At 67.0% G+C, this 55,824-nt stretch carries 52 protein-coding genes and 1 riboswitch (1 of these 53 cut by a window edge); of the genes, 17 read left to right on the top strand and 35 right to left on the bottom strand.

All coding sequences use genetic code 11. The features are described 5' to 3' along the window. Positions 1 to 214: 214 nt before the first annotated feature. From H7F35_RS26080 to H7F35_RS26055, 6 genes are read left to right on the top strand one after another with little or no spacing between them, the layout of a single operon-like run. A complete protein-coding gene (locus tag H7F35_RS26080) occupies positions 215 to 1,318 on the top strand; it encodes a GNAT family N-acetyltransferase (RefSeq protein WP_187109442.1) in 1,104 nt (367 codons plus the stop codon). Beyond that, positions 1,315 to 2,166, top strand: a complete 852-nt coding sequence (locus tag H7F35_RS26075) for a PA4780 family RIO1-like protein kinase (protein WP_187109441.1) — start codon at positions 1,315 to 1,317, stop codon at positions 2,164 to 2,166. The genes H7F35_RS26080 and H7F35_RS26075 overlap by 4 nt, the downstream gene beginning before the upstream one ends. 22 nt (positions 2,167 to 2,188) lie before the next feature. Further along, complete coding sequence (locus tag H7F35_RS26070; RefSeq protein WP_187109440.1) at positions 2,189 to 3,139, top strand: ABC transporter substrate-binding protein; 951 nt, start codon at positions 2,189 to 2,191, stop codon at positions 3,137 to 3,139. Positions 3,140 to 3,185: 46 nt separating this feature from the next. Continuing rightward, positions 3,186 to 4,409 carry a GAF domain-containing sensor histidine kinase gene (locus H7F35_RS26065; protein WP_261803355.1) on the top strand — a complete coding sequence of 408 codons (1,224 nt, stop codon included), beginning with the start codon at positions 3,186 to 3,188 and terminating at the stop codon, positions 4,407 to 4,409. Positions 4,410 to 4,433: 24 nt separating this feature from the next. After that, positions 4,434 to 5,303 (top strand): GNAT family N-acetyltransferase, encoded by an 870-nt coding sequence (locus H7F35_RS26060; protein WP_187109438.1) that lies wholly within the window; start codon positions 4,434 to 4,436, stop codon positions 5,301 to 5,303. Further along, entirely contained in the window at positions 5,300 to 5,842 is a 543-nt protein-coding gene (locus tag H7F35_RS26055; protein WP_261803354.1) for an SET domain-containing protein, read from the top strand. Before H7F35_RS26060 ends, H7F35_RS26055 begins: the two co-directional genes overlap by 4 nt. A gap of 8 nt (positions 5,843 to 5,850) precedes the next feature. Here the strand turns inward: H7F35_RS26055 and H7F35_RS26050 are convergent, their stop codons facing one another. From H7F35_RS26050 to H7F35_RS26005, 10 genes are all read right to left on the bottom strand, one after another. After that, the gene (locus H7F35_RS26050) at positions 5,851 to 6,183 is read right to left on the bottom strand and encodes a DUF1090 domain-containing protein (RefSeq protein ID WP_261803353.1); all 333 of its coding nucleotides are present in this window, start codon (positions 6,181 to 6,183) and stop codon (positions 5,851 to 5,853) included. Positions 6,184 to 6,236: 53 nt separating this feature from the next. Next, the gene (locus tag H7F35_RS26045) at positions 6,237 to 6,641 is read right to left on the bottom strand and encodes a RidA family protein (RefSeq protein WP_187109437.1); all 405 of its coding nucleotides are present in this window, start codon (positions 6,639 to 6,641) and stop codon (positions 6,237 to 6,239) included. Between the two features lie 129 nt (positions 6,642 to 6,770). Further along, a complete protein-coding gene (locus H7F35_RS26040; protein ID WP_410010802.1) occupies positions 6,771 to 7,280 on the bottom strand; it encodes a vWA domain-containing protein in 510 nt (169 codons plus the stop codon). A gap of 140 nt (positions 7,281 to 7,420) precedes the next feature. Continuing rightward, positions 7,421 to 8,509 (bottom strand): ATP-binding protein, encoded by a 1,089-nt coding sequence (locus tag H7F35_RS26035; RefSeq protein WP_187109436.1) that lies wholly within the window; start codon positions 8,507 to 8,509, stop codon positions 7,421 to 7,423. Then, the gene (gene cobN / locus H7F35_RS26030) at positions 8,506 to 12,321 is read right to left on the bottom strand and encodes a cobaltochelatase subunit CobN (protein WP_187109435.1); all 3,816 of its coding nucleotides are present in this window, start codon (positions 12,319 to 12,321) and stop codon (positions 8,506 to 8,508) included. Before cobN ends, H7F35_RS26035 begins: the two co-directional genes overlap by 4 nt. Before the next feature lie 4 nt (positions 12,322 to 12,325). Continuing rightward, positions 12,326 to 13,390: a cobalamin biosynthesis protein CobW gene (gene cobW, locus H7F35_RS26025; protein WP_187109434.1), complete on the bottom strand. Its 1,065-nt coding sequence runs from the start codon at positions 13,388 to 13,390 to the stop codon at positions 12,326 to 12,328. Positions 13,391 to 13,542: 152 nt separating this feature from the next. Further along, complete coding sequence (locus tag H7F35_RS26020) at positions 13,543 to 14,220, bottom strand: energy-coupling factor ABC transporter permease (protein ID WP_187109433.1); 678 nt, start codon at positions 14,218 to 14,220, stop codon at positions 13,543 to 13,545. Positions 14,221 to 14,261: 41 nt separating this feature from the next. Continuing rightward, the gene (locus H7F35_RS26015) at positions 14,262 to 15,821 is read right to left on the bottom strand and encodes a PepSY domain-containing protein (protein WP_187109432.1); all 1,560 of its coding nucleotides are present in this window, start codon (positions 15,819 to 15,821) and stop codon (positions 14,262 to 14,264) included. Positions 15,822 to 15,829: 8 nt separating this feature from the next. Then, positions 15,830 to 18,013, bottom strand: coding sequence for a TonB-dependent receptor (locus H7F35_RS26010; protein WP_187109431.1), 2,184 nt, complete (start codon positions 18,011 to 18,013; stop codon positions 15,830 to 15,832). A 132-nt stretch (positions 18,014 to 18,145) separates the two neighbouring features. Continuing rightward, a riboswitch (cobalamin riboswitch) is annotated at positions 18,146 to 18,419 on the bottom strand. A gap of 79 nt (positions 18,420 to 18,498) precedes the next feature. Further along, entirely contained in the window at positions 18,499 to 18,720 is a 222-nt protein-coding gene (locus H7F35_RS26005) for a hypothetical protein (RefSeq protein WP_187109430.1), read from the bottom strand. 136 nt (positions 18,721 to 18,856) lie between these two features. On the opposite strand from H7F35_RS26005, the gene H7F35_RS26000 reads away from it, so the two are divergent. Continuing rightward, a complete protein-coding gene (locus tag H7F35_RS26000) occupies positions 18,857 to 19,261 on the top strand; it encodes a hypothetical protein (protein WP_187109429.1) in 405 nt (134 codons plus the stop codon). 23 nt (positions 19,262 to 19,284) lie between these two features. Here H7F35_RS26000 and ybaL read toward each other — a convergent pair whose 3' ends face one another. From ybaL to phbB, 3 genes are all read right to left on the bottom strand, one after another. Continuing rightward, positions 19,285 to 21,003 carry a YbaL family putative K(+) efflux transporter gene (gene ybaL / locus H7F35_RS25995; RefSeq protein ID WP_187109428.1) on the bottom strand — a complete coding sequence of 573 codons (1,719 nt, stop codon included), beginning with the start codon at positions 21,001 to 21,003 and terminating at the stop codon, positions 19,285 to 19,287. Between the two features lie 397 nt (positions 21,004 to 21,400). After that, positions 21,401 to 22,744 carry a dicarboxylate/amino acid:cation symporter gene (locus H7F35_RS25990; RefSeq protein ID WP_187109427.1) on the bottom strand — a complete coding sequence of 448 codons (1,344 nt, stop codon included), beginning with the start codon at positions 22,742 to 22,744 and terminating at the stop codon, positions 21,401 to 21,403. Between the two features lie 123 nt (positions 22,745 to 22,867). Next, complete coding sequence (gene phbB / locus H7F35_RS25985) at positions 22,868 to 23,605, bottom strand: acetoacetyl-CoA reductase (RefSeq protein WP_187109426.1); 738 nt, start codon at positions 23,603 to 23,605, stop codon at positions 22,868 to 22,870. Between the two features lie 195 nt (positions 23,606 to 23,800). On the opposite strand from phbB, the gene H7F35_RS25980 reads away from it, so the two are divergent. After that, positions 23,801 to 24,448, top strand: a complete 648-nt coding sequence (locus H7F35_RS25980) for a DJ-1/PfpI family protein (RefSeq protein ID WP_187109425.1) — start codon at positions 23,801 to 23,803, stop codon at positions 24,446 to 24,448. After that, positions 24,445 to 24,975, top strand: a complete 531-nt coding sequence (locus H7F35_RS25975) for a CinA family protein (RefSeq protein WP_187109424.1) — start codon at positions 24,445 to 24,447, stop codon at positions 24,973 to 24,975. Before H7F35_RS25980 ends, H7F35_RS25975 begins: the two co-directional genes overlap by 4 nt. Here the strand turns inward: H7F35_RS25975 and H7F35_RS25970 are convergent. The 9 genes from H7F35_RS25970 to H7F35_RS25930 form a co-directional block, all read right to left on the bottom strand. Then, positions 24,962 to 25,627, bottom strand: coding sequence for a DUF2894 domain-containing protein (locus H7F35_RS25970; RefSeq protein WP_261803351.1), 666 nt, complete (start codon positions 25,625 to 25,627; stop codon positions 24,962 to 24,964). The genes H7F35_RS25975 and H7F35_RS25970 overlap by 14 nt on opposite strands. Before the next feature lie 31 nt (positions 25,628 to 25,658). Beyond that, the gene (locus H7F35_RS25965; RefSeq protein WP_187109423.1) at positions 25,659 to 26,306 is read right to left on the bottom strand and encodes an OmpA family protein; all 648 of its coding nucleotides are present in this window, start codon (positions 26,304 to 26,306) and stop codon (positions 25,659 to 25,661) included. Further along, positions 26,306 to 29,092: a DUF802 domain-containing protein gene (locus tag H7F35_RS25960; RefSeq protein WP_187109422.1), complete on the bottom strand. Its 2,787-nt coding sequence runs from the start codon at positions 29,090 to 29,092 to the stop codon at positions 26,306 to 26,308. The genes H7F35_RS25965 and H7F35_RS25960 overlap by 1 nt, the downstream gene beginning before the upstream one ends. 10 nt (positions 29,093 to 29,102) lie before the next feature. Next, positions 29,103 to 29,858 carry a DUF3348 domain-containing protein gene (locus tag H7F35_RS25955; protein ID WP_187109421.1) on the bottom strand — a complete coding sequence of 252 codons (756 nt, stop codon included), beginning with the start codon at positions 29,856 to 29,858 and terminating at the stop codon, positions 29,103 to 29,105. A 142-nt stretch (positions 29,859 to 30,000) separates the two neighbouring features. Further along, positions 30,001 to 31,011, bottom strand: a complete 1,011-nt coding sequence (locus H7F35_RS25950; protein WP_187109420.1) for a tripartite tricarboxylate transporter substrate-binding protein — start codon at positions 31,009 to 31,011, stop codon at positions 30,001 to 30,003. Positions 31,012 to 31,055: 44 nt separating this feature from the next. After that, positions 31,056 to 31,925: an HpcH/HpaI aldolase/citrate lyase family protein gene (locus tag H7F35_RS25945; RefSeq protein ID WP_187109419.1), complete on the bottom strand. Its 870-nt coding sequence runs from the start codon at positions 31,923 to 31,925 to the stop codon at positions 31,056 to 31,058. Continuing rightward, the gene (locus tag H7F35_RS25940) at positions 31,922 to 33,103 is read right to left on the bottom strand and encodes a CaiB/BaiF CoA transferase family protein (RefSeq protein ID WP_187109418.1); all 1,182 of its coding nucleotides are present in this window, start codon (positions 33,101 to 33,103) and stop codon (positions 31,922 to 31,924) included. Before H7F35_RS25940 ends, H7F35_RS25945 begins: the two co-directional genes overlap by 4 nt. A 13-nt stretch (positions 33,104 to 33,116) precedes the next feature. Next, positions 33,117 to 34,025 carry a MaoC family dehydratase N-terminal domain-containing protein gene (locus H7F35_RS25935; RefSeq protein WP_187109417.1) on the bottom strand — a complete coding sequence of 303 codons (909 nt, stop codon included), beginning with the start codon at positions 34,023 to 34,025 and terminating at the stop codon, positions 33,117 to 33,119. A 7-nt stretch (positions 34,026 to 34,032) separates the two neighbouring features. Continuing rightward, positions 34,033 to 35,037, bottom strand: coding sequence for a tripartite tricarboxylate transporter substrate binding protein (locus tag H7F35_RS25930; protein ID WP_187109416.1), 1,005 nt, complete (start codon positions 35,035 to 35,037; stop codon positions 34,033 to 34,035). A gap of 124 nt (positions 35,038 to 35,161) precedes the next feature. On the opposite strand from H7F35_RS25930, the gene H7F35_RS25925 reads away from it, so the two are divergent. Continuing rightward, positions 35,162 to 36,073, top strand: a complete 912-nt coding sequence (locus H7F35_RS25925; protein WP_187109415.1) for a LysR family transcriptional regulator — start codon at positions 35,162 to 35,164, stop codon at positions 36,071 to 36,073. Between the two features lie 504 nt (positions 36,074 to 36,577). On the opposite strand, the gene H7F35_RS25920 is transcribed toward H7F35_RS25925, so the two are convergent. Both H7F35_RS25920 and yghU read right to left on the bottom strand, forming a co-directional pair. Further along, positions 36,578 to 37,168, bottom strand: coding sequence for an NADPH-dependent FMN reductase (locus H7F35_RS25920; RefSeq protein ID WP_187109414.1), 591 nt, complete (start codon positions 37,166 to 37,168; stop codon positions 36,578 to 36,580). 17 nt (positions 37,169 to 37,185) lie between these two features. Then, on the bottom strand, positions 37,186 to 38,064 hold the full coding sequence (gene yghU / locus H7F35_RS25915; protein ID WP_187109413.1) for a glutathione-dependent disulfide-bond oxidoreductase: 879 nt from the start codon (positions 38,062 to 38,064) through the stop codon (positions 37,186 to 37,188). Positions 38,065 to 38,094: 30 nt separating this feature from the next. Between yghU and H7F35_RS25910 the strand changes: the two genes are divergently transcribed. Continuing rightward, the gene (locus H7F35_RS25910) at positions 38,095 to 38,736 is read left to right on the top strand and encodes a glutathione S-transferase family protein (RefSeq protein ID WP_187109412.1); all 642 of its coding nucleotides are present in this window, start codon (positions 38,095 to 38,097) and stop codon (positions 38,734 to 38,736) included. A gap of 42 nt (positions 38,737 to 38,778) precedes the next feature. On the opposite strand, the gene H7F35_RS25905 is transcribed toward H7F35_RS25910, so the two are convergent. The 3 genes from H7F35_RS25905 to phaC all read right to left on the bottom strand — a co-directional run bounded on the left by H7F35_RS25905 (position 38,779) and on the right by phaC (position 42,291). Further along, positions 38,779 to 39,252 carry a hypothetical protein gene (locus H7F35_RS25905; protein ID WP_187109411.1) on the bottom strand — a complete coding sequence of 158 codons (474 nt, stop codon included), beginning with the start codon at positions 39,250 to 39,252 and terminating at the stop codon, positions 38,779 to 38,781. Between the two features lie 62 nt (positions 39,253 to 39,314). Further along, a complete protein-coding gene (locus H7F35_RS25900) occupies positions 39,315 to 40,493 on the bottom strand; it encodes an acetyl-CoA C-acetyltransferase (RefSeq protein WP_187109410.1) in 1,179 nt (392 codons plus the stop codon). A gap of 46 nt (positions 40,494 to 40,539) precedes the next feature. Then, positions 40,540 to 42,291: a class I poly(R)-hydroxyalkanoic acid synthase gene (gene phaC / locus H7F35_RS25895; protein ID WP_187114414.1), complete on the bottom strand. Its 1,752-nt coding sequence runs from the start codon at positions 42,289 to 42,291 to the stop codon at positions 40,540 to 40,542. 113 nt (positions 42,292 to 42,404) lie between these two features. Between phaC and H7F35_RS25890 the strand changes: the two genes are divergently transcribed. Then, positions 42,405 to 42,728 (top strand): hypothetical protein, encoded by a 324-nt coding sequence (locus H7F35_RS25890; protein ID WP_187109409.1) that lies wholly within the window; start codon positions 42,405 to 42,407, stop codon positions 42,726 to 42,728. Here the strand turns inward: H7F35_RS25890 and pgeF are convergent. The 3 genes from pgeF to H7F35_RS25875 are packed head-to-tail and all read right to left on the bottom strand — an operon-like array spanning position 42,660 to position 45,030. Further along, entirely contained in the window at positions 42,660 to 43,439 is a 780-nt protein-coding gene (pgeF, locus tag H7F35_RS25885) for a peptidoglycan editing factor PgeF (protein WP_187114413.1), read from the bottom strand. The two genes, H7F35_RS25890 and pgeF, sit on opposite strands and share 69 nt — an antisense overlap. A gap of 15 nt (positions 43,440 to 43,454) precedes the next feature. Continuing rightward, entirely contained in the window at positions 43,455 to 44,093 is a 639-nt protein-coding gene (gene maiA, locus H7F35_RS25880) for a maleylacetoacetate isomerase (protein ID WP_187109408.1), read from the bottom strand. Positions 44,094 to 44,115: 22 nt separating this feature from the next. Further along, on the bottom strand, positions 44,116 to 45,030 hold the full coding sequence (locus H7F35_RS25875) for a tetratricopeptide repeat protein (protein ID WP_187109407.1): 915 nt from the start codon (positions 45,028 to 45,030) through the stop codon (positions 44,116 to 44,118). A 148-nt stretch (positions 45,031 to 45,178) separates the two neighbouring features. Between H7F35_RS25875 and H7F35_RS25870 the strand changes: the two genes are divergently transcribed. From H7F35_RS25870 to H7F35_RS25855, 4 genes are all read left to right on the top strand, one after another. Then, on the top strand, positions 45,179 to 45,880 hold the full coding sequence (locus H7F35_RS25870; protein ID WP_187109406.1) for a fumarylacetoacetate hydrolase family protein: 702 nt from the start codon (positions 45,179 to 45,181) through the stop codon (positions 45,878 to 45,880). A 23-nt stretch (positions 45,881 to 45,903) separates the two neighbouring features. Further along, positions 45,904 to 46,455 (top strand): NUDIX hydrolase, encoded by a 552-nt coding sequence (locus H7F35_RS25865; RefSeq protein ID WP_187109405.1) that lies wholly within the window; start codon positions 45,904 to 45,906, stop codon positions 46,453 to 46,455. Between the two features lie 8 nt (positions 46,456 to 46,463). Beyond that, a complete protein-coding gene (locus H7F35_RS25860; protein ID WP_187109404.1) occupies positions 46,464 to 46,952 on the top strand; it encodes a CreA family protein in 489 nt (162 codons plus the stop codon). Positions 46,953 to 47,090: 138 nt separating this feature from the next. Next, complete coding sequence (locus tag H7F35_RS25855; protein ID WP_187109403.1) at positions 47,091 to 47,594, top strand: murein hydrolase activator EnvC family protein; 504 nt, start codon at positions 47,091 to 47,093, stop codon at positions 47,592 to 47,594. 67 nt (positions 47,595 to 47,661) lie between these two features. Here the strand turns inward: H7F35_RS25855 and H7F35_RS25850 are convergent, their stop codons facing one another. Further along, the gene (locus tag H7F35_RS25850; RefSeq protein ID WP_187109402.1) at positions 47,662 to 49,569 is read right to left on the bottom strand and encodes a hypothetical protein; all 1,908 of its coding nucleotides are present in this window, start codon (positions 49,567 to 49,569) and stop codon (positions 47,662 to 47,664) included. Between the two features lie 281 nt (positions 49,570 to 49,850). On the opposite strand from H7F35_RS25850, the gene H7F35_RS25845 reads away from it, so the two are divergent. Next, positions 49,851 to 50,093: a hypothetical protein gene (locus tag H7F35_RS25845; RefSeq protein ID WP_187109401.1), complete on the top strand. Its 243-nt coding sequence runs from the start codon at positions 49,851 to 49,853 to the stop codon at positions 50,091 to 50,093. On the opposite strand, the gene H7F35_RS25840 is transcribed toward H7F35_RS25845, so the two are convergent. From H7F35_RS25840 to H7F35_RS25825, 4 genes are all read right to left on the bottom strand, one after another. After that, on the bottom strand, positions 50,090 to 51,715 hold the full coding sequence (locus H7F35_RS25840; RefSeq protein ID WP_187109400.1) for a phospholipase D family protein: 1,626 nt from the start codon (positions 51,713 to 51,715) through the stop codon (positions 50,090 to 50,092). The two genes, H7F35_RS25845 and H7F35_RS25840, sit on opposite strands and share 4 nt — an antisense overlap. Before the next feature lie 143 nt (positions 51,716 to 51,858). Beyond that, positions 51,859 to 52,089 carry a hypothetical protein gene (locus H7F35_RS25835; protein WP_187109399.1) on the bottom strand — a complete coding sequence of 77 codons (231 nt, stop codon included), beginning with the start codon at positions 52,087 to 52,089 and terminating at the stop codon, positions 51,859 to 51,861. A gap of 71 nt (positions 52,090 to 52,160) precedes the next feature. Next, on the bottom strand, positions 52,161 to 52,721 hold the full coding sequence (locus H7F35_RS25830; RefSeq protein WP_187109398.1) for an RNA polymerase sigma factor: 561 nt from the start codon (positions 52,719 to 52,721) through the stop codon (positions 52,161 to 52,163). A gap of 17 nt (positions 52,722 to 52,738) precedes the next feature. Next, a protein-coding gene (locus H7F35_RS25825; RefSeq protein WP_187109397.1) for a filamentous haemagglutinin family protein crosses the window boundary here: on the bottom strand, positions 52,739 to 55,824 show its 3' end. 9,706 nt of this gene lie beyond the right edge of the window; 3,086 of the gene's 12,792 nt are visible here — the last part of the coding sequence; its start codon lies beyond the right edge, outside the window — the gene reads right to left on this strand; the stop codon is at positions 52,739 to 52,741.

Genomic DNA, 55,824 nt, shown 5'->3' with positions numbered 1-55,824 from the left:
TGCAATTCATGCCCCTACTCCCGTACGGTTTGTCGTGCATCCTCGGCCCTGACTGCTGACGCGCCCCCTGCGTAGCACGCGCCCCTGACGGGCGCACCCGGTCCGAGCCTCGCGGCCACTTCGCCGCCGAGACAAACCGCCACCGATTCCAACGTTGCCGCCCGCACGACCTCGTGCTGGCCGCGATCCGTTCATTTCCGAATCAAGGCTCACCATGCTTGAACAACGTGTCGCGCATTCGCGGCATTTCGCAACCACTGTTTTCGATCCCCCGTGCGCATCCGAGGCGCAGTGGGACAACTTCCTCGGCTACTGGCGCGTTCGCAATGCCGAAGACGCTCCGGGCGATCCCACGGTCAGCGATGCCGATACACGGCTCAACGTGCTGCGGCCCACGCCCTTGCACGTCGTACACCGCGTGATGGCCGCCGACGAACACGGCCGGTTCATCGGCAGCGTGAGCATGAGCACGCGCAAGGAAGGCACGCCCGACTGGGAAGCCCTCGCGCCGTTCGTCGAGGCCTGGGGCGGCGTGCTGCGTCCCCATCGGCGGCAAGGCGTTGCGAGCACGCTGCTGCGTGCGTTGCTGGCACTGATGGAAACGCAGGGCAAGACCACGGCGACCCTCAGGGCGCACCTGCCTGAAGGGCACGCCTTCCTACGCACCATCGGCGCGGTCGAGAAACACCGCGCCATCGAGAACCGCCTGTCTTTCGACGGTCTCGACTGGGAAGCGCTGGGCCAATGGCAGGCGCAGGCCCTTGCCACGAACCGCGGCCTGCGCACCGAGATCCACGTGGGCCGCGTCCCGCTCGAAAGGCTCGAAGCGCTGATGGCGCCTCTTTCGACACTGCTCGAAGATGCCCCGACCAGCGCACTCGCCCGAGGCCCGATGCGCTATGAGCTGGAAGGATTCCTCGCGTGGTATGCCGATCTCGATCTTCGGGGCGGCGAGCACTTCCTCGTGCTCCTGCTCGATGGCGACGAACTGGCCGCCGTCTGCGACGCCAGCTGGAATCCGCGCCTTCCCGACCGCATGTGGCAGGCCCTCACGGCGGTCGCCCGCCCCTGGCGCGGCAAGGGCCTGGCCAAGGCCGTGAAGGCCGCCATGCTGCGGCTCGTGCACGAACGCCATCCGCAGGTCGCGATGGCCATCACCAACAACGCAGAGGTCAACGCCCCCATGCTCGCCATCAACCACCAATTGGGCTTCGTCGCGCACAGGCATGATGGGGTCTACCAGATCGGCACGGAAAGCCTGAGGGCCTACCTCTCGAGCCGCCCCCTGGCTTCACGGGAACAGGAGGCCCAACAATGAAAGCACCCCAGAGACTCCAGGCACTGATCGACGAAGGCCTGATCGACAGCGTGGTGCGCCAGCTGATGAGCGGCAAGGAAGCGATGGTCTATGTCGTGCGCTGCGGCGAGGAAACGCGCTGCGCCAAGGTCTACAAGGAGGCCGACAAGCGCAGCTTCCGCCAGGCCGTCGACTACACCGAGAACCGCCGCGTCAAGAACACGCGCGAGGCGCGCGCCATGGCCAAGGGCACGCGCTTCGGCCGCAAGGTGACCGAGGCCATCTGGCAAAGCGCCGAGGTCGATGCGCTCTACCGCCTGGCCGCCGCCGGCGTGCGCGTGCCCACGCCGCACAACTTCCTCGAAGGCGTGCTGCTGATGGACCTGGTGACCGATGCCAACGGCGACGCCGCCCCGCGCCTGAACGACGTGGTCTTCACGCCCGAAGACGCGGTGCGGCACCACGCCAGCCTGCTCAAGGAAGTGATGCGCATGCTGGGCGCCGGCGTCGTGCACGGCGACTTGTCGGAGTTCAACGTGCTGCTGGCCGAAGACGGCCCGGTCATCATCGACCTGCCGCAAGCGGTCGATGCAGCGGGCAACAACCACGCCAAACGCATGCTGCTGCGCGATGTCGAGAACCTGCGCAACTTCTTCGGCCAGTTCGCTCCGGCGCTGCTGAAGACGCACTACGGCGACGAGATCTGGCAGTTGTACGAGCGCGGCCTGCTGCGTCCCGAAACGGAACTGACGGGCAGCTTCGTGCGCGAGACCGGCCCGGTCGACCTGAGCAATGTGCTGCGCGAAGTGGACGACGCGCGCATGGAAGAAGCGGCGCGGCTGGTGCGCATGCAGACGCCGCGACAATAGGCGGGCTTCCAACGCCCGCCCGATGAATGCCCCTGCCCTGCCGAACCCCAGCCCGCAACCACCGCACGGGCGCCAGCCGCTCACCACCACCGTTCGACGGATCGCGAAGGCCGCGGCCTTCGTGGCGCTGGGCCTCGGCTCGGCAGCCCACGCCGCCGGAATCCGCCTCGAAGACGACCGTGGCACCACGCTCGAGTTGCAGGCGCCGGCAAAACGCATCGTGTCGCTGATGCCCTCGCTCACCGAGACCGTCTGCGCGCTCGATGCCTGCGACCGGCTGGTGGGCATCGACCGCCATGCCAACTGGCCGGCATCGGTGAAGGGCCTGCCGCAGGTGGGCGGCATCGACGACGCGAACATCGAGCGCATCGTCGCGCTCAAGCCCGACCTGGTGCTGCTGCGCCCGCGCAGCCGCGCCGCCGAACCGCTGGAACGCCTGGGCATCAAGGTGCTGGCGCTCGACGCCAAGACCCATGCCGACATGCGGCGCGTGATGGAAACCGTGGCCCGTGCCACCGGCCGCCCCGGCGCCGGCGAGGCCTTCTGGCGCAAGCTTGACGCCGGACTCGACGCGGCCCGTGCGCGCGTGCCCGCAGGCTGGCAGGGACGGCGCGTGTACTTCGAGGTGCACGGCGGCGTGGCGGCGGCGAGCGAAAGCTCCTTCATCGGCGAAACGCTGGCCCGCCTCGGCCTGGCCAACGCCGTACCTGGCACGCTCGGACCGTTCCCGAAGATGAGCCCCGAATTCGTGGTGCGCGCCGACCCGGACGTGCTGATGGTCTCGGCGCTCGGCGAAATCTCGGCCATGGCCGCGCGGCCCGGCTGGTCGGCCATGTCCGCCATCAAGCGCGGCCGGGTCTGCAGCTTTGCCTCGGCGCGCTTCGACCTGATGATGCGGCCCGGGCCCCGGCTGGATGAGGCAGCCGACGCCATCGTGGGCTGCCTGGCGTCGCTGGGCGACCCGAAGCCTTGACCACGTTCCTTCCACGGCGCAACCCCTGACGTACCATTCCCGAACCTTGAAACCAGCCTCCGACCCTCTCGCGCCTGTCGTCCTCGTCGACACCGACGAGGCCATCGCGCGGGACGTTGCGGCCGTCGGACGCATCAGCGCGGTGCCGACACTGCTCAAGATCATCTGCCAGAACACCGGCATGGGCTTTGCCGCCGTGGCCCGCGTGACCGATGGCACCTGGACCGCATGCGCGGTGGAAGACACCATCCATTTCGGCCTGAAACCCGGCGGCCAGCTCAAGGTGGAAACCACGCTGTGCAAGGAATCGCGCGCGGCCCGCCTGCCGGTGGTGATCGATCATGCCAGCACCGACCCGGTGTACTTCAACCACCACACGCCGCGCCTGTACAACATCGAGAGCTACATCTCGGTGCCCATCGTCCACACCAACGGCGAGTACTTCGGCAACCTGTGCGCCATTGATCCCCGGCCCGCTGCGGTGTCGGACCCGCGCATCGTGGCGATGTTCACCGCCTTCGCCGACCTGATCGCGCGCCAGCTCGAAAACGAAGACCGGCAGGAGCGCACCGAATCGGCCCTGCAGTCCGAGCGCGCCACGGCCGAGTTGCGCGAGCAGTTCATCGCGGTGCTGGGCCATGACCTGCGCAACCCGCTGTCTTCGGTGGGCGCGGCAGCCGAACTGCTGATCCGCCGCCAGACGGAGCCCGACCTCGTCAAGCTCGGCACGCGGCTCAAGTCGAGCACCCGCCGCATGTCGGGTTTGATCGACGACGTGCTCGACTTCGCCCGCGTGCGCCTGGGCTCCGGCATGGGCCTGGTGATGCGCGAGGCCGACTTCCTGGCACCGGGGCTCAAGGATGTGATCGACGAAGTCCGGGCGGCCAACCCGACGCTGGACATTCGGGACGAGCTGTCGATCAACGGCGTGGTGCGTTGCGATCAGGGGCGCATCCAGCAGGTGCTGTCGAACCTCCTGGGCAATGCCGTGGCGCATGGCGCGCAAGACGTGCCCATCGTCGTGCGTGCCGCAGTCGCGGGCGACCGGCTGGTTCTCTCGGTGTCCAATGGCGGCGCACCGATCTCCCCGGACGATCTTCCGAAAATCTTCCAGCCCTACTGGCGCCCCGAGAACAGCAAGCCCGGCGGCGGGCTGGGGCTGGGGCTTTACATCTGCACGGAAATCGTCGCCGCGCACGGCGGCACGCTGGAAGTCACCTCGTCCGTGGCCGGCGGCACCTGTTTCGTGGCGACCCTTCCGGTCGCCTGACCTCACTCCCACCCACAGCAGGCAATGAACAAGATTGGCATGGCGGTCGCCCCCGCTACGGGCTTCACGCGCGGCGAACTCACCGCGCTCTGGAACCAGGCTTACGAGGGCTACTTCGTCCCCATCTCATTCGACGAACAGCGCTTCGAGCGCCACCTGCGGCGCGGCGAAGTCGACCTGGCGCTGTCCCGCGTTGTCGCCATCGACGGCGTGGCCCGCGGCATTTCGCTGGCCGGCCGCAGGCACGGGCGTGCCTACCTCGCGGGCTTCGGCATCGCGAGCGCGCACCGGCGGCAGGGGCTGGCCAGGCAACTCATCGAAGCGCAGATCAGGGCCTTTTCGGCGGCACGCATTGGCCAAGCCTTTCTCGAAGTCATCGAGCAGAACGCGGCCCGCGTGCTCTACCGGCAAGCCGGCTTCGAGGAAGCCCGGACGCTCGACGTTCTTGAATGGGCCTTCGAGGCGCGCGCAGCAGGCATCGGCGGCGCACTCGACGCGGCGGAGCTCGTGGCCGTTCACGACACCTGCAGCGCGCTGTCGCGCCCCACATGGCGACGCGAACTGCCGACCGTGCGCGATGCCCTCGCCCACGAAGGCGCGGTGACGCTCGGCGTGCGGCGCGGCACGGAAGTCGTCGGCTATGCCGTCATGGCGCCGATGGGCGATGCCCAAGGCACGCTGTTCGACGCCGCCGCTGTCGACGAAGCCGCTGCCCACGACCTGCTGGACGCGCTGGCCATCGCGCGCCCCGGCACCCGCTGGCGACTGGTCGACGAGCCCGCGCACAGCCCAATTTCCAACGCAGCGATCGCGCGCGGCGCAACCACTGTCATCCGTCAGATCGAGATGGCGTTGACCCTCAAGCCAGGCAACAACGCCCCGTCCCCCACATGAAGCATCGCAAGCAAACCTCGTCCACGCCTTTCGTCCGGGTGGGCCCCAGCGGCGTTCACGGCCTCGGCGCCTTCGCCACGCGCGACCTGCCGGCCGAAGCCTTCCTCGGCCTCTACGAAGGCCGCCGCTATTCGAAGCAGGAAATCGCCACCAAGGTCTGGGACGACCAGCTCACCTACCTGTTCACGCTGACGAACCAGGAAACCATCGACGGTGCCAAGGGCGGCAACGCCACCCGCCACCTGAACCACTCCTGCGAGCCGAACTGCGAGGCCGTCGAGGAATACGACGACGCCGGCGAGCTGGTGCTCAAGTTCCAGACGCTGGTTTCGGTGGATGCGGGCGACGAGCTGTTCATCGACTATTCGCTGACAGCCGATGACGGCTCGCCGCCCTCGAAGTACCCCTGCCACTGCGGCTCGCCGAATTGCCGGGGGACGATGCTGGCGCCGGTAGAGAAAGACGCAGTGGCCGCGACAGCCGACCCGACAAAGCCCGTTTCCGACCACACGACGCCGCTCACCGGGCTCCCGTGGTGAAGTAGCCGTCAGGGCGATCCGTTCTTCAGATCGCGCAATTGCGCCTCGGCGCGATCGAGTTCCGAGCGCAGCGTCCGGATCTCCTGCTCCAGCTTTTCGATGCGCGCTTCGCGGCTCGTCGCCGGAGCAGGCGTCTTGCAACGCAGCTGCAACGCGCTCAAGGCGTCGGCCAGCTCTCGCCGGCGCAGCATCTGGCCCCTGGCGCGGGCCAGATCCACGTCGCTCTCGAGCGCCGCTTCCTGCGCCTTGCAATCCCCAGCGTCCGACGGCTGTGCGGATTGCGCGAAAACGGGCATGGCCAGGGTCAATGCAAGGGCCAGGAAGCAGGGTTTCAAAAACATGCCGTACGGTACTCGAACTTCCCGGCAGAAAAGTCCTTCAGCCCTTCAGGCCTTCAGGGGGCAGTTGTTCTCGCGATGCACTTGATCTCGAGCAGCCAGTCGGCGCTGCCCAGGCGCGACACCTCGACCAGCGTTTGCGAGATCTGAGGCTCGCCGCCGAACATCTCGGCGCGCAAGGCGAACAGGCCATCGGCATCGGCGAGAAAGCCTTCGATGTCGGTCACGAAAACCGTCTCGTCCACGATGTCGGCCATGGTCGCGCCGAAGGATTCGAGCACCGCGCGGACGTTGCTGTAGGCCTGCCGCAGTTGCGCCGCGGTGTCGCCGGCGCCGATGGTCCGGCCTTCGCCGTCCACGCTCACCTGGCCGGACAGGTAGATGGTGTCGCCCACCTGCACGCCGTCGGCAATGATCTTCCTGAACGCGCCTTCGCGCACCACGCGCCTTGTTGCTGCCATGTTGTTTCCTTGGGTTGGTCCGGCGGCAGTATCGAAGGGAAGTCCTGCCCCGTTTAGCCCTGCGGCAGATGAGCTTTTGGCGCGAAGGCCGATCGATGCGCCCGACGGCGCACCATCGGGTCTTGTGAGTCAATCGGCCCGGTCGGCGACCAGGTAGCGCGCCTGCCAGCGTTCGGCCAACTGCTGTGCACGATGCAGCGGAATGCGCGCCGCCTCGAAGTCCACCACGCACGCCACATCGGCCGCTTCTGGCCGTGCGGGGCTTTCGCTGGTGCGGCCATCGGTCAGCAGCCACAGCCAGCGCTGCCGCGCCTCGCTGCGAACCAGCAATTGCTCGGCACGCTCCACGCCCAGCGCGAGCGGCGTGCCGCCGCCGGCGCCGATGGGTGCGATCCAGTCGTCGTTCCAGGCGCTGGCGCGGCGCGGCGGCAGGCGAAGCTCGACCACATCGCCGGCAAAGCACAGCAACGCGACGTGGTCGCGGCGCTGATAGGCCTCTTGCATCAGCGCGAGCAGCAGGCCTTTGGCGCGTGCGAGATTGCCGTCTTTGCGCATCGAGGCCGAGCAGTCGAGCAGGAAGCAGTGGAGCGCGCCGCTGCGCGCCTGCTTCGGGCGGTGGCGCAGGTGTTCCGCGCGCAGATCGCCCGCACCACGGGCAACGAGCGTGCGCGGCCAGTCGAAGGCCGTGCCTTTGGCTGCGGCGCCATGCCAGGCGTCCCTTTGCGTGCCCTGCCTCCGGTCACCCTGGCGTGCGCCAGCGGGTGCGGTATCCCGGAGGCTCAGGCTTTTTTTGGGGCGGCCTGCGAAGGCGTTTGAGACGGGATCAGCGGCCGCAGCGGCTTCACGCGTTCAATGCCGACGGGCTCGGGCGGCATGGCGCCCCAGTCCTGTTCGCCGGCGCTGTCATTGCCAGTCGCTTGATGATTCGATCCGTTGCCGGTGGCTTGCGAAGAAGGCGCTGGCGCTGGTGAGGTAGCAGCAGGCGCACCGGCCGCTTCAGGCTTGCGACGATGCAGCAGCACCGCCTCCGCCACGCGTTGCACGTGATCGGTCGTGATGGCTGTCGCGCCGTCCCATGCGGCCAGCGCTCGCACCGAACGCAGCATCACGAGGTCGGCACGCAAGCCATCCACGCCCGCTTCAATGCACAGCGCGCCGACCGCTTCATGCACCGCATCGCCGTAAGGCAAGGCCGATGCATCGGCCACGAGGGCGCGTGCGCGGACCAGCGCCGAAGCGAGTTCAGCTTCGGCCGCCGCATGCGTCGCGCGAAAGCCATGCGGGTCAACGTCGAACGCAAGCCGCGCACGCACGATGGCCTGCCGCTCGGCCGCGTTCTCGATGTTGCGCAGATGCACGCACAGGCCGAAGCGGTCGAGCAGTTGCGGGCGCAGGGTGCCCTCTTCCGGGTTCATGGTGCCGACCAGCACGAAGCGCGCCGCATGCCGGTGCGAGATGCCGTCACGCTCGACCACATTCACGCCGCTGGCCGCCGCGTCGAGCAGCGAGTCGATCAGCGCATCTGGCAGCAGGTTGATTTCGTCCACGTAGAGCACGCCGCCATGCGCGCGCGCCAGCAGGCCGGGCGCGAACTTGAGTTCATGGCCCGCCAGCGCATGGCCGAGATCGAGCGTGCCCACGAGGCTTTCGAGGCTGGCCCCCAGCGGCAGTGTGATGAAAGGCGCACCGGGCAGCAGCTCGGCCAGTGCACGCGCCGCCGTGGTCTTGGCCGTGCCGCGCGGCCCTTCGATCAACACGCCACCCAGGCCGGGATCGACCGCCGCCAGCAGCAGCGTCTGACGCAACTGCGGCTGGCCGCTGATCGCGGCGAAGGGAAAAGGCACCGGCATGGGCGCGGCAATGGTCATCGGGTCGATCCTTCCATCTGCTGCTCGTGGTCGAGCAGCAGGTTTTCTAGCTGGTTCTTGTAGTCGCCGGGCGACTGCCACAGGCCACGCTGCATGGCTTCGAGCAGGCGGCTGAGCATGTCGTGCAGCGCGCGCGGATTGTGCGCGTTCACGAAGTCGCGGGTGCCGGCATCGAGCACGTAGGCGTCGGCCACCATCGCGTACTGGTGGTCGCCGACCACGCGGGCGGTGGCGTCGAAGCCGAACAGGTAGTCGACGGTCGCGGTCATCTCGAAGGCGCCCTTGTAACCGTGGCGCTTGACGCCATCGATCCACTTGGGGTTGACCACGCGCGAGCGGATCACGCGGCTGATTTCTTCCTTCAGCGTGCGAACGCGTGGCGCCTGCGGGTTGCCGTGGTCGCCGTGGTACATGGCTGGTTGCTGCCCGCTCAGGTGGCGCACGGCGGCGGCCATGCCGCCCTGGAACTGGTAGTAGTCGTTGGAGTCGAGCAGGTCGTGCTCGCGGCTGTCCTGGTTCTGCATGACGACGTTCATGGCGCGCAGGCGGCGCACCAGCGCGTCGGCGGCCGGCACGCCGTCGCTGCCCTGCCCGTAGGCGTGGGCGCTCCCGCCGACGTAGGCGTTGGAGAGGTCGTCGTCGGTCTGCCAGTCGCCATGGTCGAACAGCGGCTGCAGGCCCGAGCCATAGCTGCCGGGTGCCGAGCCGAACACGCGCCAGCCAGCTTGCAGGCGTGCGGATTCGGGCGACTGGCCCTGTGCTTCGAGCGCGGCGGCTTCACGCAGGATTCGCGCGCGGATCGGGTTGCGCTCGGCGTCTTCGTCTTCCTGCGACGCGACGGCCTGCACGGCGGCATCGAACATCTGCACGGCGTTGGGGAAGGCATCGCGAAAGAAGCCCGAGATGCGCAGCGTGACATCGATGCGCGGACGCCCGAGGCCCACAGTGGGCAGCACCTCGAAATCGACCACGCGCTGGCTGCCCGGCGCCCACTTGGGCCGCACGCCGATCAACGCAAAGGCCTGCGCCAGATCGTCGCCGCCGGTACGCATGGTGGCCGTGCCCCAGACCGACAGGCCCATCGCCACCGGGTAGTCGCCATGCTCCTGCATGTGGCGTTCAACCAGTTGCGCAGCGGACTTCAGGCCCAGCATCCAGGCCGTGGGCGTGGGAATGGCGCGGGTGTCGACCGCGTAGAAATTGCGGCCGGTCGGCAGCACGTCGGGGCGGCCGCGCGAGGGCGATCCGCTCGGGCCGGGCGGCACGAAGCGGCCTTGCAGGGCGCGGGAGAGTTGCAACAGTTCCTGCGCGCCACAGGCGTCAAGCGCGGGCGCGAGCGTCTGCGCGATGCGCGCCATGACCGCAGCGGTCTGCGGCATTCCAGCAGAAACGCCCTCTTCGAGCAGACGCTGTGCAAGCAGCTCCAGCCGCTCGCGCGTGTCGCCCTGATGCCGCCACGGGTCGGTGCTGACCGATTTCAGCAGCGCGGGTCGCGCGCCCTGCCAGGGCTTGGCTGCGTCGATGTCGAGCGGGTCGAAGCTGTCACCCGGCAGCAGGTCACGCGCCAGAGCGCCCAGCAATCCGGCATTCGCCCCCACGCCATCCGCTGCCGGATAGCGCGCCAACGCCACCAGCGTGTCGCGCCGCAACCGTTCCTGTGGCGAGGCACCGAACACGTGCAGGCCATCGCGGATCTGTGTTTCCTTCAGCTCGCACAGGTAGGCATCGACACGCGCCAGCACGGCGTCGTCTTCCGCGCCGGGCATGTCCAGCTCATCGACCAGATGCTGCGCCCGCACGGCAGCGAGGATCTGCGCGCGCAGCACCCTGGCGCGCCGCGCATCGACCAGCAGTGCGTCGTAGTACTCGTCGACCTGGCGCTCCAGGTCCTGCATCGGGCCATGGTTCTCGGCGCGCGTGAGCGGCGGCATCAGGTGGTCGATGATCACCGCCTGCGTGCGCCGCTTGGCCTGCGCGCCCTCGCCCGGGTCGTTGACGATGAAGGGATAGACGTTGGGCAGCGGCCCGAGGATCGCATCGGGCCAGCAGGTCTGCGAGAGCGCGATGCTCTTGCCCGGCAGCCATTCGAGGTTGCCGTGCTTGCCCACATGCACCACCGCGTCGATGGCGAAGGCATCGCGCAGCCAGAAGTAGAACGCGAGGTAGCTGTGCGGTGGCACCAACTCGGCGTCGTGGTAGCTCGCATAGTCGGAGGCCCCCAGCTTGCCAAGTGCGCGCGCCGGCTGGATACCGACGAACACGCGGCCCAACCGCAGCCCGGCAATCATGAAGCGGCCCTGCCGGACCATCGGATCTTGTTCGGGGTTGCCCCAGCGCGCATCGATGGCGGCAGCCATGCCCTCGGGCAAAGCCGCGAGGCGAGCGCAGTAGTCGGCCAGCGCATAGCTCTGCCACGCAGGGCGCGCGGCCCACTGCGCAGGATCGTTGGCGATGCCTTCCTGCAGCCTGCGCATCAGTGCATCGCCATCAGCCGGCAACGCATCGGGCTCACCGAGCGCATAGCCTTCGGCCTGCATGGACCGCAGGATTGCGATCACCGAGGCCGGCGTGTCGAGCCCCACGCCGCTGCCGATGCGCCCTTCGCTGCCGGGGTAGTTGGCCAGGATCAGCGCGATGCGCTTGTCGGCCACGGCAAGGCTACGCAGCCGGCACCAGCGCCGCGCCAGCTCGGCCACGAAGGCGATGCGGCCGGGCTCGGGCTGGTAGTTCACCACTTCGGTCTGAGTGAGTTCGCAGCGGTGCGACAGGCCCTTGAAGCTCACGGCGCGCGTGATGATGCGGCCGTCCATTTCGGGCAAGGCGATCTGCATGGCAATGTCGCGCGGGCGCAGGCCCTGGCTGTCGGCCAGCCAGTCTTCGCGGTTGCCGCCGCTCACGATCACCTGCAGCACCGGTGCATCGCCTGCCAGTGCGATGGCCTCGCCTTCTGCGTTCTGCGAGCCCTGCCCCAACGCGGCGAAGGCGGTGGTGTTGAGCACGAGCTGCACGTCGTGCTCGCTGCACAGGCCGCGGAATGCGGACATGCACAGCGGGTCTTTCAGCGAATCGAGCGCGACGGGCAACGGGTTCAGCCCTTCGGCACTGAGCGCGGCTGCGAGCGCATCGAAGGCCACGGTGTTGCCCGACAGCAGGTGCGAGCGATAGAACACCAGTGCCACCACCGGCGCGCCTGCATGCCAGCCGGCACGCAGGTCGTCGATGCCGGCCACCGAGTGGGCAGCGTCGATGCCGCGCGGCACATGCAGCGCCACTTGCGGGAGGCTGCGCGGCGGCAAGGGCGCATCGCCATGGCCGAGGCCGTGGAAAGCCACGGCGCGCAGGAACTGCATCGCATTGCCTGCACCGCCGCTGCGCATGTACTGCCAGAGCTGGCGGCTCACCTCGCGCGGCGCGGTGCTGCGCGCGAGCAGGTCTTCGTCTTCCTGCAGGTCGCCCGAGAACATCGCGAGCTGCTGGCCCTTGCGTTTGGCCAGCTTTTCAAGCTGCTGCAGGCCATAGGCCCAGGCCGATTCGGCCCCCAGGTGGTCGACCACCACCACGCGCGCATGCTGCAGCACCTCGTCGATGTACAGGTCGAGCGAGGCCGGCTGGCGCAGGTGCATGAGGTTGGCCAGCCGCAGCGACGGATAGCCAGGGTCTGTGGACGCCAGTGCCGTGCGCGCGGCGGCGAGCAGCGCGAGCGTGGTGTCGGCCGAGCTGAGCACCACGATGTCGCCGGGCGTCTGGTCGAGCCGGGTGACGACGCTGTCGTCTTCGACGAAGCGTCCGGGCTGGGTGCTCAGCAGGTGCATCGGGTCAGGCCGGAACGGCGGCGACGCCCTCCAGCGCCTGGCGCAGCACCGCTTCGTCGAGGTCTTCGCCGATGAACACCAGGCGCGTGCGCTGCGCCTCGCCATCGCGCCAGCGGCGGTCGAAGTGGTGGTCGAAGCGGCGGCCCACGCCCTGCACCAGCAGGCGCATCGGCTTGCCGGGAATGGCGACGAAGCCTTTCACGCGGTAGATGGCGTGCTGCTCGACCAGCTTGGCCAGCACGGCCAGCAGGCTGTCGCGCTCGACCGGCGGCAGCTCGATCACGAGCGAGTCGAACTCGTCGTGGTCGTGGTCTTCCTCGTGGTCGTGGTGGCTTTCGCGCAGGTGAATGGTGGCTTCGGCCGCACGGCCCTGGCCCAGCAGCAGCGCCAGTGGCAACTTGCCTTCGGTGGCGGCGACGATCTTCACTTCGGGTGGCAGTTCTTCGCGCACCAGCGCCTCGACCCGGGCGCGCGCGGCGTCGTCCATCAGGTCGGTCTTGTTGAGCACCACGAGGTCGGCGGCCGAAAGCTGGTCTTCGAACAGCTCGTGCAGCGGCGATTCATGGTCGAGGTTGGGGTCGGCGCGGCGGGCTTCGTCGACGGCTTCCGGGTTCGCGGCGAACTGGCCCGCATCGGCGGCGGGGCCGTCGACCACGGTGACCACCGAGTCGACGGTGAAGATGTTGGCGATGTCGGGCCACTGGAAGGCTTGCACCAGCGGCTTGGGCAGCGCCAGACCCGAAGTCTCGATGATCACCGCATCGATATCGCCGCGCCGCTCGGCCAGTTGCAGCATCACGGGCAGGAACTCTTCCTGCACGGTGCAGCAGACGCAGCCGTTGGCCAGTTCGTACAGCGCGCCTTCGCGCTCGTTGCCTTCGTCGTCGCAGCCGATGCCGCAGCCGCGAAGAATTTCGCCGTCGATGCCGAGTTCGCCGAACTCGTTGACGATCACCGCGATGCGGCGGCCTTCGGCGTTGCCGAGGATGTGGCGCAGCAGCGTGGTCTTGCCGCTGCCCAGGAAGCCCGTGACGATGGTGACGGGGATCTTGGCGTTGCTTGGGGTCATGGAATGGATTCTTTCAGGCGCCGATGGCCAGGAGATGGGAGCGCGGGAACCACGGGCCCAGCGGCCCGCCAGCGATCAGCGCATGGATGCGATCGCCGCAAAGCGGCCGGGGTGGGCCAAGGTGCCCGCGAGAAAGTGAAAGTGGGCCTGAATCAGACGCTGCTGTACAAACGGCGCTCGACAAAAGCCGTTCCCTGCAGGCGACGCCAGCCCTTGGCGGCGGCCAGCACGCCCAGGTCGACCAGCGGCTCGACCAGCACGATGGTCATGTAGGCCGCGCCAAAGCTGGCGATCTGACCGATGTTCTCGAGCCCGGTGCCGCGTCCGTAGAGCGCCCAGAAGCCGACCCAGACCACGATGCCGCCCTGGTAGGCCACCGAGAGCTTGAAAGCCTGCTGGTAGCTCAGGTCCACGTAGGCCATATTCTTGGGAATGATCCGCTGCGCCAGCGCAGCAGTCGCAAACAAGGGCACCAGCAAGGTCGTGACGTTCATGCCGTACTGCGGCAGGTCCTGTGGCTCGAAGAACAGGCTCTGGATGAGCAACCCGCCCGCCAGGCCAATGGACGCGGGCGCCAGCCCGAACACCAGCAGCAGCGTCGTGCCAAGGATCAGGTGCACCTCGGACACGCCCACCGGATGATGCGGCAGCACTTCGAAGAAGCAGAACACCAGCGCCACGGCAATGGCCGAGCGCAGCACCAGGGCAGCCGGGCCGTCCTTCATGAAGGTGTCGAAGGCCACCTTGCCTGTGTAGGCCAGCGCAGCGGCTGCTGTCGCGTAGCTGAGAAAAATCTTGGATCCGTCGACGAGACCTGGTTCGATGTGCATCTGGCACCTCCTGAATTGCACCGCAGTGCGAAAGTTGATTGTTAGTTGATGGGCCTGCTCGCGCAAGCCCCGTCATGAACGCCGAGGCGCGCGCCGCGCTCCCGGGGCGAAGGCTTTCGCCGCAGCCGGCGCCAGCCGATCACCACGCCGCTGGCCGAGGCCACGGCGCCGATGATCGACAGCAGCCACACCACGATGTCCCAGGCCGGCCGGTACTGGATGAGCCAGGGAAAGTCGAGGCTGTGCGCCGCATTGAAGAGCCAGCGGCGCAGGCGCGAATTGCTGTCGTTGCTGCCGGCGATTTGTCCGCTGGCAGGGTCGATGTAGATCCAACTGCGCGCGGCGTCGTCGAATTCGAGGCGCCACACGGGCAGCACACGCTCGCGGTGATGGCCGTACCAGTGGAAGTCTTCGCGCGTCTGCAGCGTCGCCTGTGCCACGGCAGCGCCGGGGCGCAGGCGGGCAGCGGCGCGCACGATGTTGTCGCGGCCAATGGTGGCCGGGGCACCTGTCACGGCATCGAGCACGCGCACACGTGCCTGTGCGTCACGCAGTTGCAGCAGAGGCCGGCCGTCGAACCACATCAGCAATGCCTCGCGCGGTGCAGCGGCGCCCTCGCCTGCCGGCAACGAAGCTGGCGGCCATGGGAACGGTGACGCCCCTGCGCCGGTGTAGCGCGCCATCGCCGCCGCATCACCCGGACCGCGCTGGAACCAGCCGTTCGGGTTCATCGACAGCCAGCCGCTGATGATCCACGTGAGCACGAAGAAGCCGCCGATCAACCCGGCGATGTGGTGCCAGGCCATCCACCCCTTGTAGGGCGTGACCGCGCCGTTGCGAAAACGCCTCCGCAGGCGAACCCGCAGGATGCCGATGACGATGCCCGTCACCGCCGAAACGATGCATGCCGCCGACAGCCACACGACCACCTCGTGCCACAGCGGCGGGTCGGCCCGCAGCGGCGTGAAGTAGATCCAGTGCGGCACCGAGCCCAGCCAGTTCCAGAAGCGCTCCGAACGCGTGGTGTCGCGCACCACTTCGCCGTTGCGCGAGGACACGTACAGCTCGGTGCCGGCCGCATCGCCGACTTCGATGCGATGCAGCGGGCGCAGCGGGTTCAGCCCTTGCGGCACGGTCCACTGGTCGCGCTCCAGCGTCTCGGCCCAATGTGCACCCGGCTGGCCCGAGAAGCCGCGCGCGATGACCTCGGCCTGCGCCGCATCGACCGGGCCGAGCGCATGGCCGTCGCGCGCCGAGATGGTGTGCCGGCCCCCTCGCGCATCGACGATGCGCCAGACAGGTTCGGGCGTGGTCCCGCCCTGTACTTCCAGCACCATGCGGCGCGGCGGCTGCGCGCGCGCAGCCGGGGGCAGCACTTCCAGCGCGGCAGATGGCGACACCACCGCCTGCTCGAAGCGCAAGGGCCCCAACCCGGCCAGCCGCTCTTCATCGGTGAGCGTGGGGTAGCCCACGTACATCATCACCACGCCCGAGACAAACCACATGACGAACAGCAGGCAGCCGCCGATGCCCAGCCATCGGTGCGTCCAGTAGAGCCAATAGCGAAGGCGGGGCCAGGCGCGGCGCCATGCGGAAGTCATGATCGTGCTCAGAAGTTGACCAGCGCCGACAGCTCGAACGAACGCGGCCGGCCCAGCAGCCATTGGTTGCCGCTGTTAGAGAACGACACTGCGTATTTGCGATTGGTCAGGTTGTAGCCGCGCAGCGCCAGCTTCATCGACGGGTTCACCTGCCAGCTCACGCCGCCGTCGGCCACCGTGTAGGCGCCGATCTTGCGCGAATTGGCCGTGTCGACCTGCCGCGAACCCACGTAGCGCACGCCGAAATCGGCCTCCCATTGCGGCAGGAAGCGCCAGTTGAGCCAGAGGTTCGCCGCTGCTTCGGGCACACCGAACGGCGTGTTGCCCGCGCGCGAGACCAGCGACTTGCCGACCATCTCGTTGAAGTCGTCGTAGCGCGCGCGCAGCCTGGCGACGTTGGCTTCGAGCCGCAGCGTCGAGGTCAGCGCCAGGTCGAGCGTGGCTTCGATGCCTTCGGACGACTGCTTGCCGATCTGCTGGGTCTTGCTGGGGTCGCTGGCGTCACGCGACAGCAGCTTGGTCTTTTCGATGCGGTAGGCGGCCACGGTCCAGGCGCCACGACCCTCGGCCAGTTGGCGCTTGTAGCCCACCTCGACCTGCCGGCCGGTGCTCAACTCGAACGGCGCCTGCGTGGCCGAGGTGCTGATCAGCGAGGTCAGCGGATCGGCCGCGCGCGCCACCTGGGCATAGAAGGACTGCGAGGCGTCGGGCGCATACACCACGCCGAGGCGGCCGGTGGCGTACTCGAAGGTCTTGTCGAGCCGGCTCGACAGGTTCTGCTGATCGACGCGCGACACCTTCGCGTGGTCCCAGCGCAGGCTGCCGACCACCGACCACTGTTCGTTGAAGGCCAGCTTGTCTTCGGTGAAGAAGGCGTAGGTGCTGGTCTTGGTCTTGTAACGCGGCAGGTAGGCGACGGGCGAGGCGTAGTAGCCGGGCTGGAACACGAAGGGATCGACCACCGAGCGGCCGCCGTAGGGCGTGTCGCTCGAATTCAGGAAGTCGATGCGGTTCATGTCGAAGCCCACCAGCACCTGGTTGGCCATGCCGAGCAGCGAATGCCGGAAGGTGGCGTCGGTGCGGTTGCCGATTTGCTCCTGGTCGTGGCCGATTTCCAGGTAGTCGCCACGCGTCACGCGGCGGGTGGTGGCGTTGAAGGTGTAGGTCTCGCTGTTGCGCCAGTGGCGCTTGCTCTCCAGCCGGTAGAGCTGGTTGCGCACGGTGACCGCATCGTTCGGCGTCCACTGGGCGTCGAGCCGGGTCCACTTGTCGCGGTACTTCAGCTCCGAGTCGTCGAGGTTGTAGTTCTGGCGCAGCGTCTGGTCATTCAGGCGTCCGTCGATCAGCGGCACGCCGTAGTAGCGCTGCGGCGACTGGCGGCCCTCGTCGTGCGACAGCGTGAACTGCAATTGCGGCGACACGTCCAACCGCACGGCAGCGCCCACGGCCAGGCTTTCGGCCTCGCCGCGCGCCATGAAGCCGTTGGTCTTGCGATGGCTGATATCGAAACGGTACGACAGCTTGTCGTTGATCGCCCCGCCGCTGCCGAAAGCGACCTGCCGCGTGGCGTCGGAGCCGAACGTCACGAGCGCTTCGTTCTGGATCGGGCCGCGCGTGGGCTTCTTGGGCACGACGTTGATCGCACCGCCGATGGCGCCTTCGCCGAACATCACCGATGCCGCGCCGCGCAGCACCTCGATGCGGTCGACCGACCAGGTGTCGAACGGAAAGGTGACGGTGCCCGCGCCCGCGTACAGGCGCGTGCCGTCGAACAGTTGCATCACCGAGCCGTGGCCCGAGAAGCCGCGCGCCGCCATCGACGTGCCGCCGTTGCCGGGGGCGGGCGAGCCGGTGATACCGGTGGCGCGGGTGGCCGCGTCGATCACCGAGACATCGCCGCGCGCACGGATGGTGTCGCCGCTCAGCACCTCGATGCTGGCTGGCGTTTCCAGTGGCGTGAGACCGAGGCGGCTGCCGGTGTGCGCGGGCTCGTCGATGGCCAGCGGCGTGTGCCGGCTGGCCTCGACCTGCACGGGCGCCAGGCTGTTGCCGCCTGTGCCCGTCGTTTCTCCCGTCTCCGCGAAGGCGGCAACAGGCCCGAAAGCCAGTCCCAGCCCCAGTGAAAGACCCGAAAGGCGCGCCCATTGCAGTGGCGCGCCCGTGCGATCGCGCGCTGGCGATGCTTGACCCATTTGAAATCCCCTCCGACCTGCGTCCCCGCAGGCTCCTGACCGATCGAGGACGTGGGAAGAGGTGCGAACGGGCGATGCCGGTGCACGCGAAGGTGGCGCAAACGGCAGGCCCGGACACGCACTCCCGCAGCGTCCGAAGGCGGTTGCGAAGGCCGGTATCCGGGCTCGCGGAGCGCTTCGACGCGCTAAATGCGCATCGAAGCCGAAACCCTCGCCTTCCCACGCCGAAGCGCAGTGACTGCACATGCCAGAAAAAGGGGCACGCGCGTGAGGGTTTCCAGATCCGCTGACCGTTGCGGGGGCAGCGCAGGAATGGCCGTGTCAGTGATGACGCGGCGCACCTGCTTCCCGTTTAACCCCGAGACCAATGGATGGCATGCGGGGCACCTTCGAACCGTGGTGACCGGTGCAGTTAATAAAAATTAACACACCGGAACCGCAGAATTATAGGGAGCGGCCTGTTGCGAAGGGCCGCCGCCCGGGGCTCAGCGCGTTTTTCCGTCCGGCCCGAACAGCCGCCGCATCACGGCCACGCCCGCCACCAGCGCGTTCGAATAAGTGGCATAGGGCTCGGGGGCAGCTTCCAGCGGCGTGTAGACGTGGGTGGTTTCGCCCGGCACGTCTTCCACCGCTTCCATCAAGACCCAATAGAACTCTCCTTCCTCCAGTTCGTGGACGGTGAGTGCGATGTTTCTGGCTGAGGGCATGGCAAATGCAGGTGGTATCACCGTTGAATGAACGAGGAACACGCGCGGTTGACAGCTTCCGGGCTTCTCCTACAGCGCTTGTGCGCCGCGCGACCTAATGTTGTTGCCAGGGACCTCATGGAAACCAGGAGGCAGCATGAAGCAGTTCATTCTTGAAACCCGCATGCGATCGAGCGTTGGCGGCGCTTTCTATCCGACCGGCTACTCGATGGTGATGTTCCCCAGCGCGGAAGACGCGGACCGCATCGGCCACCGCCTGATCGAAAAAGGCATGAGCGGCGACGAGGTCTATCTGCTTCCCGCGGACACGGTGCTGGCCGAGATCACGCCGACCGTGAAGACCTACAGCGATCCCCTGCCCTCACCCGGCACCGACGCGGCAACGGTACGTGCATTCACCAAGCTGGCGCGCGACGGCCACACGGGCCTGCTGGTCAAGACCAAGGACGGCGCCACGGCCGAGCGGCTGATGGAACTGGTGCGAACCGTGCCCTATTCCATCGCCCAGCGCTACCGCCTGCTGGTCATCGAAGACCTCTGAACCTGAGTCGGGGCTGGGTCGGATCAAGCCACCGAGGCCGGCATGGCCATCGACACGGCCCGTTGCACCACATCGCGGGCCATTGCCTGGGCCAGTTCATGCTCGCCGAGAAAGACGGTGACGGCGCTTTCCTGCATCAGCAACTGGGCTTCCTGCTCGTTGTGGCTGCGGATCACGGTCTGGATCGTCGGGTTGAGCGTGCGCGCGGTCTCGATCATCTGGCGCACGTTCATGGTGTCGGGCGTGGCCACCACGAGCACGCGGGCCCGCGCAACGTGCGCCTGGATCAGCACCGCCGGATCGGCCGCGTCGCCCCACACGGCCGCGATGCCGGCTTCGCGCAGTTTCTCGACCAGTTCGCGGTTCTGCTCGGCCACCACATAGGGAATGTCGTGCGCCTCGAGTTCGGCCGCGATGCGGCGCCCGACGCGGCCGTAGCCGACCAGCACCACCTGCCGCGACAGGTACTTGGCCTCGGTGGTCATGGGCAGTTCGGCCAACGGATCGTCGCGCGATTCGAGCCCGCGCGCGAACGAGGAATGGGCGTGCAGCCACTTCTGCATCGGCGCGATCAGGCTGAACCACAGCGGATTGGTCGCGATGGAAATGAGCGCGCCCGCCAGCACCAGGCTCTGCCCCTCCACCGGCAACAGGCCGAGCGACACGCCCAGGCCGGCCAGGATGAACGAGAACTCACCGATCTGGGCCAGGCTCGCACTCACCGTGAGCGCCGTGCCCAGCGGGTAGCGGAACACCAGCACCAGCGCGCAGGCCGCGATCGACTTGCCCAGCACGATCACCCCCACCACCGCCAGCACCTGCAGTGGCCGCTCGATCAGCACCGAGGGGTCGAACAGCATGCCGACCGACACGAAGAACAGCACGGCGAAAGCGTCGCGCAGCGGCAGCGACTCTTGGGCGGCGCGGTGGCTGAACTCCGACTCGCGCATCACCATGCCGGCGAAGAAGGCACCGAGCGCGAACGACACGCCGAACAGCGCCGCCGAGGCGAAGGCAATGCTCACGGCTGCAGCCACCACGCACAAGGTGAACAGCTCGCGCGAGCCGGTGCGCGTGACTTGCCAGAGGATCCAGGGGAAAACGCGCCGCCCGACCACCAGCATCAGCGCGACGAAGCCGCCGACCTGCAGCAGCGTGAGCCCCAGCGTCTGCCACAGCGGGGCCACCACTTCGCCCGGCTGCGCGCCATGGCCGCCCAGCGTGCTCGCCAGCGGTGGCATCAGCACGAGCACCAGCACCATCGCCAGGTCTTCGACCACGAGCCAGCCGATGGCGATGCGGCCGGTGAACGAATCCAGAATGCCCAGGCTTTCGAGCGCGCGCAGCAGCACGACGGTGCTTGCCACCGAGAGCGCGAGGCCGAACACCAGCGCCTCGCCCCAGCTCCAGCCCCACCACAGGGCGAGCGCCCCGCCGAGCAGCGTGGCGACCGCGATTTGCGCCAGCGCGCCGGGCAGTGCGATCTTGCGCACCGCCAGCAGGTCGTCGAGGGAAAAATGAAGGCCGACGCCGAACATGAGCAGCATCACGCCGATTTCGGCCAGTTGTGCGGCGATCTCCGCGTCGGCCACGAAGCCCGGTGTGAAGGGGCCGATGATCACGCCCGCCAGGAGGTAGCCCACCAGTGCCGGCAACCGCAGCTTGGCTGCGAAGAAGCCGAACACGAGCGCCAGCCCGAGGCCGGCGGCGATCGTGTTGATGAGGGAAACGCTGTGGGGCATCGCCGCATTTTGCAGGAACGATGTCTACCCCTTCGTGTCAGCCGGCCATCTGGGTGATGTCGCCTCGCGCTGTGTTATGCGCGTGCTTGGGCTCGGGTTCGTTCGGGTTCATTCGGGGCGAGTGCGAATGACACCGGGTGCTCCCCTCCGCGAATGTCCCCCGCTTCGCTCCTCCTTTATTTCGCTGCGGGGAGCACCCGGTGTCATTCGCACCTGGACACGCTGCTGGTGATCGCCGATCAACCAGTGCTCTGATAACGCTCACGTCGATACGGGGCTCTTTTTCGCGAAATAAAGGAGGAGCGAAGCGGGGGACATTCGCGAAAAAGAGCACCGTGTCGGCGTGAGCGCGCCCTGAACAGCAGCGCCCCGCCTTCAAACAACGAACGCAGTAATCCTAGGTAGACATCTTCCCAGCGCGCGCCCCCTCAAGAACCTCGGGCTCCTGCGCCTCGACCCAGGTCTCGTTGTTGAGCCCGGCCTGCAGCCGGTTCTCGTCCAGCTCGTTGGTCCACTTGGCGACCACGATGGTGGCCACGCCGTTGCCGATCAGGTTGGTCAGCGCGCGCGCCTCCGACATGAAACGGTCGATGCCCAAGATGAGCGCCAGCCCCGCCACCGGCACATGCCCCACCGCCGACAGCGTGGCGGCCAGCACGATGAAGCCGCTGCCCGTGACGCCCGCCGCGCCCTTCGAGGTCAGCAGCAACACGGCCAGCAGCGTGATCTCCTGCACCAGCGTCATCGGCGTGTTGGTGGCCTGCGCGATGAACACAGCCGCCATCGTCAGATAGATCGAGGTACCGTCGAGGTTGAACGAGTAGCCCGTCGGGATCACCAGACCCACGCAGGTCTTGTTCGCGCCCAGGTTCTCCATCTTTTCCATCATGCGCGGCAGCACCGATTCGCTCGACGACGTGCCCAGCACGATCAGCAGTTCTTCCTTGATGTACTTGATGAACTTCCAGATGCTGAAGCCGTGAAAGCGCGCAATGAGCCCCAGCACCACGAAGATGAACAACAGGCAGGTCAGGTAGAACGTGCCCATCAGCTTGCCCAGCGAGAACAGGCTGCCCACGCCGTACTTGCCGATGGTGAAGGCCATCGCGCCGAAGGCACCGATGGGCGCCAGCTTCATGATGTAGTTGACGATGCCGAAGAGCACGTGCGAGCCCTTCTCGATCACGTCGAACACCAGCGTGCCACGGCCACCGAACTTGTGCAGCGCAAAGCCGAACAGCACCGCGATCAACAGCACCTGCAGGATCTCGCCCTTGGCGAAGGCATCGACCAGCGTGTTGGGAATGATGTTCAGGATGAAGTCGACCGTGCCCGTCATCTTGCCGGGGCCGGTGTACGAGGCCAGCGCCTTGGTATCGAGCGTGGTCGGGTCGATGTTCATGCCCGCGCCGGGCTTGAGCACATTGACCAGCACCAGCCCGACCAGCAGCGCGATGCTGCTGACGACCTCGAAGTACAGCAGCGCAAGACCCCCGGTCTTGCCCACCTTCTTCATGTCTTCCATGCCGGCGATGCCGACCACGACCGTGCAGAAGATGATCGGCGCAATGATCATCTTGATGAGCTTGATGAAGCCGTCGCCCAGCGGCTTCATGGCCTCCCCGACCGTGGGATAGAAGTGGCCCAGCAGCACGCCGATGACCACCGCGGTGATCACCTGCACGTAAAGGGAGCGGTACAGAGGGAGCTTTTTGGTGGGTGTACTTGTTGTGTTTTCCATGGTGCCTCCGAAGGGTTCGGAACTGTAGGGTGCGACTGGTCGATTTTTCATTCGTACAAGCCACATCCGCGAACAAAAAAACCCGCCGAAGCGGGTTTTTTAATCAGGTGCAGGTCAGCATGCTCAGTGCATGTGAAGGCCGCCGTTGACCGAGAAGTCGGCCCCCGTCGAGTAGCCGCCTTCGTCGGTCGCCAGCCACGCGATGATCGAGGCGATTTCGCTCGGCTCGCCCAGTCGCTTCACTGGAATGGTGGCCACGATCTTGTCGAGCACTTCCTGGCGGATGGCCTTGACCATGTCGGTGCCGATGTAGCCCGGGCTCACGGTGTTGACCGTGACGCCCTTGGCCGCCAGCTCCTGCGCCAGCGCCATCGTGAAGCCGTGCATGCCGGCCTTGGCCGCCGAGTAGTTGGTCTGGCCCGCCTGGCCCTTGGCACCGTTGACCGAGCTGATGTTGATGATGCGGCCCCAGCCCTTCTCGACCATGTCGCCCACCACTTGCTTGGTGACGTTGAACATGCTGTTGAGGTTGGTCTCGATCACCGCGCTCCAGTCCTCGGGCGTCATCTTGAGGAACATCCGGTCGCGCGTGATGCCGGCGTTGTTGACCAGCACGTCGATGGCGCCGTGGGCCGCCTTGGCGGCGGAAAAGGCTTCGACGGTGGATTGCCAGTCGCCGACATTGCCGACGGAGGCGTGGAACTCGAAGCCTTCGGCTTTCTGTTCGGCGAGCCACTTGGCGTGGTCGCGCGTAGGACCGCAACCGGCGATCACGGTGAATCCGTCCTTGTGCAGACGTTGGCAGATGGCTGTTCCGATGCCACCCATGCCTCCGGTGACATATGCAACTTTCTTGCTCATGAAATTTCCTTGATGTGTACGTAGCAAAAGCCTGAACGGCCGCCTTCACTCTAGCCATTTTCACGCCATCGAACTCTGAGGAAAACACTGAGCCAAGCTTGCAACCAGCTGTCACGAAGACGTGGCGTGGCACCCGCCTCTATGCTTGCGCCTGTACGCGCTTGCACAGACCTCACCACCAAGGAGTTCAAAAGTATGAATTTCGGGATCATCGTATTTCCCGATGTCGAGGAACTCGACTTCGTCGGCCCCTGGGAAATGCTCACCATGTGGAGCAAGCTGGCGGCGGGGCCCGCCAACTGCCTGATCGTCGCCCAGAAGCGCGAGCCGGTGGTCTGCGCCAAGGGCTTGTCCATCAACCCGCACGTGTCTTTCGCCGACTGCCCGCCGCTCGATTACCTGCTGGTGCCGGGCGGCATGGGCACGCGCCGCGAAGTCGACAACCCCGAGATGGTGCGCTTTCTGGCCGCGCAAGCCCCCGGCTGCAAGGCGTTGCTGTCGGTCTGCACCGGTGCCTTCGTGCTGCATGCGGCCGGCCTGCTTTCGGGCAAGACCGCGACCACGCACTGGGGATCGCTCGATCGCCTGCGCGCGCTGGGCGACGTGAAGGTGGTCGAGCAGCGCTTCGTGCAGGATGGCGATGTCTGGACATCGGCCGGCGTGTCGGCGGGCACCGACCTGATGCTGGCCTTCATTGCCCACACCGCCGGCGAGGAAGCGGCCGCGAAGGTGCAGTTGCAGGCCGAGTACTACCCGGCGGACACGATCTACGGCAGCACGGCCAGCCATGAACGGGCGCCGGCCTACCTGCGGCGGCCCGCCAAGCGCCCCGGAACGCCATGACCGCTGCGCCTGACCTCGAACCGCTTGCCGTGCTCGCCGCCCGCATCGGCGCCACGCTGCGCGAGCGGCGCCAGACGGAGGCGGTCGCCGAGTCGTCGGCCGGCGGCCTCGTGTCGGCGGCGCTGCTCGCCATACCGGGCGCGTCGGCGTTCTTCCTGGGCGGCGCGGTCGTTTATTCGCGGCGCGCCGGCAAAGCCTTGCTGGGGCTCACCCGCGAGGACATGACCGGCATGCGCGGCGAAACCGAGCCTTACGCGAGGTTCATCGCCGCAAGGATGCGCGACAGCCATCGCGCGACATGGGGCATCTGCGAAAGCGGCGCGGCCGGACCGTCGGGCAGCCCGTACGGCGATGCGCCGGGGCATGTGTGCGTGGCCGTCGCCGGTGCAGTCACGGCCAGCCGGACCATCGAAACGGGCGACACGGATCGCCCGGCGAACATGGAAGTGTTCGCGCGGCAGTTGCTCAGGCTGTTCGACGAGACGCTGCAGGCCCCCGAGGCCGCCGCCAGCATCAACCAGCCTTAGCGCGCCCTGTCGTCTTCTTTGCGCTCTCGGCGCGCGTGGTACTGGCACCTGCCGAAGCAGCGCCAGCGCTGTTCACCTGATCGACCCAAAGCAAGGTGTCGACATACGCCATGAACCGGTTGAGGTATTCCGGCGACAGGTCGCGCATCAGCGTGAGCGACCGGTGCACGAGGTGGTGCGAGTTGAGCGGGCCGGCGTTCTCCGGCACCTTCGCCAGCGACTGCGTCACCCGCCGCTCGGCGCTGAGCCTCGACCACGTGTTCCTGAAATACCTGAGCGTCTTCTGTTCGCCGGAGGGCGCAAGGCTGGCCACCGCATCGCCGGGCGCCGGGCCGTCCCCATGGGCCGACACGCGGCCGATGTGATCGACGAGTTCCGCGAGCGCCCCGCGTTGCGGCTGGGCTTCCTGCCGCGCAGCGGCTTCCGATGGTGCCGCGGCGCCGTCAAGGCCCTCAGCCCTTGCAACACCTTCGCCATACGCCACGAGCAAGCGGGCCAGCTTGTCATCCAGGATGCGCCGCGCATCGCCTTGCTGGGCCACCGTGCGCCGGGCCAGCGCCTCGATGAAACGAAAGCGCACCGGGTCGACGCGGTGATCGCCACGCGCGCGCCATGCGTCGAGCATCGCACCGGGGTCCATGTTCTCAGCCATGGACGCCGTGCCGGTTGTGCCTGCGTCGTCGTTACTCACGGGGCTTCTGTGCGGCGCTCGACGGCCGGGGCGTCGGCGCCATCTCCACGCGCCGGTTGCGGGATCGTCCGTCTGCATCCGCATTCGACGCCACCGCCTGCTCGGCGCCGAAGGCCGCGGCGAATATCGAGGACGACGGCAGCCCCTCTTCGATCAATGCCCGCGTCACCGTCAGCGCGCGCTGGGCCGACAGCTCCCAGTTGTCGGCGAACTGGCGGTTGCCGCCGCGCACCTGCCGGTCGTCAGTGAAGCCGCTCACCATCAGGATCTCGTCGCGGGACTGGAGGTAGGCGGTCAGCGGCGCGGACAGGCTCTTGAGCAACTGGCGGCCTTCGGGCTGCAGCTCGGCCGAGTTCAGGGCAAACAGCACGTTGCCGCTGATGCCGATGCGCCCGTTGTTCAGCGTCACCCGGCCCGCGGCGAGCGGCCCTGCCAGGGCCTGCTCCAGCGTCTGCAGCCGCTTCGCCTCGATCTGCCGCTGCTTGACCTCGGCTTCGAGCTTGTTCGCCAGTTCAAGCTGCATGCCGATCACGCACACCAGGATCAGCACGAAGGCGCCCAGCAGACCCGCCATCAGGTCGCCGAAGACGGCCCACACGGGGACCGTCGGCTCGACGCCTGCGTCGATGTCCTCGGTCATCACGCTTCGCTGCCCGCCGCGATCCGCTGGCTGGCCATTTGCTGCAGGTCTTCCACGATCTGCTTTTGCGACATGATGCTCAGGTCGATCACTTCCCTCGCCTGCGCCACGTAGTAGGCCAGTTGCTCGTCACTGCGCGCGATGGACTTGCCCAGCGTGCCTTCGATGCGCTGCAGGTGCGCGCCCAGCTTGTCGTTCGATTCGGTGAAGAGCTGCACGGCGAAACCGAAGGCCTCGCCCAGGCTCGCCACCTCGACGGCGCTGCCGGTGATCTGCGCGGCGACCTCGGCCATCTTTCCGGTTTCTGCATCGACCTTGTCCGTGAAGCGCGTGCCCACGCGGTCCAGCAGGTCCGCCGATGCAGTCACCAGCGCGTCGATGGCAGTGCGCTGTTCGGTGGAGGCATGGTTCACCGCATTGAGCAGGGTCTCCAGCGTGCCCAGGATGCGGCTGCGCTCTTCCAGCATCGTGTTGTCGCGCGCCATGCTGTCGGTCAGCTTCTGGCGCAGCTCGCCGATCACTTCGGCAGCGGCCCGTGGCGCTTCCGATGCGGCCTGCATGAGCTGGCCGATTTCGGCGATCGTGCTCTTGGCGCTGGCTTCCGTCTGGGCGGAGATCTCGCGGGCGGTTTCCGCGAGCGTCTTGCAGATCTCCTGTTGCTGGTTCTCGCTGCGAACGCCGGCCTGCTGCCATTCCTGCTGCAGCGACACGGCCATCGCTTCGAGCGACTGGGTCCAGGCTGCAAGCCGTTCCTGGTCGCGCGACGCCATTTCCGTCTGCAGGTCGGTGTGGGCCTGGCCCACCGTCTGCAGCAGCGACACCGAGCGCTGCTCGAAGTCGGTTTGCTTCCCGCGCAGCTCGGCGATCATTTCCGCCGCGGCGCGCGGTGCTTCCGAGGCGGCCTGCATGAGCTGCCCTATCTCGGCGATCGTGCTCTTCGCATGTGCGTCCGCCTGAGCCGAGATCTGGCTGGCGGTCTCGGCGAGCGTCCTGCAGATTTCCTGCTGCTGGTTCTCGCCGCGCACGCCGGCCTGCTGCCATTCCTGCTGCAGCGATGTGGCCATGGCTTCGAGCGTCTGGGTCCAGGCAGCGAGCCGTTGCTGGTCGCGCGATGCCATTTCCGTCTGCAGGTCGGTGTGGGCCTGGCCCACCGTCTGCAGCAGCGACACCGAGCGCTGCTCGAAGTCGGCCTGCTTCCCGCGCAGCTCGGCGATCACTTCGGCTGCCGCGCGCGGCGCTTCCGACGCAGCCTGCACGAGCTGGCCGATCTCGGCGATCGTGTTTTTCGCGTGTGTTTCGGTCTGGGCTGTGATTTCCCGGGCGGTTTCGGCGAGCGTCTTGCAGATTTCCTGCTGCTGGTTCTCGTTGCGCGCGCCGGCCTGCTGCCATTCCTGTTGCAGCGACACAGCCATCGCTTCGAGCGACTGGGTCCAGACCGCGAGCCGTTGCTGGTCGCGCGACGCCATCTCCGTCTGCAGGTCGGTGTGGGCCTGACCGACCGTGTGCAGCAGCGACGCCGAGTGCTGCTCGAAGGTGGCCGAAGCGGCAGTCAGGGCACGGTGCGTATCACCCGACAGGGTCTCGCTCACGCGCTCGTGTTGCGCCAAGGCGTTGCGCCAGTTGTCCGACATGCTGCCGACCGTGGCTTCGAGACGGGTGGAGACGTTGTCCACCAGCGAGGCCGAGCGCTGCTCGAAGGTCTCGGCGAACTGGCCGAGCGAGTTGCGCAGGTCTTTCGACACTTCCTCGCTTGCGCGCCGATGCCCGTCAAGCGCGCTCTTCCAGATGTCGGCCACGGTGGCGGTGCTGGCCTCGAAGCGGGTCGACAGCCCGTCCAGTTGCCGCTGCACGCTGTGCCCGACGGTGTCGTGCAACGCAGCCGTCTCGCGTGCGATGCCGGCCATGGTCGCTTCAACGACCGGCTGGATCGTCGCACCGGCGATGCGGGCACCTTCGGTCAGGCTCTGCTTGAGCGAGTGATCGACGGAAGTGGCCAGGCTGGCGTATGCCGCTTCGGCCTTGCCGTGGAAGTTGTCCTGGCTGGAGATCAGCCGCTCGTTCAGTGCGTGGTTCTGCTGTGCCATCGCTTCCATCATGAGCTGCAGCCGGTCGACCAGCGCGGGCATCGCCTGGCCCTGGGCCTGCAGCAGCTTGAAGGACTCTTCGCGCTGATGCGCCAGCGAGAAGACGCGCAAGGTGGTCGCGATCCGCGTGTCGAGCAACTGCGCGGTCTGCAGCCTGTCGCGCCGGCACAAGGCGGACACAAGGCCCAGCATCGCGGACGCGGCCACACCAGCCAGCGAGGTGCCGAACGCCACGCCCAGGCCCTTGACCGGGGCGGCCAGCGAGGCGCGCATGGCCTGCAGGTCCGTCGCGTGCTCCAGCGCCGAGCCGGTGCCGTTCAGCGTGACGACCATGCCGAGGAAGGTGCCCAGCATCCCCAGCAGCACCAGCAGCCCTGCGAGGTACGGCGTCAGGGCCGGACCGGGCAAGCCGACACGCTCACCCTCGACGCGCAGGCGCACCGCGTTGCGCAGCGAAGGATGCAACTGGTCGAGCCATTGGCCCAGGCTCGTCGGAGGCTGGGGCATGTCCGTCACCGCATGCGACAGGGTGGCGGTGGCCTGCTGAAAGCGATGCAGTTCCAGCGCACCCATCAGGTAGAACGCGCCGATGAGCAGCGTGATCAACAGCGCCAGCGGGTTGGAGCCGATGTACCCGACGGCGACCCAGCACACGGCGGCCAAGCCTACGAAAAATGCGGCGTAGTGAAGAAATCTTTTCATGGAGGTCTGGTTAACTGGTGCGCAGGGCTTCAAGCAGCCCTTCGACCGGTTGCAATCGAATATCGAGTTCTGCGAGCAGCACGTCTTGCATGTGTTTGCAAAAAACGTTCAGCCACTCGGTGGACGGGGCTTCGCTGTCGGGCTCGTCCACAGCTTGTGTGTCGTCCGGCGTCGGCTGGGCGGCCTGGCGCAGGCGCTCGAAATGCTTTCCAAGCAGCACGGGCACGGTCGCCAGCAAGCGGCGCTCCTGTGCCGCGAGCGCCTGTTCCATGACGACATCGACGGCGGCGAGCCGGGCCATGGTGGGTGATCTGACCGCCAAGGTGGCCCGCACGCGCGCGCGCAAGGGGGCGATGCGCGTTTCCATGGCCTGCTGCCGGGTGAGGTAGCGCCGACGATAAGGAGCGAAAGTGGGTGCGGAGTCCACGGGCGTGTCGCCGGTGGGTGCGGCGGCCGCATGCGGGTTGCCCCGCTTCTTGACGACCGTGGGCGCGCTGTCTTCGGCGATGGCCTGTGTCAATGCGGCGCGCACGCGGGTGAATTCGTTTTCTTCGGCGCTGCCGGACGCACGTGCACTGGACTGCACGGCCGCCGGACTGCCGTCCAGCGCCGCGGACAGCGAAATGGCGTCGGTCCAGCCGAACCATTGGCTCAATCGGTCCGCAGTGCCTTGTCTGGATTCGCGGACGTCGATGTCGGTCAGTCGAGAAAGGAGGCGAACGAGCGTCGAGCCGTGAAAAACTGTGCGCTGTGAAGCTTGCGCCATACCGCCCGAACGAAAAACTCGGCAGTCTACACTGGCGAAACGCGGCCGGGCCTCACCCCTGCTCAGCAGAAGTAACCTTGCGTGACATCCTGCCGGGCACCGGCGCGCGCCTTGATGGCGGCAGCGTCGGCGCCTCCCTGGATCAGTCCGCCTGCACCCCTGCCGCGCGGATCACCTTGCCCCACTTGTCGATCTCGGCCGCGAGGTGCGTGCGCAGCGCTTCGGGCGTGACCTTGTCCATCGGCGCAGCCTCGGTGCTCAGTTCGGCAAAGCGCTTCTTGACCATGTCGTCCTGCAGCGCGGCGCGCAAGGCAATGTTCAGCTTCTCGATCACGGCCGGCGGCGTGCCCTTGGGGGCGTAGATGCCGTGCCACACCTTCACGTCGAAGCCCTTCAAACCCTGCTCGTCGAGCGTCGGGATGTTCGGCATGCTGGACAGCCGTTTGGGCGTGGTCACGCCGAACACCTTCACGCGGTTGCCGTCCTTGATGACTGGCGCGGTCTGCGTGGTCTGGTCGCACAGCAGGTCGACCTGCCCGCCCATGAGGTCGTTGAGTGCGGGGCCAGCGCCCTTGTAGGGAATGGTGGTGAGCTGCACGCCGATCTGATGCATGAACAGCAGGCCGCAAAGCTGCGACACCGCGCCCGTGCCGGCGTTGGCGAGCGTGACCTTGTCCTTGTTGGCTTTCACATAGGCCAGCAGCTCCTGGAAGTTGTTGGCCGGAAAGTCCTTGCGCGAGAGCAGCGTCATCGGCACGTCCATCACCTGGCCGACGTACTCGAAGTCTTTCAGCGGATCGTAGTTGAGCTTCTTGTAGAGCGCCGGCGCAGTGGCCATGCCCATGTGGTGAATCAGGATGGTGTAGCCATTGGGCGCCGCCCTGGCCACGCGCGTGGGCGCGATGGTGCCGCCCGCGCCGACCGTGTTCTCGACAATCACGGTCTGCCCGAGCGACTTGCCCATGGGAATGGCGAGCATGCGCGCCACCACGTCGGTCGGGCCGCCGGCCGAGTACGGCACGACCATGACGATGGGCTTGTCGGGCCACGCAGCCTCCGCCATCGCAGGCGATGGGCCGGCCAGCAGGCATGCTGCGCCCAGCGATGCCGCGAGCAGGCTGCGGACTTTCCAGTTCTTCTTCGTTGCTGTCACTTCGTTGTCTCCTGTGGTTATTGGGAATCTGCGGCCGTCGCGGATCAGGGCGGCGCCTGAGCGTCGAGTGCCAGCAGGCGCTGCGCCAGCCGGACCACGGGCGCATCGACCATGCGTCCGTCGAGGCTGACCACGCCGCCGCCAGCGGACTGGGTCGCGTCGATCACACGGCGAGCCCAGGCCAGCTCCTGGGGGCTGGGGCCGAGCGCGGCGTGCACTGGCGCGACCTGGTCAGGGTGAATGCACAGCTTGGCGCCGAAGCCGCCGCGCCGGGCGCGCGCCGCATCGGCGGCAAGACGCTGCGCGTCGCGCCAATCGGGCGTCACGCCGTCGATGGGCGCGGGCAGGCACGCACGCCGCGAGGCCAGCAGCAGCGCCAGGCGCACGGGCACCAACTCGGTTTCATCCGCATCGCAGGCGAGCCCCAGGTCGGCCTGGAAGTCGAGGTTGCCGAAGGCAAGCCGCAGCACCTGCGGGGCAGCAGCCAGTTCGTTGATCGCCTCCAGACCGGCGGCCGATTCGATCAGCGGCACGAGCACGCCCTGCGGTCCGACGGCTTGCGCCAGTTGCCGCAGATCGGCAACCTGCTCGGCCTTCGGCAGCATGACACCGGCAATGAGCCCCTGCGCCACCAGCTCGCCGACCGCTGCACGGTCGTCGGCGTGCCACGGCGTGCCGCCTGCGTTGATGCGCACCAGCAGCCGCTTGCGGTCCGCCTCGGGCAGCGCGGCGAACGAGACGGCCAGCCCCGCACGGGCCACTGCCTTGCGCTCAGGTGCCACCGCATCTTCAAGATCGACGATGACGCCGCCCGCGCCCGTCGCCAACGCGCGGGCATGGCGCTCGGGCCGGTCGGCCGGCACGAAAAGGAAGGTGCGCGCCAGTGCCAGCGGCGTATCGGCAGCCCCGCTCACACCGCCCTCGCTTCGCGCAGCGCCGCAATGTCCGCATCGCTGCGCCCGAGGCTGCGCAGGATCGTTTCGGTGTGCTCGCCGACCGCCGGCACCGGGTCCATGCGGTAGTCGAAGGCGCTCTGCCGCCCCGCCGGCAGCAAGGCGGGAATGTCGCCGGCCGGCGAGCCCACCTGCCGCCAGCGCTCGCGCGCTTGCAGTTGCGGATGGGCCCAGAGGCCGGCCATGTCGTTCATGCGTGCGTTGGCGATCTGTGCTGCGTCGAGGCGTTCGAGCACCTGCGCGGTGCTCAACGCGCCGAAGGTCTCGACGATCACCGCGCGCAAGGCCTCGCGGTTCTCGTTGCGCCGTGCATTGCTGTCGAAGCGCGCATCGCTTGCGAGCCCAGCCTGCAGCAAGACCTTCTCGCAGAACGCGCGCCACTCGCGCTCGTTCTGCAGGCCTAGCATCACCGTGCCGCCGTCGCCTGCGGGGAACGGCCCGTAGGGATAGATGGTCGCGTGCGACGCAGCGCTGCGCGGCGGCGGCGGCGCGCCGTCGTAGGCGTAGTACATCGGGTAGCCCATCCACTCGGCGAGCGATTCGAGCATCGACACGTCGATGTGCGAGCCCTTGCCGGTCTTGCCGCGCTGGAGCAGCGCCGCCAGGATGCCGGTGTAGGCATACATGCCGGCCGCGATGTCGGCGATGGAGTTGCCCGACTTGCACGGATCGTCCGGCGTGCCCGTGACCGACAGGAAGCCCGCCTCGCTCTGGATCAGCAGGTCATAGGCCTTCTTGTCGCGGTACGGCCCGTCTTCGCCGTAGCCCGAGATGTCGCAGACGATGAGCTTCGGGTGCCTGGCCTGCAGCGCCGCGGCCCCGAGCCCCATGCGCGCCGCTGCGCCCGGTGCGAGGTTCTGCACCAGCACGTCGGCATCGGCCACCAGCTCTTGCAGCACCGCCAGCGCGGCGGGCTGCTTCAGGTCGAGCGTGATGCTTTCCTTGGAGCGGTTCACCCACACGAAGTGCGAGGCTTCGCCGAGCACGCGCCCGTCGTAGGCACGAGCGAAGTCCCCGTCGCCGGGCCGCTCCACCTTGATGACGCGGGCGCCGAGGTCGGCCAGTTGCCGGGTGCAGAACGGTGCCGCGATCGCATGTTCGAGCGACACGACGGTGATGCCATCGAGAGGTCTTGTCATCTGTTTCTTTCCCTCAAGCCAGCACGGCCGTGGCCTGCATCGTGAGCCAGCCATCGGCGTCTTCGCCCCAGAGGCTGAAGGTCTTGCCGTCGCTGCTGCCTTCAGCCGGCTTGCCGTGCACGCGGAACGGCGCAATGTCGAAGGTCGGGCGCACGGCGCGGAACTCGAAGCGCGCAAGCTGCGCGCCCGGCAGGTTGCGGCGCAGCAGGTCGACCAGCAAGGTCGCGATCAGCGGGCCGTGCACGATCAAGCCCGGATAGCCCTCGACCTGCGTCACGTAGCGACGGTCGTAGTGGATGCGGTGGCCGTTGAAGGTCAGCGCCGAATAGCGGAACAGCAGCACGTCGTCGGGGACGATGTTGCGGCTGAAGGTGGCGTCCTTTGGGGCCGGCGTCGGCGGTGGCGCTTTCTCACCCGGTTCGGCAGCGGCGCGGTAAACGATGTCGTGCTCTTCGGTCAGCGCCAGTCCTCTCGCATTGCGCACTTCATGGCGCACCAGCACGAACACCAGCTCGCCGCTGCGGCCTGCCTTGTGGGTGACCGACACGATGGTCGATGTGCGCTCGATCTTGTCGCCCACCTGCAGCGGATTGCCCGATTCCCAGCTCAGGCGCCCGCCGGCCCACATGCGGCGCGGCAGCGGCACGGGCGGCAGAAAACCGCCGCGCTTCGCATGGCCGTCGTCGCCAATCTCCGACTGGCGGTGGTGCGGCAGGAAATAGAGCCAGTGCCACAACGCAGGCAGATGCGTGCCGGCCACGGGCAGCGCGTCGTCGCGGTCGAGCGTGGCCGAGAGCGCGCGCACGGGCGCAGCGGTGATGTCGTCGACCAGCGTTTCGCTGCGGCCCTGCCAGGCTTGCAGCTTCGCAAGGGCGTCGCTGTCGATCAGCGGGGAAGATTTATCAGGATGGGTGTTGCTCATGGGTTCTTCAATCGACCGCAGCACCGGAGGCCTTGACGATGCGTGCCCACTTGGCAAGGTCGTCCTGCAGCAGTTTCGAAAATTGTTCGGGTGAGGTGGGCGGCGCGATCTCGACGCCCTGCTGGTCGAGCTTGTCGCGCAGGTCCTTCGCGGCGAGTGCCTTGCGCGTTGCCTCCTGCAGCGTGGCCAGCACATCGGGCGGCACGCCGGCAGGCGCGAACAGGCCGATCCACAGCGTGCCGTTGTAGCCCGGCACCGCTTCGGCGATGGTGGGAACGTCGGGCAGCACCGGCGAGCGCCTGTCGCCGCTCACGGCCAGCGCGCGCAGCTTGCCGGCCTTGATGTGCGAGAGCGCCGAAGGCAGGCTCGCGAAAACGATCGGAAGTTGCCCGCCCAGCACGTCGTTGAGCGCGGGCGCCACGCCCTTGTAGGGCACATGCTGCAGCGAGATGCCGGCCATGCTGTTGAGCATTTCGCCCAGCAGGTGGTTGAGCGTGCCGTTGCCGGCCGAGGCGTACTGGTAGTTGGCGCCCTTCTGCCGCGCGAGCTTCAGGAACTCGTTGAAGTCTTTCGCCGGAAAAGAAGGGTTGACCAGCAGCACGTTGGGCACCGCGCCGATCAGGCCCACCGGCTTGAAGTCCTTCACCGGGTCGAAGCCCGGGTTCTTGTAGAGCGCCGGGTTGATCGCCTGGCTGCTGCTGATCGTCATGAGCAGCGTGTAGCCGTCCTTCGGCCCCTTGGCGACGAGCTGCGTGCCGATGTTGCCGCCGGCACCGGGCCGGTTGTCGACCACCACGCTCGCGTTGTTCAGCACCTCGCCCAGCTTCTGGCCGACGAGGCGCCCGACGATGTCGTTGGTGCCGCCGGCCGCCTGCGGCACGATGAGCGTGACCGGGCGGGATGGGTAGGGCTCAGCGCTCGCCGGGCCCGCGTGGACAAGAGTGGCTGCGGCGGCGAACGCCAGCAGTGCGAATGCGCGAAAGCGCGTGTTGGCAGAGCAGCGGACTTTCAATCCGTTGCTTGCTGGTTTGTGTTGTGTCTCCATGCCCGCATGGTCGTGCGCCCTCCCCGCGCGCGCAATCTGCGATTTCGGAAGCCAGTCTTCTGAAATCCCGAAGGCTTGGCTACCATCGCCCATGCTTTTCGACTTGACCGACCTGCGCCTTTTCGTTGCCACCGCCGAGTTGGGCAACCTCACCCGCGCGGCCGAGCGCCAGCATCTGTCGCTGGCAGCGGCCAGCGCGCGCATCAAGGCGCTCGAAACGCAGGCCGGCCTGCAATTGCTGCAGCGCGAGGCCCGCGGCGTGCGCCTGCTTCCGCCGGGAGAAGCCTTTCTGCATCACGCACGGCTGGTGCTGCGCCAGACCGAGCAACTGCGCGCCGACCTGCTCGAATACGGCGGCGGCCTGCGCGGCCACCTGCGCGTGTTCGCCAACACCACGGCCGTGACCGACTTCCTGCCCGAGATCCTGCCGGGCTTTCTGGCGCACAACCCGCGCATCAACGTCGACCTTCAGGAAAAACCGAATGCTCAGATTCCGCGCGGCGTGCTCGACGGCCGCGCCGACATCGGCATCGTGGCCGGCCGCGTCGACACGCTCGGGCTGGAGGCCATCCACTTCAGCACCGACCGGCTGGTGCTCGTCACCTCGGGCCAGCACCGCTTCGCGAAGCGGCGCGAGATTTCATTCGCGGAAACGCTGGACGAAGACGCCATCGGCATGCAGCAGGGCAGCACGCTGCAGGCCTTCCTGGCGCAGATCACCGACAACCTCGGCAAGCGGCAGAAGCTGCGCATCCAGCTCGGCAGCTTCGACGCGATGTGCCGAATGATCGGCAGCGGCGTGGGTATTGGCGTGGTGCCCGAGTCGGCCGCGCGGCGCAACCAGGAAAGCATGCAACTGGCGCTGATCGAACTCAGCGACGCATGGTGCGTGCGGGAGCGGTATCTGCTAGTGCGGGACCGGGCGGCGCTGCCGATCTATGCGCAGGCGCTGGTCGAGACGCTGTGCCGGCACTACGCGGGGCAGCAGACCGAATCTGCCTGAGCGCCGCCGCGAGGCCGGAAAAACAGCCACTTGCGGCCGAGTTGTGAACAAGACCGCACCATCCCCATTTTCCGTGGACAACTTTGGGGGTAACTCAGGAGGAGCCTTGTAAAAGCAATTTAACTCGTTGTTTTACAAGGACATTCTTTAACTTGCTCAAAATTTGAGCAGTGAACAAGATTGGTGGCCTCCGGGGTGCCGATTAGCCCGAAATGGCTCGAAAGCCGGGTTCGGTTCGGTTTTTGTGAACACAAAAGTCTCAACCATCCATCGACTTGTCGGCGAAGCCCGGGAAAACCCGCGTCATCCCCATTTTCGGTGCACAACTTTGGGGATAACTCATGCGAAGCCTTGTAAAGAGTTTCTAAGTCTTTGTTTTATAAAGAAATTTGACAGAATGCTTAAATTTTGAGCGGTGAACAAGATGGCCGAGCACCGACAAATCAGGCCTGCATTGCGGGCTATCGGCCGCATCGTGATCGCACAGGGGCCGCCCATGCGCATTCAGTAAGGCGGCGCCTTGCGAGCCCGCTGCTCGCGCGCGGCCTCGGTCCACCAGGCGAGGTCATCCGCAAACCGGCCGAACGACCGCTCGAGCGCTTCGCCCGCGGGCCCGGTCGGCTTTGCGCTGGCATCCAGCGTCTGCGAAATCGGCCCGACCGCCAGCGTGCTCGACACGACGACCATGCCCATCTCCGACAGGATCGAATGCCACACGGTGCCCGAGCGGACGCCGGAAAAGCGTCCCGCCGAATAGCTCGCGATGGCAGCCGGCCGCCAGAACCACTCTTCGAGAAAGTGGTCGGTCAGGTTCTTCAGGCCCGGTTGCGGCCCCCAGTTGTATTCCCCGGTGACGAAGATGAAGGCATCGGCCGTGCGGATCTTTTCGGCCAGGGCTTCCATGGCTGCAGGTGCGGTGCCCTTGGGATATTCCTTGTACATGCGGTCGAGCATGGGCAGGTCGACCTGCTTCGCGTCGATCAACTGCGCATCGTCGCCACGCGCCCGGATGCCAGAGACGATGTAGTCCGCCAGCCGCACGCCCATGCGATCGGAACGGTACGAACCGTAGAAGACCAGGATCCTGTCGCTCATGGTTGTGGGCCTCGCGCTCAGGTGGGTGTTTCGAGCTTGTCTTGCGTCCGGGTCTCGAAATCGCCCGCGTCGTGGCGCTCGTGCAACTGGCTGCTTGGCTGGCCCCAGGCGCGGTTGACCATGCGGCCGCGCTGCACCGCCGGTCGTTGTGCGATCTCGTCGGTCCAGCGCAGCACGTTCTTGTATTCGCCCACCTGGAGGAATTCGCCCGACTCGTACAACTGCCCCTTGGCGAGCGTGCCGTACCAGGGCCAGACGGCGATGTCGGCGATGGTGTAGTCGTCGCCTGCCAGGTAGCGGCTCTCGGCCAGCCGACGGTCGAGCACGTCGAGCTGGCGCTTGACCTCCATGGCGAAGCGGTCGATCGCGTATTCGATCTTCGTCGGCGCGTAGGCATAGAAGTGCCCGAAGCCGCCGCCCAGGTACGGCGCGCTGCCCATCTGCCAGAACAGCCACGACAGGCATTCGGCGCGGACCGCCCGCTCGGTCGGCAGGAAGGCACTGCCGAACTTTTCGGCCAGGTACTGCAGGATCGCGCCGGACTCGAACACGCGAATGGGCGTGTCGCCACTGCGGTCCATCAGCGCAGGAATCTTGGAGTTCGGATTCACCGCGACGAAACCGCTGCCGAACTGGTCGCCTTCGCTGATGCGGATCAGCCAGGCGTCGTATTCGGCGCCAGCGTGGCCCAGCGCCAGCAGTTCCTCCAGCATCACCGTGACTTTCACACCATTGGGCGTCGCCAGCGAATAGAGTTGCAGCGGATGCCGCCCCACCGGCAGATCTTTCTCGTGGGTGGCGCCGGCGATCGGGCGATTGATGTTCGCGAAGCGGCCACCGCTTTCCTTGTTCCAGGACCAGACGGTGGGCGGCGTGTAGGCCGTGGTGCCATTCATGCGATGTGTTCCCCAGGAGTTGGACGGACGATGATCATTCTCTACGACTGCGCAACCGCACCCAGCCCGCGGCGCGCGCGCATCCTGCTGGCCGAAAAGGGCATTGCCCATGAGACCGTGCAGATCAACCTCGCTCATGGTGAGCAAATGGGCGATGCCTACCGCGCGATCAATCCGCAATGCACGGTGCCGGCACTGCGCACCGATGACGATGAAGACGGGTTGCTGCTGACCGACAACGCCGCCATCGCGGCCTGGCTGGAGGCCCGCTACCCGCAGCCACCGCTGATGGGCAGCACGCCGAAGGAAAAGGCCGAGATCGCCAGCTGGAACTGGCGCATCGAGTTCGAAGGCCTGCTAGCCATTGCCGAGACGTTGCGCAATGGCTCACCCGCCATGGCCGACCGGGCGCTGCCCGGCCCGGTGAACTACGCCCAGATACCCGAACTGGCGCAGCGCGGACTGGCGCGGGTGAATCACTTCTTCGAGACGCTGAACGAACGGCTGGCCGGCCGCGACTTCATCGCTGCCGACCGGTTAAGCATTGCCGACATCACCGCGGTGGTGGCGGTGGACTTTGCCCGCGTGGTGCGGGTCAAGCCCGGGGAGCAGCATCCCGAGCTGCTGCGCTGGCGCGCGGCCATGGCGCAGCGGCCGTCGATGTCGCGCTGAGCGGCAACAGAGCACTCGACCAGCCTGCGCCAAGAGGCGAACTCAAATAAGAGGCCCGAGTTCTACCTCGATAACGTGGAGCAGCCTGACTGGGCCAAGCTGCTGCCTTTCTTCAAGCAACATGTCATCCTGACAGTCAGCAAAGAGTGTGCGGCAATCGTCGGCCAAGTATGGAATACCTTGCTGCCAGACGATGCTCCAGTACGGGCTCTTGGTCGGTCCATGGTGACTCCCATCGCAAATGGTCGAGCAATCGAGATCAACACAAAGCTCCCTCGCCAATCGAAGTCCCAACTCGTACTGGTACCTATCACGCCCACCAATGGCCCATCCGTTGATGACGAACGGAAACTCGCTGGGGTTCGGCTCGATGGCGAGGGTGATATCGCCGCGAAACTCCGGATCCGCGAGATCGCCCCACCACACGCTGACGCCGGGTAGATGGCGCGCAAGCGCCCGCTCGACAGATTCGCGCGACGGTTCCCGGGAAAGGCCTATCCACATGGCCAAGGTCACAGCGACGGATCAATTGGAACGCGTTCGTCGACGAACGAACGCGCCCACGATCCCATGTCCGCTCAGCGCTCGATGGTCAGCGCCACGCCCATGCCGCCGCCGATGCACAGCGAGGCAATGCCCTTCTTGGCGTTCTGGCGTTGCATTTCATGCAGCAGCGTCACCAGGATGCGGCAGCCCGACGCGCCGATGGGGTGGCCGATGGCAATGGCGCCGCCGTTCACGTTAACCTTGTTCACGTCCCAGCCCATTTCGCGGTTCACGGCGCAGGCTTGCGCGGCAAAGGCTTCGTTGATTTCGAGCAGGTCGAGGTCGGCGGCCTTCCAGCCGGCGCGCTGCAGCGCCTTGGTCGACGCGGGCACCGGGCCCATGCCCATGATGGCGGGGTCGAGGCCGGCGGTGGCGTAGCTGGCGATGCGGCCCAGCGGCTTGAGGCCCAGCGCGGCGGCCTTCTTGGCCGTCATCACCATCACGGCGGCAGCGCCGTCGTTCAGGCCCGAGGCATTGCCCGCGGTCACGCCGCCGGCCTTGTCGAAGGCGGGGCGCAGGCCGGCCAGCACTTCGGCGCTGGTCTTGCGGTTGATGAACTCGTCCTGGTTGAAGATGAGCGGGTCACCCTTCTTCTGCGGAATGCTCACGCCGACGATTTCGTCCTTGAACTTGCCGGCGTCCTGCGCGGCGGCGGCCTTGGTCTGCGAGCCCAGCGCCAGTTCGTCTTGCGCGGCGCGGTCGATGCCGAACTTCTTGGCCACGTTCTCGGCGGTGATGCCCATGTGGTACTGGTTGTAGACGTCCCACAGGCCGTCCACGATCATGGTGTCGACCAGTTTCCAGTCGCCCATGCGCTGGCCGTTGCGCGAGTTGGGCAGCACGTGCGGCGCCATGCTCATGTTTTCCTGGCCGCCGGCAATGACGATCTCGCTGTCGCCCGTGGCCACGGCCTGCGCCGCCAGCATCACGGCCTTCAGGCCCGAGCCGCACACGGCGTTGATGGTGAGCGCCGGCGTTTCCTTGGTGCCACCGCCCTTGAGCCATGCCTGCCGCGCGGGGTTCTGGCCGGCACCGGCCGCCAGCACCTGGCCCATGATGGCCTCACCCACCTGGTCGGCCGTGAGGTTGGCACGCGCAATCACTTCCTTGATGACGATGGCGCCCAGCTCCGTGGCCGAGATGCCCGCGAGCGAGCCGCCGAATTTGCCGACCGCCGTGCGTGCGGCCGAAACGATGACGATGTCTTCCATGAGGTTCTCCGTTGAGGTGATTTGAAATCTGATGAAGGTGTGCGGGTCAGGCTCTTGCCTTGACGTAGCGGCCGGGCGCCGGCTCGGTGGCCTGGTAGGTCTTGCCCTTGCCGTAGGCCTTGGGCGCCGGCACCTGCTTGCCCGCGTGGCCCTTGAGCCATTGTGCCCAGTCGGTCCACCAGCTGCCGGGGTGCTCCTGCGCGCCCGTGAGCCATTCGGACTGTGTTTTCGGCAGCTTGCCGTCTTCCCGAATCCAGTGGCTGCGCTTGTTCTTCGATGGCGGATTGATCACGCCGGCAATGTGGCCCGATGCACCCATGACGAAGCGCTTCTTGCCCGGCAGCAACTGCGTTGATGCATAGGCGCCGCCGATGGGCACGATGTGGTCTTCGCGCGAACCGTAGATGTAGGCCGGAATGTCGATCTTGCCGAGGTCGATTTTTTCGCCGCACACCGTGAGCGCATTTGGCTTCGCGAGCTTGTTCTCGAGGTAGGTGTTGCGCAGGTACCAGGCATAGAAAGGGCCCGGCAGGTTGGTGGCGTCGCTGTTCCAGTACAGCAGGTCGAACGGTGGCGGGGTCTCGCCCTTGAGGTAGTTGCCGACCACGTAGTTCCACACGAGGTCGTTGGGCCGCAGGAAACTGAAGGTCGAAGACAGGTCCATGCCCGGCAGCAGGCCACCCTTGCCGAGCTGCATTTCGCGGTACGCCACCATCGATTCGTCCACGAAGATATCGAGGATGCCGGTGTCGCTGAAGTCGAGGAACGTGGTCAGCAGCGTGACCGACGCCGCCGGCTTCTCGCCGCGCGCCGCGAGCACGGCCAGCGCGGTGCTCAGGATGGTGCCGCCCACGCAGAAGCCCAGCGTGTTGATCTGCTTGCTGCCGCTGATTTCCTGCGCCACGTGGATCGCCTTGATGGCGGCGTTCTCGATGTAGTCGTCCCAGGTGGCCTTGTCCAGCGACTCGTCGGGGTTGCGCCAGCTCACCACGAACACGCGATGGCCTTGCGCATTCGCATAGCGGATCAGCGAGTTCTCGGGCTGCAGGTCGAGGATGTAGAACTTGTTGATGCAAGGCGGCACCAGCAGGAAGGGCCGCTCGTACACCTTGGCGGTGAGCGGCTTGTATTCGAGCAACTGGAACAGCTCGTTCTCGAACACCACGGCGCCTTCGGTGGTGGCCACGTTGCGCCCCACTTCGAAGGCGCTTTCGTCGGTCATGCTGAGGTGGCCCTGCTTGACGTCGTTCAGCAGGTTCTGGATGCCCTTGGCGATGCTCTCGCCCTGGCTGTCGATGGCTTTTTTCTGCGCTTCGGCGTTGAAGGCGAGCGAGTTGCTGGGCGACGAGGCCGCCATCCATTGCTCGACCGCGAAGCGCATGCGCGCCTTGGTTTTTTCATCGGCATCGATGGACTCGGCCATGCTGAGCATGGTGCGGCCGTTGAGCAGGTACACAGCGGCCGAGAAAGCCGCCAGCGGATTGCTACCCCAGGCTTCGCTGGCGAAGCGCTTGTCGCCCTCGGGCTTGGCGTGGAGGCCGTTGCGCCAGAGTTCGGAGGCTTCCGCGACGTACTGTTGCTGGATGGCCTGCAGCTTTTCGGGGGCAATGGAGAACTTGGGCATCTCGGGCATCTTGGCCGCCTGCGGCATCTGCCACAGCGGACTGCCGCCGACGTTGAAAGCCGTGCCTCCTTGCGTGGCGGACTGCTGGAAGGATTCCAGCGCCTGGGTCCATCCCTCTGAAAGTGCCTTCTGGAAGGGCGCGAATGCATCCGCCCCCGTCGCTTGTTGCTTCATCATGTCTCCTGGTCCTCGCCTGAGTCGAATCCGGATGGGTGCGTGTTTTGAGTATCCTGCATTCGCACGGCACCGACAACGCCGCTCTTTTCCCTTACCGACTGAAACCTGTTTTGTTCATCCATCTGATCGTCATCGGCTGGCTCTACGTTGTCGTGATGATGGCGGTGGCCGAAGCCACCAACACCACGGGCACCGTGCTGGGCGCCATCTTCACATTTCTTTTGTACGGATTGGCGCCGGTGGCACTGGTGGTTTACCTGATGGGAGCCCCGGCCCGCCGTCGCGCGATCAAGCAGCGCGAGGCCGAGGCGCAGGAAGCGGCACGCAGTGCAGCCGCTGCCAAGGCAGCGGCTGCACCCGTGGCGTCAGACCTTCCAGACCAGGGCGGCGAAACGTCCGCTGATGCCGTCGCGCCGGTGCGAAAAGAACCGTGACGGGTTGGCGACGGTGCACCAGCCGTCGCTGCCGTCGTTGCCGTAGACCGCGTCGACGCCAGCCGTGCGCAGCCGCTGGCGGGCCAGCGCGGGCAGGTCGGCCAGCCATTTGCCGGGCGCCGGCGCAGGCAAGAAACAGGCTGCGGCTTCGGGCGCGTGGGCCTCGAAAGCGGCCTTGACTTCGGGGCCGACCTCGAAGGCCTTCGGGCCGATGCACGGCCCCAGCCACGCTATGACTTTGCTAGCGCCATGCGTTGGACCCGCTGCCGATTCGGGCATGAAGCTTTGGGCAGTCTGTTCGAGCACGCCACCGGCAAGGCCGCGCCAGCCGGCGTGGGCAGCGGCCACCCGCTCGCCCGCCTCGTCGGTGAAAAGCACAGGCAGGCAATCAGCAACCATGATCGTGCAGGCCAGGCCGACGGCCGTGGCGGTGCAGGCATCGGCCGCTGTGCCGTCGCGCACGATGTCTTGATCGGCATCAAGCGCCACGACGCCGGTGCCGTGCACCTGCTGCAGGAAGACCGGCCGCGCGCCGATGGCCTGCCGCAGACGATCGCGGTTCGTGGCCACATCCGCCGCCAGGTCACCCACGTGATCGCCCAGGTTCAGGCTTTCGTAGCGCCCCAGCGAAACACCGCCATCCCGTGTGGTGCACACGGCCCGCACGTTCGGCGGCGTCGGCCAGTCCGGCACGAGCCAGTGCGCGTCCATGGTGGCGGCGCTCAATCAGGCTTCCGCGTCGGGCGCCTGCGAGGGCTGTGCGCGCTGGAAGGCATCGAGTTCCATGCAGGCTTCGAAGGCGGCCATGCTGCGCGGCAGGCCGCTGAAGTCGCAGTCGAAGCGGCGGCCGTTGAAGACCTGCGGCACCAGGCAGCAATCGGCCAGGGTCGGCGTGTTGCCGTAGCAGAAGGTGCTGCCGGGGTACTGCTCGAGCTGGCGCTCGAAGGCCAGCATGCCGTCGCGCACCCAGTGGCGATACCAGGCGTTCTTGGCTTCGTCGTCGAGCTTCAGGTCCTTCACGAGGTACTTGAGCACGCGCAGGTTGTTGAGCGGGTGGATCTCGCACGCAATGGATTGCGCCAGCGCGCGAACATGGGCACGGCCCACGGGGTCGCTCGGCAGCAGCGGCGGCTCGGGGTGCGTTTCGTCGAGGTACTCGATGATGGCCATCGACTGCGAGAAGCGCTCGCCCTCGTCTTCGAGCAGTGGCACCAGCTTGTCGGCCGAGAGATTGGCGTACGGGCCGGTGCGGTGGTCGCCGCGCGCGATGTGCACGGGAACGTAGTCGAAATCGAGGCCCTTCAACTGGAGGGCGATGCGCACGCGGAACGAGGAGGAGGAGCGGAAATAGTTATGCAGCTTCATGATTTCCCAAGCATAGCGCCCGTCATGAGCGCGCAACAGCCGGCAGCACGCAACGCAGGTCGTGCAGGCCAGCCTTCGGGGTGGTGGCGTCGCGCCATTCTTCGAGGATGCGCAGGGCCGCCGCTTCCTCCCGGGAGGCGATGCCGATGCGCCAGGGGCCTGTCTCGCCAGGGGCTTGCCCGGGTGGGTGGTCGTGTCCCTCGCCGTAGGGACGGCCTTCGGAGCAGGCCTTGCAAAGAATCTGCATGCTGGTGCTCCAGTTCTCGGCGCTGCCGCCGGTCGCCTTGAAGCGCTCGATCAGCGCGTCGATGTCCGCGCTTGTCGCATCCTCGATCGAGACCTCGTAGGTCGCGTAGTCGGAGGGGGCAATCAGCTCCAGCGCATCGAACACCGGTACCTCGCGCTCACCGCGCAGGCGGTAGCCGTTGGCCGCGCCGTCGTGCAGCACGAGGTCGCCGTAGCGGTGTCCGCAGGCGGGCGTCGGCACGTTGCGCAGGATGGCGCGCGCCGGATCGATGCGGTCCGACCAGACGACCTCGCTGGCTTCGTCGCCATGCACGCGGATCGGTGTGAGGCCGATGAAGAAGTCGACCGGCCCGTCGCCATCGGGCACGCCGACGCCGTACCGCTGCCACGCGCGCCGCGCCGTGGCCCAGTCGCCCAGCGCCGTGGCGGCAATGCCGAGGTTCCACAGCGCGCCTTCGTTGCCGGGGTCGCGGCGCACCGCTTCGGCGTTGGCGGCCAGTGAGGCGGCCCAGTCGCCGCGGTACTTGTGAATCAGGCCGGCATTGAACCAGGGCACGGCCCACTGCGGATGGGCCTGGCCTGCCTGCAGATAGGCGTGCAGCGCGCCGTCCTGATCACCCTCCTCGTCGCGCTGGCGACCGAGTTCGTTGAGGGCGGTGGCTTTGCCGGCTTTACCGAGTCGAAGGGGCATGGTGAAAGAGAGAAAGGAACGAAGAACGGCACGGGGCGTCTATTGTGGTCCGCCCGCCGATCCCGGTGCGCCACCGAGGCAACCGCGCCCTGCCTCTGGCACACTGCCGGTCTCCCCCACAGGTTTCGCTGACAAAGGACACGTCGCAATGGCTTCCGAGTTTGTTTTCGCCCCGCCCGCCACGGTTTCGATTCCGGTGGTCGGCCAGCCGGCCCGCTTTCCGGTGCACCGCATTTATTGCGTGGGCCGCAACTACGAAGATCACGCCAAGGAAATGGGCTTCACCGGCCGCGAGCCGCCCTTCTTCTTCATGAAGCCCGCCGACGCGGTGGTGGTGGTCGATGCGGGCCAGACCGGCACCATGGCCTATCCCACGCTCACCAAGAACCTGCACCACGAGATCGAACTCGTGGTCGCCATCGGTACTGGCGGCAAGAACATCTTGGCAGCGGACGCGCACAAGCACATCTACGGCTACGCCGTCGGCCTAGACATGACGCGCCGCGACCTGCAGGGCGAAATGAAGAAACAGGGCCGCCCCTGGGACATCGGCAAGAGCTTCGAGCAAAGCGCGCCCATCGGCCCGATCGTGCCCGTGGCACAGGCCGGCGATGCCGAAAAGGCAGAAATCTCCGTGCAGGTCAACGGCACCGACCGCCAGCGCAGCAACGTGAGCAAGCTGATCTGGAACGTGGCCGAAACCATCGAACACCTCTCGGCCGCCTGGGAGCTGCAACCCGGCGACCTGATCTTCACCGGCACGCCCGAAGGCGTGGCCGCCGTGGTGGCCGGCGACACCCTGGTGGGTGAAGTGGCGGGCCTGCCGAAGCTGACCGTCAAGGTCGTCTGAAGACCCACGACGAAGACGGCCACATGCTCCTGCGCGTACCCATCAAGCATTGCAAGAACTGCGGCACCGCGGTGGTCTACCGTATTCCGGACGACGGTGACACCAAGCCGCGTGCCGTCTGCCCGGCCTGCCACACGATCCACTACGAGAACCCGCTGAACGTGGTGGGCACCATCCCCGTGCTGGGCGACAAGGTGCTGCTGTGCAAGCGCAACATCGAGCCGCGCTGGGGCAAGTGGACGTTGCCGGCCGGCTTCATGGAGCTGGAGGAATCGACCGCCCAGGGCGCCGCCCGCGAGACGACCGAAGAAGCCGGCGCCAATTTCGAGATGGAAAGCCTGTTCGCGGTGATCAGCGTGGTGCGCGTGGGCCAGGTCCACCTGTTCTACCGTGCCCGCCTGCTCGACGACCGCTTCGATCCGGGCCACGAGACCATCGAGGCGAAGCTCTTCACCGAGGCAGAAATTCCCTGGGACGAGATCGCCTTTCGCACCGTGCGCGAAGCGCTGGAGCGTTTCTTCGAAGACCGGCGGCGCGGCAGTTTCGACCGCGTGCACGAACTCAGCATCGTTTGACGACATCCATGAACAAGACACTCCGCGCCACCCTCCTCTATGGCGCCAGCCTCGGCTTTGCGCTGGCGGCGTCGGCGGCCAAGGGGGAAACGGTGGGCGAAGTCGACACCGCCTTCAAGCTCATCGGCCCCGACCACAAGATCGTGATCGAAGCCTATGACGACCCCAAGGTCAGCGGCGTGACCTGCTACGTTTCGCGCGCCAAGACCGGCGGGCTGGCCGGCGCCTTCGGCGTGGCCGAGGACAAGGCCGAGGCCTCCATCGCCTGCCGCCAGGTCGGCCCGGTCAGCATCACGCAGCCGCTGCCCAAGCGCGAGGAGGTCTATAGCGAACGGCTGTCGGTGCTGTTCAAGCGCCTGCGCGTGGTTCGCATGGTTGATGCCAAGCGCAACACACTGGTCTACCTGACCTACTCCGACCTGCTGATCGACGGCTCGCCCAAGAACAGCGTGACGGCGGTGCCCATCGACCGTGGCACGCCGATCCCGCTCAAGTAACAGCAGCGCTCAATGGCCCTTCGCGCAAGGTTCTTCTGGAAGGGTCGGCGCACGAGTTTGCTAGCATCGTCCGGTTGGCACGCCCTGCGCGCCAAGCCGAAGGAACCCTCCCCAACGAATCCGTTCCAACACAGCGCCATGCACCTTCAGACTTTTGTTTTCCGTTCCGCCGCCGCAGCGCTGATGGCCGCGAGCCTCGCAGCCTGCACAACGGTCGATCTCACGCCCCAGCGCACCGGCCCTGGCGTAGCGCCACCCGCGCAGCGCCAGGCCCTGTTCATCCGGCCCGCGGGCGGCAGCGTCATCTCGCGCTTCGACGGCGTGAGCAACAAGGGCATCGACATCGCCGGCAACCTGGGCGATGCAGTCGTCGCCTCGGCCGATGGCCGCGTGGTGTACGTGGGTGGCGAGCTGCCGGCCTACGGCAACATGGTGATCGTCAAGCACAACGAGACCTACCTCACCGCCTACGCCCACCTGAGCGCCATCCTCGTGAAGGAAAACGCGGTGGTGCGCCAGGGCGAAAAGATCGCCGAGATGGGCAAGAGCAACGCCGACCGCGTGAAGCTGCGCTTCGAGATCCGCAAGAACGGCAACGCCGTCAATCCGGAGCCCTACCTCAACGGGCTGCTGCAGCAGTAGCCCTTTCTCTCCTCCCCTCGGCAAAAAGCCCCCTTCCGAGGGCTTTTTCAATGCGTCGGATGCGTCATCAGTTCTGATCGCGAACCACGATGTCGCGCCAGTTCACGTCACGCGTGCTGACATACATGTTCCGGTAGGCGAACGGACCCGACACGAGCGGCAGATTGAAGGTCTTCGACGCGGCACCCGCGGTCGATGGCGCCACGTCGGACTGGTCCTGCGATCCGGTGGAAGGGCCCGTCATCAGGTTCAGGAAGAACTCCGCAGAAAAGCCGGGGTTCAGGCCCGTTGCACTGACCGTGAAGTCACCCCCACCGTTGTAGGAAGCCAGGGCCGGCGAGGTCGTGAAGCTCGGGAAGGCAACGGCGGAAGTTTCCGCCAGCGTGAGCGGACGGCCGTGGAAGCGGTGCTTGTAGACGATGTCGAAGCCGCCGCGCTGCGCGATCGTCACGCCGTCGCTCTTGTACGCCGTGAATGTGTACTCGGGGCTCGCGGGAATCGCAGCGATATCGCTCTCGGCCATTGCCACGAACCCTGGGGGCAGGTTGCTGCAGTTCGACGCCAGGTAGAAGAAATTGTTGTTGCTGGAACCCTGCAGGAACCAGAGGCCTCCGCTCGATGGGCGCATATGGCGCAGGCCGGCCGAAGGAAGCCCCGGCCCGGTCACGACCACCGAAGCGACGTTGCCGCTGTTGCCCGTATCCAGGTCCTTGATGGAGAACTGGAGCGCGGAGCTCACGCAGCCCGTTGCGTTGTCCTTGATGGCCTGAACGTGCGGATTGAGGTCCAGCACGCGCCCGTCGCCGCGCAGCCGCCAGGTGCCGTCCGTGCCCTTCACGATCTGCATGCCCTGGTTGTTGCTGAAGGCCACGCCGTTCTTGTCCTTGTGCGTGAATTCGACAAAGGCGCGCGGGCTCTGGTTGTTGGCGTCGATGGTGTAGTTGATCTTCTGGATCACCACATCCGCGAAGCTGGCGCCGACGAGGTTCACGTCCGCCGCCGATTCATTGACGAAGTCGGCCGCGGTCATGTCGGAAGAACGGAAGTCGTAGGCGCCGGTGACAGGGTCCGTGCTCGTCAGCAGCGGCGTCAGTTCGGCCGGCGACGGCAACCCATTCGCGAACTTGCCCACGTAGTCCGACAGCACCTTGCGGATCAGCGTGATGTCGTCCGCCGCCGTGGCCATGCCATCGCCGCTCAGCGGTGTGGTCGCGGTTTCGGCGGCGGCCTTCACGGCCAGGTCGTCCACCAGTTGCTGCTGCGTCACGATGTTGGTGATGGTTGCCACGTTGGTCACCGGGTCCACGCTCACGCGCAGCACGTCCAGCGCCTTGTCCAGTGCGCTCGACAGCGGCGTGAAGGCGGTGCGCAGCAGGTCGATGCTCGCGTCCACGCCCATGGCCAGCAGCACCGGCAGCAGCTTGGCCTTCAGGCCTTCGGACTCAGCCTTCAGCTCGGCCGCCGTCAGCGAGCCGAAGTCGCCGCTGTCGAAGTACTTGTCGGCCAGCCGGCCCGCGATGTTGGCCACCACGAGGTCGGTCAGCGGCGTGATGTTGATGGTGCCGTTGGCATCGGCGGGGGTGGCCGCCGAGTGGATCACCGTGCGCTGGCCGCCCACCGTGCCTTCGGCGCGAAAGACGAAGGGCCCGGTCATGCCGGTCACGTCGACCTTGTAGCTGCCGTCGGTCGACAGCGGCACCGTCTTGGTGGCGCCCTTCGCGTCCTTCACGGTCACGCTGCCCGACAGCGGCAGGCCGGCGGCCGCCGTGCCCGAGAAGCCCTGGGCCACGGCCGGCGGATCGCTCGCCGGCGGGGTGTTGCCCCCGCCGACGGGAAAGCCGGCGAACTCGCCGCCGCCGCCGCCTCCGCCCCCACCGCAGGCGACGAGCGAGATCAGGAGCGCCACGGCGCATGCGCAGCGCGTCGTCTTGTAGAACTGGTTCGAAGCAGCCGGGGTCGCAGAATTTGTTTTCATGGAGGGTTCTGGATGAAGGAGGTCAAACAAAAGAATCAACTCGTCACACGAGCGTGGCGATTCTTCGATGACCCCCTCCTGCCCACCATCCCCTTTTTTATGGATGCCGCCGCACAGCTTGTTGTGAATGCATTGCCCCATCGGCCATTCATCAGGCATTCATGATCCCTTCAGCTTGCGCCCCGGATGCGGCACTAAGCTTTGCGCCACCGAGGCCGGGCACCTTTTGCAGCCCGCCCTCGAAACGGAGAAGAATTTTGCGTCTGCTTGTTTGGGGCGGTATGTTGGCCTTGTTATGCCTTGCCGGTTGCGAGACCAATCGCCACAGCCGGGATCGGGACTACGAGTACTACGGCGCCCCGCCCTCGCGCCCCTACTACGAGTCCGAGCGGGAGTCGCCGCCTGCCCGCGACAGGCCAAGGCTCAGCGACATGCAGCAACGCGCCTTCGACAACTGCATCGTGCTGCCCACCCACCTCGACCGCGCCAGGTGTCGTGCGACGGTCATGTCGACCGTTCGCTAAAGCAGGCTCTCGGGCACCAGCGGTGCCAGCAGCTCCAGCTTCCAGCGCGCCCAGAAATGCGTTTCGGGCTCGGTGTGCAAGATGGTGTCGGCCGCATCCCCCGCAGCCGGGCTCACCCATTCGATGGCACCGCTGGGCCCCAACTGCAACTGGTAGGCACCGTCCAGCCGGATGAAACCGATCAGGCTGGTGAGCTGCTGCGCAATCTGCGGGCTGAAGATGAAGAGGCCGATCTCGGTGTTGTGCAGCATCGAGCGTGGGTCGAAGTTCATCGAGCCGATGAACACGATCTTGCGGTCGATCACCGCCGACTTGCCGTGCAGCCGCCCGCTGGCCGAGCCGTACATGCCGAAGCGCTTGGTCTGCTCCACCCGCTTGGGGCTCAGTTCGTACAGCTCCACGCCCAGCCGCAGCATCTGGGCGCGATAACGGCGGTAGCCGATGTGCACCAGCGATTCGTCGGTGGCCGCCAGCGAGTTGGTCACGATGCTGTAGCTCACGCCGTTGCCGCGCACGAGGCGGATCGTCTCCATGCCGCCGCGCCCCGGAATCAGGTAGGGCGTGGTCTGCATGATCTCGTTCTCGGCGCCGCGCAGGTAGCGCTGCAGGTTGTAGAGCACGCTGTCCTTCGACTCGTCGGCGGGCAGGCCGCGCCCCTCCTCCGTGGGCGCGAGCGCCTTGTCCGGCGGATCGGCATAAGCCTCGGCACGTGCCCAGGTGAGCTTGAGCACACGCGCGTCCAGGTCCTTGGCGAGCGGGTTGTTGCCCAGCAGGTCGGTGGAGTCCGGCTCCTCGGGATGCAGTTGCGCCGGCCCGGTGGTCAGCCGGTCGAAACGCTCGCGCAGTTGCTGCGGTGTTTCGCTGCCCGAGGCCACCAGCGACTCGATCGGATAGACGTACGGGCTGTTCCAGTACATGTCGAACAGCGACGACAGCTTGGGCACCACGGCGCCCGCCACCAGCGTGTCGATGTCGATGAAGTTCGAGCCCCCGTCGCGCAGGAAGTACTCGTTGGCCATGTTCCGCCCGCCCATCACCGCCACCGTGTTGTCCACCACGTACAGCTTGTTGTGCATGCGGCGGTGGATGCGGTCGAAGTCCAGGAAGGACGCGGCCAGGCGCGTGCCGAAGCGGTCGCGCCCCGCGGGGAACGGGTTGAACAGCCGCACCTCGACATTCGGGCGCGAGGCGAAGCTGGTGAAGAGCGGATCGGCGCCGGCGGTATAGAGGTCGTCCACCAGCAGCCGCACGCGCACGCCACGGTCGGCCGCGTCGCCCAGCGCGCGCAACAGGTAGCGCCCGGTCTCGTCGTTCTGCACGAGGTAGTACTGCACGTCGATGGAGCGCTGCGCGCGGCGTGCCAGTTCGATGCGCGCATGCAGCGAAAACTGGGGCATCGGCAGCAGGCGAAAGCCGCTCAGCGGTTCGCCGGGCGGCGCTGCCGCCTGCACGAGGCGGCCGAGCGTGGTGTCTGCGCCGTTCGTGATTGCCGTCGAAGGCTTGCGCTGCACGTCGGTGGGCAAGCCTGCGCAACCGGCCAGGAACAAGGCTGCGATGCCGAACAGCAGCCACGCCAGCCACCGGGCATGCGGTTTGTCGGCCCGGTCCTGGAGGTTCGGCATGGAGACGATGGCGGTGCGGCGCAAGAGAAGAAAACGTGGGGTGGCGGTTTCTACCATGCGCCCGCCGAACACGCTGCGGGCCGCGGGCCCGGTGTTGCGGGCACGCCGAATGCCTCCGGTTCATGGAGGAAAAAAGCAGTGAATCAGTGCTCCCGCGCCGGCCCCCATTGCCGCACGAAATGGCCCGCGCGCAACGTGGCGCGCTCGACCGCCGCGTCCCAAGAAAGCTGCTGGGTGATCACCAGCGCGCAGCGCGGAATGCCGCTCAGGCTCAGCTCGGCGATGCCGGCGTAAGTGCCGCTCGGCGTTCGCTTGAGCTCGATCCAACACTTCCAGCCTGCTGGTACTGCGATGTCGAGCCTTGCGGTGTCCATGGTGGAGTCACCGTAATCCTTTTATTTGCAAATATCAATAATTTGATTCCTAAGTATTACTTTTCGCCAATTTATGCCGCAATCTGCCGGCCTAACGGCAGATGCATCAGCGCCTGCCGCAGCGTGGTGTCCACGCGCCGCAGCGACAGCCCATGCCGCACCGCCACCTCCTGGCGCGTCAGTTCATGCACGCGCAGGGCGACCAGAATGTCCTGGTGCCGGTTCGGCAGCCCCCGCATCGCGCGCTCGACCGCCTTCAGGTCGGAGCGTGCCTCGGCGATCAGCTCCGGGCCTGGCGCCTGGTCGACGAGGTGTTCGAGCGTGTCTTGCGCATCGCTGGCGTACTGCCAGGGGCGGTCGGCGCGCACGCGGTCCATCGCGGCGTTGCAGGCCACGCGGTAGATGTAGGCCACCGGGCTCTGCACGGAGGCCGCATACGCCGCGTCGGCCAGGCGCAGCCACGCGTCGTGCAGGCCCTCGGTGGCTGCATCGGCGCAGCCCAGGTGCCGCGCGAGCCGCCGGTGCAACTGCGCGTAGTTCGCCACCAGCAGCGCCTGGAAATCCGGTGGCGCGGCAACGGCGGCAGCTCCCCCTGCGGCATCACCGCAGGGCACACAAGAGAACGACATCATGGCGGCGACGTCGTCGGCTAGCGTCCGCGCGGCAGGCCGCGGCGCTCGTTCTCGCTCAGGCGCGCGATCTGCGCGTCGGTCAACGCACCGTGTCCCACCATCTGGATGAAGCCTGACGAGTCGTAGCTCGCCTGTTCCGCCGGCTTGCGCCTGACTTCGCCGGCACCCGGCGCACCGCCCGCGGACTCGTCGCCGAAGCCCAGCACGCGCACGGTGAACACCGACGGCAAGGCCTGCCGCTGTGCCGCGCGATCGCGCTGCATCGCGTCCTGCGCCGCTGCCGACGCCTGCGAGGCGGCCGCGCTGGCGTTGGTCAGCGCGCCGACGTTCACCGACGCGACCACCGGCAGCCCTGTGCTCTTGCCCTGCACCGCCACGTTGTCGGCGTTCACGATCTGCAGTGCCGCCAGGTTCACGTTGCCCGACACGCGGATGCCTGCCTCGCCCGCATCGATGGTGCCCAGCGGCGCGATCAGGTCGATGTCGCCGGCCGGCACTTCCGGAATCGGGTTCAGCGTGGCAATGCCCGCGCCCGTGCTCGGCACGTCAGACGACAGCACCACGTTGCCCCAGCGGTCGTACACGCGCTTGGGCGGCGTGTAGACCAGCGTGGTCTTCGAGCCCCGGCCGGCGTTGATGTCGCCCTCGGCCGACCAGCCCAGCACACTGCCGCCGAAGGTGGTCATGATCCGGCTCTGGCCCAGCAGGATGCTGCCCAGCGAATACAGCGAGATGTCGCCCGCGCCCTGGGTGATGACGCCCGGAATCAGCGTGCCCACCGCCTTGGGCGCCGCGCCCTCGATGCCGAACACCTGCCGCCCGCCCGGCGTGAGCAGCGCGATGTCGCCGCCGAACAGGGTGTTGATGCCGGCCGAACCGAACATCGTGATGTCGCCCTTGTAGCGGGTGCCCGGGAACAGCGACGCGATGGTGTTGCGCCCGCGCAGGTAGCTGCCGTAGCGCACGCCGTTCTCGTCGTTGTATTCGCGCCCGCCTTCCTTCAGCTCGGCGAAGTACACGCCGCGCAGGTAGCTGCGCTGCTGCTCGGGCGGCAGTGCGTTGAAGAAGGCGAGCGCCTCCTGTGCACCGCCATTGCCGCCGTAGCCCTGCGAGGCTTCGAGCCAGTTCACCAGGTACAGCTGGCTGGCCTGCCTGTAGTCGTTGGCCAGCACGCGGCGCGGCTTGCCGGCTTCCGCGTCCAGGCTGGCCTGGCGTTGCGCCATCCAGGCCGCCGCGCCCGCCTCGTCGCCGCTGTAGCCGTGCTCGGCGCGCAGCCAGTCACCCAGCTTGAGCTTGCCGTGGTAGTTCTTCACCACCTTGCCGGCCTGGTCGGCCAGCGGCTGGCCACTCTGCATCAGGTTGGCCGGGTCGAGGTAGCGCTGTGCGAAGCCCGCGTAGTCGGGCCCGCCGGCGCCCACGCCGGCCAGCATCGCGATGCTCGCGCCGGGCCGGCTGTCGCCCGGCACCACCGGCCCCAGGCTGCTGACCGAGGCCGTGCCGTCCATGCGGATGTCGCGGCCCGCCGTGATCTCCAGCGTGCCGGGGCCGGCCACGTTGAAGGTGCTGAACAGGATGTCGCGGCCCGCCGAGATCACCGAGATGTCGCCCGGCTTCTGGTGCACGAACAGGTTGCCGGTGCTGCGGAAGCTAGGCATCTTGTAGCCATTCACGATGTCGGCCCCTCCGATCGGCGTGCCGCTGGAGACGATGTCGCGCCCGGCCATCATCCACACCGGCTGTGCGCCGTCGTACCAGGTCTGGCCCGCGCGCATCTCGTCCTCGGTCGTGAAGCGCATGATGCGCCCGCTGCTCACGCCGACCAGGTCGCCGCGCACCGCATAGAAGCGCGCCGGCCCGGTGCCCACCGCCTCGCCCGACACCGTGTCGGCGCCGAATGCGAACAGCGGGCGGCGGTCGGCGTCTTGCAGGCTGTTGCCGCCCGAGAGGTTGCCGAAACCCGTGCCGTCGATGGCCGTGCCGGTGAAGGCCGGATGCAGCGGTGTCGCCAGCGCCGCGGCCGCCGCGCCCGACTGGCTCACGGTATTGCCGCCCGCGTAGATCGAGTCCCTGGCCAGGAACTCCAGCCTGCCGTTGGCCGCTGGCGCCAACAGCAGCGCAGTGCCGGTGCCGGTGTCGATGGCGGTTGCCGAGTCGCCATAGAAGAGCGAGCCGCTGGCGGCCACCGCGCTGAGGATCGAGGGATACACATACGCGGAGTCGGTCGCGGCGATGCCCGTGCCGCCTGCCACCGGAACGAGGTTGCCGCCCGCGCCGAAGAGGTTGATGGCGGTGTTCGGCGTCCACAGGCTGAACCAGCTCCTGCCTTGGCCCGACAGGCCGTTCGCGCTGAACGGCGTGGCATTGGGAAAGTTCTCGCGCGTCGGGTCGATCACGCCCTTGACCACCAGGTCGCCGCGCGTGCTCAGCGTGTAGTTCGCGTCTCCCGGCGCCAGCACGATGCCGCCTTGCGCCATCCCGCGGGTCGCGGTGTAGGGGTCGTAGGCGCGGGTCTCGCGCGGCGACTGCTGCACCGAGTAGGTTCCGAAGGTCAGGGGCAGGCTGCCGATGCTGCCGGCCTGCAATTGCACATCGCCCCGCAGATTGACGACCACGCCGTTGAGCGCGGCGTCGACGTCGCCGCCACTCCCCTGCAAGAACGGACGATCGAGCGAATTGAGGGCGCCGCCTACACGCAGTTGCACGTCGCCGCCCCCTGTCAGGCTCAGGCTGCCGTCGGCCAGCACGCGGCCAGTGCCGCCCACCGCCAGCACGAGGCCCTGGCTGCGCCGGTTGTCGGTGAAGCCCTCCAGTTTTGCGCCACGCAGCGTCTGCGTGCCCGCGTTGCCGCCCACGTCCACGCGCAGGTCGCCACCGCCCAGCGTGCCGAAGCCGGTGAAGCCGAGCAACTTGTCGGCCACACCCTTGCCGACGCCCGCATAAGAGCCGAAGTTGATCCACCACGCCGTGGGCTGATCGTTTGCGCCGCCGAAGGTGCCGCCCGTGCCCTGGCGCCACAGCCAGTTGCCGATGGCACTGCTGTCGAACCCGGTGTCGGCGGGATTTGGCCGCCCCGCGCCGGAGTCTGTCCGCCTCAGCATGATGT

Source organism: Variovorax sp. PAMC26660 (assembly GCF_014302995.1).
In the GTDB taxonomy this organism is placed as follows: domain Bacteria; phylum Pseudomonadota; class Gammaproteobacteria; order Burkholderiales; family Burkholderiaceae_C; genus Variovorax.
The sequence above is the reverse complement of the archived record's forward strand: the minus strand, read 5'-3'. Positions and strand labels throughout refer to the sequence as shown.

Bases quoted from the DNA above. Each gene is read 5' to 3' on its own strand.
- H7F35_RS26000 (WP_187109429.1), top strand. From the start codon at position 18,857: ATGAAGCAGTTCATTCTTGAAACCCGCATGCGATCGAGCGTTGGCGGC.
- H7F35_RS26035 (WP_187109436.1), bottom strand. From the start codon at position 8,509: ATGACCATTGCCGCGCCCATGCCGGTGCCTTTTCCCTTCGCCGCGATC.
- H7F35_RS25970 (WP_261803351.1), bottom strand. From the start codon at position 25,627: ATGGCTGAGAACATGGACCCCGGTGCGATGCTCGACGCATGGCGCGCG.
- H7F35_RS25910 (WP_187109412.1), top strand. From the start codon at position 38,095: ATGATCATTCTCTACGACTGCGCAACCGCACCCAGCCCGCGGCGCGCG.
- H7F35_RS26075 (WP_187109441.1), top strand. From the start codon at position 1,315: ATGAAAGCACCCCAGAGACTCCAGGCACTGATCGACGAAGGCCTGATC.
- H7F35_RS25940 (WP_187109418.1), bottom strand. From the start codon at position 33,103: ATGACAAGACCTCTCGATGGCATCACCGTCGTGTCGCTCGAACATGCG.
- H7F35_RS25960 (WP_187109422.1), bottom strand. From the start codon at position 29,092: ATGAAAAGATTTCTTCACTACGCCGCATTTTTCGTAGGCTTGGCCGCC.
- maiA (WP_187109408.1), bottom strand. From the start codon at position 44,093: ATGAAGCTGCATAACTATTTCCGCTCCTCCTCCTCGTTCCGCGTGCGC.
- H7F35_RS25855 (WP_187109403.1), top strand. From the start codon at position 47,091: ATGCACCTTCAGACTTTTGTTTTCCGTTCCGCCGCCGCAGCGCTGATG.
- H7F35_RS25955 (WP_187109421.1), bottom strand. From the start codon at position 29,858: ATGGCGCAAGCTTCACAGCGCACAGTTTTTCACGGCTCGACGCTCGTT.
- H7F35_RS25920 (WP_187109414.1), bottom strand. From the start codon at position 37,168: ATGAGCGACAGGATCCTGGTCTTCTACGGTTCGTACCGTTCCGATCGC.
- H7F35_RS26005 (WP_187109430.1), bottom strand. From the start codon at position 18,720: ATGCCCTCAGCCAGAAACATCGCACTCACCGTCCACGAACTGGAGGAA.
- H7F35_RS25990 (WP_187109427.1), bottom strand. From the start codon at position 22,744: ATGGAAAACACAACAAGTACACCCACCAAAAAGCTCCCTCTGTACCGC.
- H7F35_RS25860 (WP_187109404.1), top strand. From the start codon at position 46,464: ATGAACAAGACACTCCGCGCCACCCTCCTCTATGGCGCCAGCCTCGGC.
- cobN (WP_187109435.1), bottom strand. From the start codon at position 12,321: ATGCACCTGCTGAGCACCCAGCCCGGACGCTTCGTCGAAGACGACAGC.
- H7F35_RS25925 (WP_187109415.1), top strand. From the start codon at position 35,162: ATGCTTTTCGACTTGACCGACCTGCGCCTTTTCGTTGCCACCGCCGAG.
- phbB (WP_187109426.1), bottom strand. From the start codon at position 23,605: ATGAGCAAGAAAGTTGCATATGTCACCGGAGGCATGGGTGGCATCGGA.
- yghU (WP_187109413.1), bottom strand. From the start codon at position 38,064: ATGAATGGCACCACGGCCTACACGCCGCCCACCGTCTGGTCCTGGAAC.
- H7F35_RS25830 (WP_187109398.1), bottom strand. From the start codon at position 52,721: ATGATGTCGTTCTCTTGTGTGCCCTGCGGTGATGCCGCAGGGGGAGCT.
- H7F35_RS26070 (WP_187109440.1), top strand. From the start codon at position 2,189: ATGAATGCCCCTGCCCTGCCGAACCCCAGCCCGCAACCACCGCACGGG.
- H7F35_RS25900 (WP_187109410.1), bottom strand. From the start codon at position 40,493: ATGGAAGACATCGTCATCGTTTCGGCCGCACGCACGGCGGTCGGCAAA.
- pgeF (WP_187114413.1), bottom strand. From the start codon at position 43,439: ATGGACGCGCACTGGCTCGTGCCGGACTGGCCGACGCCGCCGAACGTG.
- H7F35_RS26080 (WP_187109442.1), top strand. From the start codon at position 215: ATGCTTGAACAACGTGTCGCGCATTCGCGGCATTTCGCAACCACTGTT.
- ybaL (WP_187109428.1), bottom strand. From the start codon at position 21,003: ATGCCCCACAGCGTTTCCCTCATCAACACGATCGCCGCCGGCCTCGGG.
- H7F35_RS25845 (WP_187109401.1), top strand. From the start codon at position 49,851: ATGTTGGCCTTGTTATGCCTTGCCGGTTGCGAGACCAATCGCCACAGC.
- H7F35_RS26015 (WP_187109432.1), bottom strand. From the start codon at position 15,821: ATGACTTCCGCATGGCGCCGCGCCTGGCCCCGCCTTCGCTATTGGCTC.
- H7F35_RS25840 (WP_187109400.1), bottom strand. From the start codon at position 51,715: ATGCCGAACCTCCAGGACCGGGCCGACAAACCGCATGCCCGGTGGCTG.
- H7F35_RS26050 (WP_261803353.1), bottom strand. From the start codon at position 6,183: ATGTTTTTGAAACCCTGCTTCCTGGCCCTTGCATTGACCCTGGCCATG.
- H7F35_RS25980 (WP_187109425.1), top strand. From the start codon at position 23,801: ATGAATTTCGGGATCATCGTATTTCCCGATGTCGAGGAACTCGACTTC.
- H7F35_RS25865 (WP_187109405.1), top strand. From the start codon at position 45,904: ATGCTCCTGCGCGTACCCATCAAGCATTGCAAGAACTGCGGCACCGCG.
- H7F35_RS26010 (WP_187109431.1), bottom strand. From the start codon at position 18,013: ATGGGTCAAGCATCGCCAGCGCGCGATCGCACGGGCGCGCCACTGCAA.
- H7F35_RS25965 (WP_187109423.1), bottom strand. From the start codon at position 26,306: ATGACCGAGGACATCGACGCAGGCGTCGAGCCGACGGTCCCCGTGTGG.
- H7F35_RS26055 (WP_261803354.1), top strand. From the start codon at position 5,300: ATGAAGCATCGCAAGCAAACCTCGTCCACGCCTTTCGTCCGGGTGGGC.
- H7F35_RS25835 (WP_187109399.1), bottom strand. From the start codon at position 52,089: ATGGACACCGCAAGGCTCGACATCGCAGTACCAGCAGGCTGGAAGTGT.
- H7F35_RS26060 (WP_187109438.1), top strand. From the start codon at position 4,434: ATGAACAAGATTGGCATGGCGGTCGCCCCCGCTACGGGCTTCACGCGC.
- H7F35_RS25870 (WP_187109406.1), top strand. From the start codon at position 45,179: ATGGCTTCCGAGTTTGTTTTCGCCCCGCCCGCCACGGTTTCGATTCCG.
- cobW (WP_187109434.1), bottom strand. From the start codon at position 13,390: ATGACCCCAAGCAACGCCAAGATCCCCGTCACCATCGTCACGGGCTTC.
- H7F35_RS25935 (WP_187109417.1), bottom strand. From the start codon at position 34,025: ATGAGCAACACCCATCCTGATAAATCTTCCCCGCTGATCGACAGCGAC.
- H7F35_RS26020 (WP_187109433.1), bottom strand. From the start codon at position 14,220: ATGCACATCGAACCAGGTCTCGTCGACGGATCCAAGATTTTTCTCAGC.
- H7F35_RS25975 (WP_187109424.1), top strand. From the start codon at position 24,445: ATGACCGCTGCGCCTGACCTCGAACCGCTTGCCGTGCTCGCCGCCCGC.
- H7F35_RS26045 (WP_187109437.1), bottom strand. From the start codon at position 6,641: ATGGCAGCAACAAGGCGCGTGGTGCGCGAAGGCGCGTTCAGGAAGATC.
- H7F35_RS25875 (WP_187109407.1), bottom strand. From the start codon at position 45,030: ATGCCCCTTCGACTCGGTAAAGCCGGCAAAGCCACCGCCCTCAACGAA.
- H7F35_RS25850 (WP_187109402.1), bottom strand. From the start codon at position 49,569: ATGAAAACAAATTCTGCGACCCCGGCTGCTTCGAACCAGTTCTACAAG.
- phaC (WP_187114414.1), bottom strand. From the start codon at position 42,291: ATGAAGCAACAAGCGACGGGGGCGGATGCATTCGCGCCCTTCCAGAAG.